This is a genomic window from Pseudoalteromonas sp. SWYJZ19 (assembly GCF_015864375.1).
Lineage (GTDB): Bacteria > Pseudomonadota > Gammaproteobacteria > Enterobacterales > Alteromonadaceae > Pseudoalteromonas > Pseudoalteromonas arctica.
On sequence record NZ_JADYXI010000002.1, the window covers coordinates 288,358 to 346,028 of the forward strand.

The 57,671-nt window shown below is 38.7% G+C and carries 52 protein-coding genes and 1 tRNA gene (2 of these 53 only partly in view); 28 read left to right on the forward strand and 25 right to left on the reverse strand.

The features are described 5' to 3' along the window. Positions 1-119: the start of a YHS domain-containing (seleno)protein gene (locus tag I6F45_RS03220; protein ID WP_165740886.1), read on the reverse strand. The gene continues 352 nt to the left of window position 1, outside the view; 119 of the gene's 471 nt are visible here — the first part of the coding sequence; its start codon is at positions 117-119; the stop codon falls past the left edge of the window. 126 nt (positions 120-245) lie between these two features. Between I6F45_RS03220 and I6F45_RS03225 the strand changes: the two genes are divergently transcribed. Continuing rightward, on the forward strand, positions 246-1,067 hold the full coding sequence (locus tag I6F45_RS03225) for an AraC family transcriptional regulator (RefSeq protein WP_197159615.1): 822 nt from the start codon (positions 246-248) through the stop codon (positions 1,065-1,067). 161 nt (positions 1,068-1,228) lie between these two features. Here I6F45_RS03225 and I6F45_RS03230 read toward each other — a convergent pair whose 3' ends face one another. Further along, entirely contained in the window at positions 1,229-2,587 is a 1,359-nt protein-coding gene (locus I6F45_RS03230) for a serine hydrolase domain-containing protein (RefSeq protein ID WP_197159616.1), read from the reverse strand. A gap of 184 nt (positions 2,588-2,771) precedes the next feature. Between I6F45_RS03230 and I6F45_RS03235 the strand changes: the two genes are divergently transcribed. Further along, complete coding sequence (locus tag I6F45_RS03235) at positions 2,772-3,425, forward strand: hypothetical protein (RefSeq protein ID WP_165740883.1); 654 nt, start codon at positions 2,772-2,774, stop codon at positions 3,423-3,425. A 25-nt stretch (positions 3,426-3,450) separates the two neighbouring features. Here I6F45_RS03235 and I6F45_RS03240 read toward each other — a convergent pair whose 3' ends face one another. Further along, complete coding sequence (locus I6F45_RS03240; RefSeq protein ID WP_165740882.1) at positions 3,451-4,221, reverse strand: DUF1223 domain-containing protein; 771 nt, start codon at positions 4,219-4,221, stop codon at positions 3,451-3,453. A gap of 177 nt (positions 4,222-4,398) precedes the next feature. Here I6F45_RS03240 and I6F45_RS03245 point away from each other — a divergent pair, with 177 nt between their 5' ends. After that, a complete protein-coding gene (locus tag I6F45_RS03245; RefSeq protein WP_197118638.1) occupies positions 4,399-5,076 on the forward strand; it encodes a glutathione S-transferase family protein in 678 nt (225 codons plus the stop codon). Between the two features lie 250 nt (positions 5,077-5,326). Here I6F45_RS03245 and I6F45_RS03250 read toward each other — a convergent pair whose 3' ends face one another. The 6 genes from I6F45_RS03250 to I6F45_RS03275 form a co-directional block, all read right to left on the reverse strand. Continuing rightward, positions 5,327-7,066 (reverse strand): SulP family inorganic anion transporter, encoded by a 1,740-nt coding sequence (locus tag I6F45_RS03250; protein ID WP_197159696.1) that lies wholly within the window; start codon positions 7,064-7,066, stop codon positions 5,327-5,329. 243 nt (positions 7,067-7,309) lie between these two features. Next, the gene (locus I6F45_RS03255) at positions 7,310-10,249 is read right to left on the reverse strand and encodes a TonB-dependent receptor (RefSeq protein ID WP_165727645.1); all 2,940 of its coding nucleotides are present in this window, start codon (positions 10,247-10,249) and stop codon (positions 7,310-7,312) included. A gap of 623 nt (positions 10,250-10,872) precedes the next feature. Beyond that, on the reverse strand, positions 10,873-11,397 hold the full coding sequence (gene dps / locus I6F45_RS03260; protein ID WP_166378003.1) for a DNA starvation/stationary phase protection protein Dps: 525 nt from the start codon (positions 11,395-11,397) through the stop codon (positions 10,873-10,875). Between the two features lie 236 nt (positions 11,398-11,633). After that, on the reverse strand, positions 11,634-12,002 hold the full coding sequence (locus I6F45_RS03265; RefSeq protein WP_197159617.1) for a DUF2237 family protein: 369 nt from the start codon (positions 12,000-12,002) through the stop codon (positions 11,634-11,636). A gap of 136 nt (positions 12,003-12,138) precedes the next feature. Next, entirely contained in the window at positions 12,139-14,007 is a 1,869-nt protein-coding gene (gss, locus tag I6F45_RS03270; protein WP_197159618.1) for a bifunctional glutathionylspermidine amidase/synthase, read from the reverse strand. Between the two features lie 329 nt (positions 14,008-14,336). Next, positions 14,337-14,723 carry a hypothetical protein gene (locus I6F45_RS03275; protein ID WP_197159619.1) on the reverse strand — a complete coding sequence of 129 codons (387 nt, stop codon included), beginning with the start codon at positions 14,721-14,723 and terminating at the stop codon, positions 14,337-14,339. A 370-nt stretch (positions 14,724-15,093) separates the two neighbouring features. Between I6F45_RS03275 and I6F45_RS03280 the strand changes: the two genes are divergently transcribed. Both I6F45_RS03280 and I6F45_RS03285 read left to right on the forward strand, forming a co-directional pair. Continuing rightward, a complete protein-coding gene (locus I6F45_RS03280) occupies positions 15,094-15,927 on the forward strand; it encodes a mechanosensitive ion channel family protein (RefSeq protein ID WP_010553100.1) in 834 nt (277 codons plus the stop codon). A gap of 242 nt (positions 15,928-16,169) precedes the next feature. Beyond that, the gene (locus tag I6F45_RS03285; protein WP_197159620.1) at positions 16,170-18,242 is read left to right on the forward strand and encodes a catalase; all 2,073 of its coding nucleotides are present in this window, start codon (positions 16,170-16,172) and stop codon (positions 18,240-18,242) included. A gap of 102 nt (positions 18,243-18,344) precedes the next feature. Here the strand turns inward: I6F45_RS03285 and I6F45_RS03290 are convergent, their stop codons facing one another. Together I6F45_RS03290 and prs are read right to left on the reverse strand one after the other, a co-directional pair. Then, positions 18,345-19,940, reverse strand: coding sequence for a nicotinate phosphoribosyltransferase (locus I6F45_RS03290; RefSeq protein WP_197159621.1), 1,596 nt, complete (start codon positions 19,938-19,940; stop codon positions 18,345-18,347). Positions 19,941-19,950: 10 nt separating this feature from the next. Continuing rightward, positions 19,951-20,805: a ribose-phosphate diphosphokinase gene (prs, locus tag I6F45_RS03295; protein WP_007581476.1), complete on the reverse strand. Its 855-nt coding sequence runs from the start codon at positions 20,803-20,805 to the stop codon at positions 19,951-19,953. A 186-nt stretch (positions 20,806-20,991) separates the two neighbouring features. On the opposite strand from prs, the gene I6F45_RS03300 reads away from it, so the two are divergent. Further along, on the forward strand, positions 20,992-21,690 hold the full coding sequence (locus I6F45_RS03300; protein ID WP_007581478.1) for an NUDIX hydrolase: 699 nt from the start codon (positions 20,992-20,994) through the stop codon (positions 21,688-21,690). Positions 21,691-21,764: 74 nt separating this feature from the next. Here the strand turns inward: I6F45_RS03300 and I6F45_RS03305 are convergent, their stop codons facing one another. Further along, positions 21,765-22,196: an SMI1/KNR4 family protein gene (locus I6F45_RS03305; protein WP_197159698.1), complete on the reverse strand. Its 432-nt coding sequence runs from the start codon at positions 22,194-22,196 to the stop codon at positions 21,765-21,767. Positions 22,197-22,211: 15 nt separating this feature from the next. After that, positions 22,212-22,775: a hypothetical protein gene (locus tag I6F45_RS03310; protein ID WP_197159622.1), complete on the reverse strand. Its 564-nt coding sequence runs from the start codon at positions 22,773-22,775 to the stop codon at positions 22,212-22,214. A gap of 358 nt (positions 22,776-23,133) precedes the next feature. Between I6F45_RS03310 and I6F45_RS03315 the strand changes: the two genes are divergently transcribed. The 5 genes from I6F45_RS03315 (at position 23,134) to I6F45_RS03335 (ending at position 26,106) form a co-directional block, all read left to right on the forward strand. After that, a tRNA-Leu gene (locus I6F45_RS03315) sits at positions 23,134-23,218 on the forward strand. A 372-nt stretch (positions 23,219-23,590) separates the two neighbouring features. Beyond that, positions 23,591-23,953 carry a hypothetical protein gene (locus I6F45_RS03320; protein ID WP_197159623.1) on the forward strand — a complete coding sequence of 121 codons (363 nt, stop codon included), beginning with the start codon at positions 23,591-23,593 and terminating at the stop codon, positions 23,951-23,953. Positions 23,954-24,064: 111 nt separating this feature from the next. Beyond that, on the forward strand, positions 24,065-25,054 hold the full coding sequence (locus I6F45_RS03325; protein ID WP_197159624.1) for a fatty acid desaturase: 990 nt from the start codon (positions 24,065-24,067) through the stop codon (positions 25,052-25,054). A 305-nt stretch (positions 25,055-25,359) separates the two neighbouring features. Further along, entirely contained in the window at positions 25,360-25,773 is a 414-nt protein-coding gene (locus I6F45_RS03330; RefSeq protein WP_007377055.1) for a GFA family protein, read from the forward strand. A 111-nt stretch (positions 25,774-25,884) separates the two neighbouring features. Then, entirely contained in the window at positions 25,885-26,106 is a 222-nt protein-coding gene (locus tag I6F45_RS03335) for a hypothetical protein (protein ID WP_165727638.1), read from the forward strand. Here the strand turns inward: I6F45_RS03335 and I6F45_RS03340 are convergent. Then, positions 26,095-27,291 (reverse strand): MFS transporter, encoded by a 1,197-nt coding sequence (locus tag I6F45_RS03340; protein ID WP_165740952.1) that lies wholly within the window; start codon positions 27,289-27,291, stop codon positions 26,095-26,097. The genes I6F45_RS03335 and I6F45_RS03340 overlap by 12 nt on opposite strands. 106 nt (positions 27,292-27,397) lie before the next feature. Between I6F45_RS03340 and I6F45_RS03345 the strand changes: the two genes are divergently transcribed. Then, complete coding sequence (locus I6F45_RS03345) at positions 27,398-28,189, forward strand: AraC family transcriptional regulator (protein ID WP_197139886.1); 792 nt, start codon at positions 27,398-27,400, stop codon at positions 28,187-28,189. Positions 28,190-28,225: 36 nt separating this feature from the next. On the opposite strand, the gene I6F45_RS03350 is transcribed toward I6F45_RS03345, so the two are convergent. The 3 genes from I6F45_RS03350 to I6F45_RS03360 all read right to left on the reverse strand — a co-directional run bounded on the left by I6F45_RS03350 (position 28,226) and on the right by I6F45_RS03360 (position 31,736). Further along, positions 28,226-30,286, reverse strand: a complete 2,061-nt coding sequence (locus I6F45_RS03350; RefSeq protein ID WP_197159625.1) for a TonB-dependent receptor — start codon at positions 30,284-30,286, stop codon at positions 28,226-28,228. A 74-nt stretch (positions 30,287-30,360) separates the two neighbouring features. Continuing rightward, positions 30,361-31,017, reverse strand: a complete 657-nt coding sequence (locus I6F45_RS03355; protein WP_165740949.1) for a YoaK family protein — start codon at positions 31,015-31,017, stop codon at positions 30,361-30,363. A 29-nt stretch (positions 31,018-31,046) separates the two neighbouring features. Continuing rightward, the gene (locus I6F45_RS03360; protein WP_165740948.1) at positions 31,047-31,736 is read right to left on the reverse strand and encodes a substrate-binding periplasmic protein; all 690 of its coding nucleotides are present in this window, start codon (positions 31,734-31,736) and stop codon (positions 31,047-31,049) included. 123 nt (positions 31,737-31,859) lie between these two features. On the opposite strand from I6F45_RS03360, the gene I6F45_RS03365 reads away from it, so the two are divergent. The 4 genes from I6F45_RS03365 to I6F45_RS03380 all read left to right on the forward strand — a co-directional run bounded on the left by I6F45_RS03365 (position 31,860) and on the right by I6F45_RS03380 (position 34,216). Next, on the forward strand, positions 31,860-32,108 hold the full coding sequence (locus I6F45_RS03365) for a TIGR03643 family protein (RefSeq protein WP_166378022.1): 249 nt from the start codon (positions 31,860-31,862) through the stop codon (positions 32,106-32,108). Between the two features lie 76 nt (positions 32,109-32,184). Next, positions 32,185-32,547, forward strand: coding sequence for a hypothetical protein (locus I6F45_RS03370; RefSeq protein ID WP_165727633.1), 363 nt, complete (start codon positions 32,185-32,187; stop codon positions 32,545-32,547). 23 nt (positions 32,548-32,570) lie between these two features. After that, positions 32,571-33,647: an endonuclease/exonuclease/phosphatase family protein gene (locus tag I6F45_RS03375; protein WP_197159626.1), complete on the forward strand. Its 1,077-nt coding sequence runs from the start codon at positions 32,571-32,573 to the stop codon at positions 33,645-33,647. A gap of 254 nt (positions 33,648-33,901) precedes the next feature. Beyond that, the gene (locus I6F45_RS03380; protein WP_197118647.1) at positions 33,902-34,216 is read left to right on the forward strand and encodes a hypothetical protein; all 315 of its coding nucleotides are present in this window, start codon (positions 33,902-33,904) and stop codon (positions 34,214-34,216) included. Positions 34,217-34,852: 636 nt separating this feature from the next. On the opposite strand, the gene I6F45_RS03385 is transcribed toward I6F45_RS03380, so the two are convergent. Next, a complete protein-coding gene (locus I6F45_RS03385) occupies positions 34,853-36,229 on the reverse strand; it encodes an NAD-dependent succinate-semialdehyde dehydrogenase (RefSeq protein WP_165742193.1) in 1,377 nt (458 codons plus the stop codon). Positions 36,230-36,587: 358 nt separating this feature from the next. Between I6F45_RS03385 and I6F45_RS03390 the strand changes: the two genes are divergently transcribed. Both I6F45_RS03390 and I6F45_RS03395 read left to right on the forward strand, forming a co-directional pair. Continuing rightward, on the forward strand, positions 36,588-37,154 hold the full coding sequence (locus I6F45_RS03390) for a Crp/Fnr family transcriptional regulator (protein ID WP_197139900.1): 567 nt from the start codon (positions 36,588-36,590) through the stop codon (positions 37,152-37,154). Positions 37,155-37,203: 49 nt separating this feature from the next. After that, positions 37,204-37,698, forward strand: a complete 495-nt coding sequence (locus I6F45_RS03395) for a YgjV family protein (RefSeq protein ID WP_197159627.1) — start codon at positions 37,204-37,206, stop codon at positions 37,696-37,698. A 39-nt stretch (positions 37,699-37,737) separates the two neighbouring features. Here the strand turns inward: I6F45_RS03395 and I6F45_RS03400 are convergent, their stop codons facing one another. Next, positions 37,738-38,253, reverse strand: coding sequence for an NUDIX hydrolase (locus I6F45_RS03400; RefSeq protein ID WP_197139909.1), 516 nt, complete (start codon positions 38,251-38,253; stop codon positions 37,738-37,740). A 225-nt stretch (positions 38,254-38,478) separates the two neighbouring features. On the opposite strand from I6F45_RS03400, the gene I6F45_RS03405 reads away from it, so the two are divergent. The 6 genes from I6F45_RS03405 to I6F45_RS03430 all read left to right on the forward strand — a co-directional run bounded on the left by I6F45_RS03405 (position 38,479) and on the right by I6F45_RS03430 (position 45,002). Further along, positions 38,479-39,819 carry a sigma-54-dependent transcriptional regulator gene (locus I6F45_RS03405; protein WP_165727625.1) on the forward strand — a complete coding sequence of 447 codons (1,341 nt, stop codon included), beginning with the start codon at positions 38,479-38,481 and terminating at the stop codon, positions 39,817-39,819. 14 nt (positions 39,820-39,833) lie between these two features. Further along, a complete protein-coding gene (locus I6F45_RS03410) occupies positions 39,834-40,043 on the forward strand; it encodes a histidine kinase dimerization/phospho-acceptor domain-containing protein (RefSeq protein WP_166420498.1) in 210 nt (69 codons plus the stop codon). Positions 40,044-40,078: 35 nt separating this feature from the next. After that, on the forward strand, positions 40,079-41,563 hold the full coding sequence (locus I6F45_RS03415; RefSeq protein WP_165739604.1) for a sensor histidine kinase: 1,485 nt from the start codon (positions 40,079-40,081) through the stop codon (positions 41,561-41,563). Next, a complete protein-coding gene (locus I6F45_RS03420) occupies positions 41,564-42,025 on the forward strand; it encodes a response regulator (RefSeq protein ID WP_165727623.1) in 462 nt (153 codons plus the stop codon). Positions 42,026-42,035: 10 nt separating this feature from the next. Continuing rightward, a complete protein-coding gene (locus I6F45_RS03425; RefSeq protein ID WP_197159628.1) occupies positions 42,036-44,003 on the forward strand; it encodes a hybrid sensor histidine kinase/response regulator in 1,968 nt (655 codons plus the stop codon). A 378-nt stretch (positions 44,004-44,381) separates the two neighbouring features. Next, positions 44,382-45,002, forward strand: coding sequence for a fumarylacetoacetate hydrolase family protein (locus I6F45_RS03430; protein ID WP_197139915.1), 621 nt, complete (start codon positions 44,382-44,384; stop codon positions 45,000-45,002). Here the strand turns inward: I6F45_RS03430 and I6F45_RS03435 are convergent. The 3 genes from I6F45_RS03435 to I6F45_RS03445 form a co-directional block, all read right to left on the reverse strand. Next, entirely contained in the window at positions 44,953-45,876 is a 924-nt protein-coding gene (locus I6F45_RS03435; RefSeq protein WP_197159629.1) for an ABC transporter substrate-binding protein, read from the reverse strand. The genes I6F45_RS03430 and I6F45_RS03435 overlap by 50 nt on opposite strands. A 116-nt stretch (positions 45,877-45,992) precedes the next feature. Next, a complete protein-coding gene (locus I6F45_RS03440) occupies positions 45,993-47,045 on the reverse strand; it encodes an aldo/keto reductase (protein ID WP_197159630.1) in 1,053 nt (350 codons plus the stop codon). A 9-nt stretch (positions 47,046-47,054) separates the two neighbouring features. Further along, the gene (locus tag I6F45_RS03445; protein WP_010553137.1) at positions 47,055-47,489 is read right to left on the reverse strand and encodes an acyl-CoA thioesterase; all 435 of its coding nucleotides are present in this window, start codon (positions 47,487-47,489) and stop codon (positions 47,055-47,057) included. 727 nt (positions 47,490-48,216) lie between these two features. Between I6F45_RS03445 and dinB the strand changes: the two genes are divergently transcribed. Together dinB and I6F45_RS03455 are read left to right on the forward strand one after the other, a co-directional pair. Beyond that, positions 48,217-49,269, forward strand: a complete 1,053-nt coding sequence (dinB, locus tag I6F45_RS03450) for a DNA polymerase IV (protein ID WP_024590076.1) — start codon at positions 48,217-48,219, stop codon at positions 49,267-49,269. A gap of 129 nt (positions 49,270-49,398) precedes the next feature. Continuing rightward, positions 49,399-50,919: a M17 family metallopeptidase gene (locus I6F45_RS03455; RefSeq protein ID WP_197112398.1), complete on the forward strand. Its 1,521-nt coding sequence runs from the start codon at positions 49,399-49,401 to the stop codon at positions 50,917-50,919. A gap of 72 nt (positions 50,920-50,991) precedes the next feature. Here I6F45_RS03455 and I6F45_RS03460 read toward each other — a convergent pair whose 3' ends face one another. Together I6F45_RS03460 and I6F45_RS03465 are read right to left on the reverse strand one after the other, a co-directional pair. Then, positions 50,992-52,629 carry a methyl-accepting chemotaxis protein gene (locus I6F45_RS03460; RefSeq protein WP_165739620.1) on the reverse strand — a complete coding sequence of 546 codons (1,638 nt, stop codon included), beginning with the start codon at positions 52,627-52,629 and terminating at the stop codon, positions 50,992-50,994. A gap of 142 nt (positions 52,630-52,771) precedes the next feature. After that, entirely contained in the window at positions 52,772-54,997 is a 2,226-nt protein-coding gene (locus I6F45_RS03465) for a S9 family peptidase (RefSeq protein WP_197159631.1), read from the reverse strand. A 111-nt stretch (positions 54,998-55,108) separates the two neighbouring features. On the opposite strand from I6F45_RS03465, the gene I6F45_RS03470 reads away from it, so the two are divergent. Beyond that, complete coding sequence (locus I6F45_RS03470; protein ID WP_165739623.1) at positions 55,109-55,513, forward strand: HIT domain-containing protein; 405 nt, start codon at positions 55,109-55,111, stop codon at positions 55,511-55,513. A 41-nt stretch (positions 55,514-55,554) separates the two neighbouring features. Here I6F45_RS03470 and I6F45_RS03475 read toward each other — a convergent pair whose 3' ends face one another. Further along, positions 55,555-57,255, reverse strand: a complete 1,701-nt coding sequence (locus tag I6F45_RS03475) for a dipeptidyl-peptidase 3 family protein (protein WP_197159632.1) — start codon at positions 57,253-57,255, stop codon at positions 55,555-55,557. 296 nt (positions 57,256-57,551) lie between these two features. On the opposite strand from I6F45_RS03475, the gene I6F45_RS03480 reads away from it, so the two are divergent. Further along, positions 57,552-57,671: the start of an HDOD domain-containing protein gene (locus I6F45_RS03480; RefSeq protein ID WP_024590070.1), read on the forward strand. Its footprint extends 720 nt past the window's final position; 120 of the gene's 840 nt are visible here — the first part of the coding sequence; its start codon is at positions 57,552-57,554; its stop codon lies off the right edge, out of view.

Below are 57,671 nucleotides of genomic sequence, written 5' to 3' on the forward strand. Positions count from 1 at the left end.
CCACTAATTGCAATGTCGTTAACGTCTGCATTTGCGTCGATGTCTGCTGCAAAGCTTAGTGAACTTGCAAGGACTGATGCTGCAAAAAAAGCTGATTTAGTGAGTGTCGAAAATTTCATGTGTATCTCCAAAGAGTAATTTAATTAATGTGTTTGTTTAAAGCTTAGGTGTACTTTATCGTTATACTTTGGTTAATATGCGTCTATTAGTCTGTATTTTCATACCAATAATCCAAGGAGGCGTTTATGGACGTACTTTCGAGTGTATTGAGTCACTTTTCGCTTAATGCCAATGTGTTTTTTAGTGGGAACATGTGCGGTACGAGTGACTTTAGTGACGATCAAGGTGTTGGGCATTTACATTTATTACGTTCTGGTACGTTAAAAGTGCGTAGTAATAGTGGCTTTGAAGTTGTTTTATCTACGCCTTCGGTTATATTTTTTCCTCACTCTACAGGGCACTGTTTATTTTCGGATAAGGGTGACGGTGCTGATTTAGTGTGTGCACAAATTAGCTATCAAAGTGGAGGGCATAGCCCTTTATTGCAGGCGCTGCCTTTTTGCTTAAATTACGAATTAACGGGTGATGGATTATTAACGCAGAGCGCTTTTTGGATTTTTGAAGAGGCATTTAAAGACGCCAGCGGTAAGTATTTAATTATAGATCGCTTATGCGATGTATTTTTAATTAGTGTGCTTCGTAAAGTACTAGAAGAAGGCACAATTAAAAGCGGGATGATGGCAGGGCTTGCCCATCCTCAGTTGGCTAAGGTATTAATAAAAATACACCAAACCCCAGAACAAAGCTGGTCGCTCAGCACTATGGCTGAGGAATGTGGTATGTCGCGCTCTAAATTTGCCGATACCTTTAAGCGAGTAATTGAGCAAACACCGGCTGACTATTTGGCTGATTGGCGTTTATCGGTTGCTAAAAAGCTTATTTTAAAAAATCAAAATATGGATTTAGTAGCTAATCAGGTTGGATACGAAAATGGCTCTGCACTTGCCCGTGTATTTAGAAAAAAAACAGGGCAAGCGCCAAAAGAGTGGTTGTTAAATCAGCAGTAAGTTTTTATGTGCTTAATAAACTTTTTTATAATTTAGTGAAGTTTTTCGTAATATCACATGAATAGGGTCCTAATTTACCTCAGGAACACGATAAAATTAGTCATGCCCGAGGTTACGACTTGAGTGAACTTCGGGCATTGTTATTTAAGATAACGTCGAAATTAAATTTTAATCGCCTTAGTAGGAGTTATTGATAATCCACTAAAATACTTCATTACCAATTGGCCTTGGCTGTTTTTTTCTATTACTAAGTAATTGTTTGAATTAGGATAGTAAAAGCTATTGTCAGACATGGTAATAAGTTTTATTTTATCGCCGCCAGTGCGCTTTGAATACAAAACGTCATTTTCAAAAATTAGGCTGCGTAAGGTGTTTTTATCAATACGATAATCACCCAATACGGGCGCTAATTGCTGCTCTGTTACCTCTGCTTTTTTAAACTCGGGGAGTGCAATACCTAGTACTCTGGCTGTGAGTTTTTCGTTGATAAAAATAGGGTTTATGTGGTTTGAATTAGCCAGTACTGCAACATATAGCTTTTGTTCTGGAATATAGCGTGCATGCGCTAAAAAACCATTTATTCCGCCAGTGTGTTTAATTACGGTGTATTCATTCAAAGGCTTAATAATTAATCCGTAACCATAGGATGAAAAGCTGCCGTCATTTAGTTTAAAAGGGCTTACCATCTTCTCATAACTTGCTTTACTAATAAGCTTGCCAGACGATAACGCACTAAACCAAATGTTTAAGTCAGTTGGAGTAGATATAAGCGCACCTGCGGCATATGGCCAATCCATATTAATGTAGTTGGTGTTGATAAATCCTTGCTCTGTTTGCTCATACCCAGAGGCGCGATGGGCAACAATTTCTTGCCCTTCATAACTACTCTGGTTCATTTTTAGCTTTTTAAATATGTGTTGTTCAATAAAGTCTTTGTAAGACTGGCCACTTGCTACTTCAATTATTTTACCAAGCAGTGAATAACCCGTGTTGGAATAAGCCATTGTTTCGCCGGGTTTAAACACCATTGGGTGTTTGGCAAATCGCGCTAGTGTATCGTCAACGCTGGTGGGTACTTGTATTTCTTTATCAAAGAGATCGTCGTCATCTGTGTAGTTGGCGATGCCTGAGGTGTGGGTTAATAAGTTTTCGATTGTGACGAGGTTGCCCTCTGTTGGAAAGCTTGCAACATACTTATGAATATCATCGGTAACCGCTAGCTTACCTTGCTCTTGCAGCATCATAATTGCAGCTGCAGTAAATTGTTTTGAAATAGAACCTAAACGCAAAACGCTTTGCTCATTAAGTGCAATGTTATGTTCAAGGTTGGCAAGCCCGCGCGCTCCTTTAAAAAGTACTTTGTCATTTTTACTTATAATTACCGATACCCCAGGCTCGTTTTCAGCAAGGTTCTCGTTAAGAATTTCCTGATATTGCGAGGCTGTCGGGTTGGCTTTTACAAGGCTGGGTGTTAATAGCGAGAGGGCTAACAAACAGCTAGCGTAAAATGGCTTAATCATATTCATCCTTTTTAGTTTTTATACCAAACCTCTAGATAGGCTTAGCGATCCTTGTGTTTTATAGTGAGTTAATATTGCACAGCTAAAAAGTAAACACAATTATCGGATTTTATAGGGGCTCAGTAATAGGTATAATCGCTGCGTTTATTGGTTTTTATTATATTTTTACAAGGAAGTTGTTGATATGCCTGATGTAACGGCTCTATTTTATATTGCCATAATGGCCTTTTATTTATTGCGCTCAAATGATGGAAGTAAGTTAATTATAACTACGATCGTTTTAGCTGCTATTCCTCTATTTACGAGCGATTATTGGCAGTGGTTACAATTAAGTGGGCTGTTAAGTGTCATTATTTTAATTATAGAAAAAGAGAAAGCAGGGGCTACCGCAGGCGGTGCAATTGCGGTGTTAGTCGCTCTATTTATTGGGGCTTTTATTGTAAGTATAATTATTAATGCTGCATGGACATTTACGAGTAATTTTAAGCTTTCTACTTTTGAAGTTAAAGCTCCCTTAAGTTACGGATGGTCTACTCATATTATTTGGTTGTATTGTCTTACTTTTGTTATACCGCTATTTGCCATTTTACGCGGTATTAAAAAGCCCGTAGCATTCTTTGGCACTAATTTAACCGCACTCGCTTTAGCTGTATTACCACACTATTGCGGCTCATTTATTTATGGGCTTATGCTAAGCGTAGCTATTATTGCTTCTCTTTATTTAGTCGCTTTCGTGTTTAAAACAGATTCTGAACAACGCTTTATGTTTACGTATATGGGTATGAGTGGACTACTAACAAGCTGTATAGTTAAAGGTGTAATGGTGGCCTATTTTTAAACTTCAGCTGTTTATTTTATCCATATTAAAACCAATCTGCTGCAACTTGTAGTGGGGTAGGGTCGCTTTTTTCAGATACCCAAAATACTAAGGCTTGCTTTGTTGGCGATATTTTTTTAGCGCGAGGCAGGTTTAAGTCAGTTAATGATAATTGTTGCTTAGTTTGCATGTCACTTTGCTCGTAGCCAATAACAACAAAGTCGTGTTTTAACTTATGGCCTGCGTTTTCGCCGCTGTGTATTTGTGTTTCTATGCCAAAGCCTAACAGAGCTACATGGGCTATTAAGTTTTGGTTAGTATCATCTTTGGTATTAACAGTATCGTATTCGAGATTAATTTTACTATTGTTTATAGTCGCTTTTAAATTACCTAAATGAGGGGCTTTAGCTACAGGAATAGCTTGCTTATAAAACCAACCTTGCCACCCGCTGCCGTTAACCATAAATCCTGGGGTTGCTACAATCCTACTTTTACCGAGTGCTTTATAAGTACGTTGTCTTTTACTAAAAACAGCAGAGGCAAACGGGTCTTTCCATCCTAAATAATCCCAATAAGTAACATGAAAATTAATAGGGATTAAATCAGTCCATAGCTTTTCATCATCTGTAAACGTTGAAATCCAGCGCTCTGCTGGTGGGCAACTACTGCAACCTTGCGATGTGTAAAGCTCTAAAAAGGTAGTCGGATTAGCTGTACTGGAAATAGTTACTTGCTCAGCAGCTTGGCTTTGAAAGCAAAAAATTATTAACCCAACAAGTGAGATAAAAAATGGACGGGATAGTGCTTTAAAAGGCATGTTACTTCTCGCAAAGGTTGATATTGCATTCAGCCTAAATGATATTTACGAATGAAGTATCACGAAATACTCACAATTAAATCACGTTTTAACTGTATATTTTACTTGGTTAAAACTTAATTTGAACACCCGCTCAAGTTGTGTTTTAATCGTTGCTCAATTATTGAGGAACTTTACATGATTAAATTTTATTTTCACCATACTCCTAACCCAATGAAGGTTGCACTCTTTTTAGAAGAAACAGGCTTACCGTTTGAACTTGTTCCTCTTGATACTTTAAAAGGTGAGCAACATACACCTGAATTTAAAGCAATTAATCCAAATGCTAAAGCGCCAGCAATTGTTGATGGTGAAACTCGTGTGTTCGATTCGAATGCTATTTTAATGTACCTTTCTGAAAAATATGGAAAGCTAGAAGGCAAGGGCGATGACCGTGCTGAAATGCTGTCGTGGTTAATGTTTATTGCATCTGGTTTGGGTCCGTATTCAGGGCAAAGTGTACACTTTAGACACATGGCGCCAGAAGGGCTTGATTATGCGGTTAATCGTTATTTACGTGAAGCGCAGCGCCATTACGAAGTACTTGATACGCATCTTGAGGGCCGCGACTTTATTGTGGGTGATACGTATACCATTGCTGATGTATCTGCATGGGGCTGGATTGATAAAGCACCGGTTGTATTAGGTGAAGAGGGCTTAGCACCGTATCCAAATCTTAAGCGTTGGTTTGAAAGCATTGATAGGCGCCCAGCGGTTGCACGTGCACGCGTAATTGGTACTGATGTAGCATTTAAAAAAGAGTTTGATGAAGACGCTAAAAAAGCATTTTTCCCTTCAAATTACCCAAAAGTATAAAAGCACTCAATACTAATACCAATTCCATTAAGTATGTGATCTAAATTTTACGCCGAAAAAATAATTCAGTTCTAGGCGTAAATTGATGTAAATGGTTGTTCCCTTTGCGAAATTTACAACAAAGAAATGGGTTGTTTTAGCAAGTAAAATAGATCAGCTATTTATTGGAATTGGTATAAACAGCAGATCAGCTAGCTGATCTGCTGTTTAGTANACAGCAGATCAGCTAGCTGATCTGCTGTTTAGTATTTTATGGCTGTGTGAGCGCTTCTTTATTTTCGTCTGACTCAAACAAGCTAACCTCTTGTGTGTGCTGGCTTACGCTATTTCTTTTTAGGGCGATGTATAGGTCTGAGTGAATGTATATACCCTCTGTTCCTGACTTCATTCCGGCAATTTCAAACCATGAGAGCAGCTGGCGTTTTCTGCCTGCAAGTTCAAGTCTTATATCGCGCTTTTTAAATATAACGTCGAGATCGGCAAGCATGGCCATTACACTTAAATCTAAGTGAGTAAAGCAGGGCACGGCATCAATTATTACGCATTGCGTATCGTCTTTTTGTCTTGCGTATTGCTCTAGTAATCTGCGTTTAAAGTAGCTGGCATTAAAGTAAGTTAAAGGTGAATTAAAGCGATAAATAAATACGCCTTGCACTGCTTTTGCTTTGTCAGTGGCGTCTAAACTTCTTACTACGCCGTTGATATCTACGCCGAGTATATTATCGGTTGGGCGCATTACGGTGCGAATAAACTGAAATAACCCCAGTAATACAGCAAGTGTGATCCCTGGTATAACGCCAATAAATAACACGGCAAGTAAGGTGGCTGATGCGAGATAAAATGCCTGTTTATCTTTTCGTTTTAATTGCCAAACAGCTTTTAAATCGAGTAAATGAACAGAGGCAATAATGAGTACAACACCTAGCGCTGCGCTTGGAATAAATTCAAGTGGGGCTGTTAAAAATACGGCTATGACAGCAATAATGGCCGCTGCTATTATTGATACTAACTGTGTTTTACCACCTGTTGCATCGTTAACAGCGGTGCGTGAGTCGGCGCCACTGACTGCAAAACCTTGCGAAAGAGCTGACGCTATATTGGCAATACCTAACGCTCTAAATTCTTTATCGGCGTCTATGTCGTAGCCATTTTTAGCAGCAAAGCTGCGGGCAGTTAGCATCATACTAACAAAGCTCACGATGGCTAAGTTAAGTGCGGGGACCACTAACTCACGAATAATCCCTAAATCAAAAACAGGGGTATTAAAAACGGGAAGTCCACCTGTTACGGTGCCAATGGTTTTTATATCAAGCTGTTTTAAATCAAAAATCCACACCAAAAGCGCACCAAAGGCAATGGCGAACATAGATGCAGGCCACGTGGGTTTTACGCGTTTCATCACAAAATAAACCGCCAGTGTAAACAAAGCCATTAATAAGGTGGGGACATGTGTTTGCGCTAGGTATGTGGGCACACCACCTAAGCGTTCAAGTAGGTAGCGTTCGTCAAAGGTAAAGCCAAATACTTTGGAAAATTGACCAACAATAATAGTAATGGCTACGCCGTTTAGTAATCCCATTAAAATAGGTTTAGATAAAAAGTCGGCTAATACACCTAGCTTAAATTTACTGGCTATAAAGCACCAAAAGCCGGTCATAGCGGTCATGGTGACAACAAGTTGCCAATGTTTAAAACTGTCACCTGCAGCAAGAGGTGTTACTACTGCTGCAATAACGGCGCAGGTAGCAGCATCAGGGCCTACTATTAACTGTTTTGAAGTGCCAAAAAGTGCATATAACATCATTGGCAATATGCAAGAATATAACCCTACGGCAGCATTAACACCGGTTAGCTGTGCGTAAGCAATGGCAACAGGTAAAGCTACGGCAGCTACCGATAGCGCTGCTCTTAAATCATCAGCAAACCATTGTCGCTCATAGTGCAGCAATGTATCTAAACCCGGCATAAAATTATATAAACGCGACAGCACTTCAACTTTTCCTGTTAATAGTAATAACGCTTTGATAGTAAATTTAATATTCAAATAAGTATAGCTAGAGGAGAGTATTTTTACGTAATACCCACTGTATTGAATTAGTTATTTACTATAGCGATGGAGGGTTATTTAACTCGGTAGAATAATCATGTTTTTAATAAGGTTGTATAATATAAAGCCACTTTTTTATAGACGTAAAAAAGCCTGCATAAAGCAGGCTTTAGTTTCCAGGGAAAATTAAAATTTAGCGCGAATACCAAAGCTGTAACGACGATCCGCTTCAGTGTACTTCCAAGCACCACCTAGTTCAGATAGGTAGATTGAAGGCTCACCCGTTAAGTTAGTCGCATTACCTACTAGCGTAATATTTTCGTTAATATCCCAGCTTGCAGAGAAATCTAACTGGCCTCTGTCGTCACGGTAGTTATTACCGTAAACAGTGCCTTCTGCTGAAATACTGCCATCTGAGTTAATATTTTCTACGCGTTTTTCGTTTTCAGTATCTAAGAAACTGTCACGGTAGTTATAAGCGATACGAGTAGAGAACCCTTCGTATTCCCAAAATACTTGTAAGTTATATGTATTTTTAGAAATATCTAATAGTGGGTTGCCGTTTGGTTGTTCGCTGTCTGCATACGTGTAGTTTGCATTAACACCTAAGCCAGAAAATGCACCAGGTAAGCTTGTAAAGAACTGTTGGTAACCCACTTCAAAACCTTGTACTGAGCCGTTTTCACCATTTACATTTTTAACTGTATCGATACCCGTTAGTCCTGCGTCACGCAGACCTGCAACATGGTTAAAGCCATCTGCATCTACAGGGAAATCAGTTGCGTCAGAGTATACTAGGTTGTCTTGAGATACACCTGCAACGTCAAGCTGACATACTTGGTTCCACTGCGTTACGTTTTGACCAGTTGAAGTGCTTGAAGAAGCCTGACAGCTGCTTTCGTTACTTAAGAAAGACTCAACATCTTTATAAAATACAGCGAAAGATAGTACGTTACCTTCATCAAAGTAATGCTCTACTGATAAGTCGTACTGCGTTGCACGGTATGGTTCTAAATCAATAGATCCTTGCGTTGCACCCGTAATATCGTTATTAACGTCAAATGCAGGGCTTAGCTCGCTAAAGTCAGCGCGGCGCATAACTTTTGCAGCAGCAAAGCGGAATAATGTTTCGTCTGAGTAGTTATACGTAACGTTTAAGCTTGGTAAAAAGTCGCTGTAGTCATTGTCGCCAGTTACTTTTTCGCCATTAAGAAATACGCTTGATTCTAAATCTGTAGTCACATAACGACCACCCACAATCGCAGTGATGTTATCAAAGTCTAAGTACGCTGATATGTACACAGCTGCTGTATCTTCAACTACGTTACGGTATGCGCTTTCTTGGAACTCTTGGTTATCTGAAAGACTCCCCGTTGACGCTAGGTTAGTACCTGCAAGTAACTGCTGAAGTTGAGCGTAAGTATTTGCAGGGTTAGATAAACCGTTGTAGCTTAAAAACGTTAGTAGGTCGTTTTGACCAGAATTACCTAATTGGTCAAAAGAGTTGTCGTGGCTAACTGTTGTGAAGCTATTTGAAAAAGCAGCGTTGTAGTCATCAACCCATAAAGTAGCTAATGAACCATCTGAGTCGTTAAATGCATTTTTGTAAATGTCTTTAATTTCTACTTTGTATTGCTCATATTCGTAATCGCGGTTAGTAACACGTACACCTGCTTTTACTTTAGACACCCAGCTTAAGCTGCTGAGAGGTTCAAACATTTCAACATCAAAACGAATAGCTGTTTCGTCATTGTCTGTTCTTCTATCTTCACTTTTAAACGTACGTAGTGCTAAGTTTTGTGGGTCAGTAAATGCATTTGGATCTGAATGAATGATGCTTGGTAATTTATTACCGTCTTGAGAAAATGCACCATCATATAAATGATTTGTTAGCTGAGTTCCGCCACTTGCTTCAAATGTTGATTTTTCGATTGGGCGAAGTGTAAATTCAGAATCAGGTCTTACGCTTTCTGATGATGCTACTGCAATTTCACCAGAGATTTTTATACTGTCAGTAAGGTTCCACTCTGCACCAAGTGCATTTGAAAACGAGTCAGTTTCACGAAAGTCACTGTATGTTTTAGGGATACCAAATTCGTTTGTTAGCGTGTAATTATTTACGCCGTTAGCATCTTGAGTTGTATTTGCATCTGTTGATAACGAACCCGCAACACCTAATATAGAGTTACCACTTTGCTCACCAGAGCGTTTAGTGCCACTTAAATCTAGATACACCATGCCATTACCAGATTGCGGTGCCCACTGAAGTGATAAATTTACAGCAGTACGTTTACGTTGTTCTACATATTGTTCAACACTGTGCTCGTCTCGTACGATAGCGTTGCCACTTGGTGTATTACCTTCTTGGCCATTAATATCAATGTCTTGAGGTTTAACACGGCTAGACGTTTCATCTTGACGAATTTCACGATCTTGATACGAAAACATAGCAATAGCACCAAAGGTACCCATTTCGTCAAAGTCCCAGTTGTTACCAAGTGAACCACTAAAAATAGGTGCTACTTTTTCTGTTTTATCTGCATATTCACCATCTAATGAAACTGCGCCAGTTAGTTTATCTAACTCTAATGGGCGAACTGTTTTTAAGCTAACTGTTCCGCCTAATGCACCTTCAATCATATCGGCAGTAGGAGACTTAACTACTTCTACTGTTTTTAAGAAACTTGATGGGTAATCTTGTAAGCTAATACCGTCACGAGAGTCGCCAATAGTAGAGCGACCGTTTAATTCAACACGGTTTTGAGGTAAGCCACGAATCGAAACACTGTCACCCACACCAAAATCGGTATTAATAGATACACCAGTAATACGTTGCAGTGCTTCTGCAATATTATTATCAGGTAACTTACCAATGTCTTCAGCAACAATCGCATCTACAATACGTCCGTCAGTACGCTTAAGCATAGCGGCGGCTTTCATACTACCTAGCATGCCTTTTACTTCAATAACTTCAATATCTGCAGCTGCCGTTTCTGAAGCTGCCGGAGCCTCTTGCGCTGCAATAGTAGAAGAAGCCATTAATAAAAGGGCTGCTGCACTGATTGTTGTAGAGCTACTTCTTTTATGTTTATTAATTAATGTTGAAGTAATTTGATTGAGTTTCATGTATCTCTCCCGTTTGGGTACGACTTACGTCATTGTGTGTTGTTACTTGGCTTGGTTAACCAATTTAACTGCTGTTTCCCTGTAGCGTGTCATACAGGTGGTATGGTTGAAATTAGTCCAATTCAGCTTTTATTACAACCTTTGTTTACCAAAAATTCACAAGGTGTATTACAAAACGTTCTTTTATTTTGCTTATATTTAATAAATTTAATGGCTTATGATGTGTTTTTATTTTTTATATTTTGAATGAATTTTATTGAAGTATGTTTACCAAAGACGTTTTTTTATATTATTTGTACTATTAAATACACTTTTTAGTGCTTTTTTTAAATTTTATGCCGTACTTTTATACGTATTTAGTTTGTTTTTTAAGTGATGTTAAAATAATGAGATGTTCATTAAAGGTTGGGTATGGCTTATAAATTTGCGAAATAGTAAGGAGTATAAAATCATTAAATTTTATTTTGGTTATTTGTTTTGGTAATACCAATTTTCTATTGTTTTTATATGAATTTTGTATTAGAGCTTACTGATACATATCTATATATGATTATAAATAGAGTGATTTTTACGCAAAAAAAAAGCCCAGCATATTAATGCTGGGCTTTCTTAGATTAAATATATTAGCTTTTTAACTCGCCTGTAGATGATTCTAAATGGGCTCTAATAAACCACTGAAATTGCTCTAGGTCAGCTAGTTGGCTGGTGATCATATCTTCAGACACCGGATCTAATTCAGAAAGAGTCTCAATTGCTTTGCGGTGATCGCCATTAACGCCGTTGTATACTTTATCAAGTGCGGCTAAATGCTCGGTTACTAACCCCTTACCTACTGAGTATTCGCTCCATGTACGACGATCTACAATTGATTTAGGCGTACCAACGGGCACTCCACCAAGAGTCGCAATTCGCTCTGCAATTGTATCTGTCATTTCGCGCACAATGTCTACTTGTGGGTCTATCATTTCGTGTACGCCAATAAAGTTAGGTCCTACTACATTCCAGTGAATATGCTTTAAAGTAAGCTGTAAATCTATCAATGCAACCATGCGGTTATCTAGCGTAGCTATTGTTTTTTGAGCTGATTCGTCACTCATACCTGGCGCGGTAAATTTAGTTGTTTTGTTTGATTCGTTATTGTTACTCATAATTTCTCCTACATTAAGTAATGTGTTGCTCATATAATATGTTGCGTTATGAGCATGACTTAAACTTAATGAAGCAACTGTTATGCCGTAAGTTGATTGTTTTTAAAATCCGTTTAAAAACATGGGGTTATGTTTTTATTTAAGATTTTAGAGGCTGGAGGGGTGATTGAATTTTTGAAAAGCCTGCATACATTTGTAAAATCTGCAGACTTTAATTTAATAACGCTTAAGTGTATTTAAACTTTGGCTATATATTCGTGCGCTTTTAAAACATCGAGCGGCACTATTTCTAATGATTTTTTATTTGTAGCTTCAAGTACCACTGGTGGCGCAACGTTTGCTGCAATAGCATGAAGCCATCTTACTGCACACAAGCACCATTTATCACCGGCTTTTAAACCTTCAAAATCGTAAAGAGGGTTTGGGCTTATTAAGTCGTTACCTTGTGATTTTGAAAATTGTAAAAACTCGTCAGTCATAATTGCACACACACTGTGATTGCCAAGATCTGATTCTGGTACATAACAAAATCCTTCACGTGTGTAGCCACCATTACCGCAACATAGTTTTAAACGTGTGCCAAGTACATTAAATTGATTCGCCATGAAATACCTTAGTTTGTGGTGTTTAATAAATTTACTCTATCAGGAGTAACTCGCTTGAGATAGCTATAAAACTTAAAAGAGGGAAGGGGGTCTACACAAACTTAAGCCCGCAGCAAAATTGCGGGCTTAGTATTATTTATTTAATACGCAGTGCCATACAATCGCTATGGCCGTTTATGATCATGCTTTTATCAACACGTACGCCACCACCAGAGTATTTTCCGGCGGCTGTAAAACTACATATTTGTACAAAGTAGTCATCTACTTTAGGCAGTGCAAATAGTTGTTGGTATATTTGGTCTTGCTCGGCAAAGTGCCCCATTGTTTTTTCTATAACTTGCTGCTGTTCATCAACAAGTTGAATATTAGCACCACAACGTCCTACTATTGGTTTAACTACATAACCGGTTTGTAATAACTCGTCGTTAAGCTCAAACGCGGTATTAAGTAAATATTTATGATTAGGGAATAAACTCCACAGTATTGGTAAAATAGCCTTGTTACTTGGGATCAATGTCCACAGCGGTTCAAATACCATGACATTTTTACGCAGTAATACATCGACTAAGCGTGGCGTTTCACCAATTTTGAATTGTGGTTCAAAGTTATCACCTAATGATTGGTCTGCTTCGCATTCTTCACGAATTTGATCAAGTGCGGTTTCCCACGACCAGGTTTTCCATACGTAACTCAGTTGTGCGCCATCTGCATCTACTATGTTGCCTGATTCATTCCAGCGAAGTGTGCTTAAGCCAATTACTAACTTACACTCAAAGCCCGCGGCTTCAATAGCTTCTTTCATAAATAATGCGTGGTAATGCTCTTCTGGTTCATCATCTTGCAGAATATGAACAAGACCTTTTACTTCACTTTTACGCCATGCTTTTACGAGATCTTTAAATAAATTTTGGCCTGCATCTACACCTGTTTTAACACCAAAGTGTTTTGCCCATTTACCCTGAACTTTGCCGCTCTCCATATAACACGATGCCGAATCGCAATTGTATTCGTAAACTTTTAAACCTGCTGCTGTTAAGGCAAAGTCAAACCGGCTGGTAATTAATTGGTTTAAGCGGTTATCCCACGATTGGCGAATTTTATTAAGCACAACATCGGGTAAATTAAACTTTTTTAATAACTCAGGGTGCTGTAATACATAATCGGTTGCATGCATAAATAAGCCATGCAGCTCATTTGTTGCATGCTCAATGCTTTGCTGCGCCGTTTGAGATATCGCAAAGTAATTATGTTGATCCTCAGCTACTGATGTAAGTTTATGGCCTTGCATCATTTCTACGTAGGCAGCTTCATCGTCATTCGCAATATTTAACCATGACTTGTTTGCTTGGCCTGTATCTACTGCTTTATGGGCTTCTATAATAAATAAATCAGTGTTTAGCTCAGACGTTGGCTCAGCATATTCTGTTTCATCAGTTTGTGTCATCCAGCCTAAAATAGTGGCGTCGCTGTAAGAGCACTCAATCCAATAGTCGCCATCTTTAGTTACTTTTGCTTTTAGTTCACGGCACCAGTTTTGATTTGTTGGCCATATTTGATGTCCTACATTTTGCTCAGCAAGACGTATTTTATCTTTATGCACTTCAACAACGACAGCAACATGGCCTGTTTCTTCAAACTCGCCGCCTTCTTCCCATATAAGTAAGCTACCTACTTGAGGATGATGTTTTGCACCATTTTTAAACGCGTTTAGTGGCAATCTGTTTTGGCTATTTACATCGCGCACTGAACGCAGCTCAAAAATATCGTAAGCCATAGCAATATCATCAAAAATATAGCTATGGTTGAGATACATCCATCGACGTGCAAACTCAACGCATTGCCATTTATAGCCCATGTAAATGCCATCAAGGTAACTACGATAGGCGCTACGATTAGGATAAATGCTTTCGTCAGCCGTATCATAATCAGATGAATACACAGCAACATTACCAGGTGCATAACCTAATAAGGTACCAAAATCACTAGCAGGAGCAGAAGATTTCATAAACAAAGATGTTCAAAATAAAGGTGTGATAATTTGCTGACTATATGAGCGAAACTGCGTTATAGCAAGATATAAAATATGTTTTTACGAAGGGGGATAAGTAAAAAATCACTCATTCATTAAAGAGTGAAAATACGGGAGAGTACTTTTATTAATAGTGTTAGGTTTGGTGCTTTTTACTTGTAACTGGTTGAAATTTATTAATATTTTTGGCGTAATTATTACTGTTTAAATCTCAATTAAAAAATGGAGAAGCTATAGGTAACTTCTCCACTTTTATTATTCATATTTAGTGATTTTTATAATATGTAAAGCAGGTTAACGCGCTGCTAAATCATTTCAGCATCTATATGGCGTATTAGGTTTGATACCCAATTAACATATTGGCGGTGAATTTTTTTGCCGTTGTAGTTTAAGTTAATAGAGTCTTTATAGTTGATTGAGTATTCCGTTTTGTCATACGCAATATCGACAGTTAATTGGTGTGTTCGAATATCCAGTACACCTTTTATTTTACCTTCACTCATAGGCGTACACTTCCAACCAAGCTGAATACATGCCTTTAGAATACCTTTTTCTACGTCAGCTTCACTGTTGGTAATTGTTGATGTTTGTGGAATAGGGTTTTGTTCAAAGTCTCTTACTGCAACAGATGTTGAACAACCAGCAAGTACAGTAAGTGCTGCCGCTGTAAGTAAAATTGAGTACTTTTTCATAATAATCCTTTGTTTTAATTTCATCCAATTGTGTTGTCTCGCCAATATATGCGCGCTTAGGTGAGATTATCGGTAAATTTATAGATGAGTGCCAGCAGTAATTAGAAAATTAAGAGAGTTAACCGAGATTTATCTCGGGTATTAGCTTTATTTATGAACTAGTTAAAGTTTAATTATTTAAGCTATAGACCAAGGGTTAAAGCAAAATTATGTGTTGAAAGATTTACGTGAGCGATGACATGTTTTGAGGGAACGCTCTTTCTTTATGTTTTAAATTACTCCTATAGTCGTACTTTAGTTAATTTTTTGTTAAACTATTGCGCTTGGTATGGATTGAAGTCAGTTAAAAGTTTTTAAAACAGGAAGAACAATGGAAGACATAATAAACAACATTGATATTAATCAATATTTACCCGCTGCAATTACGTGGGCAACCAACATATTACTGGCGATTGCAATTTTACTTGCGGGCTTATGGTTGGCAGGCAAAGTACGCAATTTAATTATTGGCTTATGCCATAAATACACTCATCTTGATGATACGCTTTTTCGCTTTTTAGGCAGCATGGCTCGCTACATCATATTAGCGTTCGTTATTATTGCTGTATTAAATCGCTTTGGTGTACAAACAGCCTCTATTATTGCTTTGCTAGGTGCTGCGGGACTTGCTATAGGCTTGGCGTTACAAGGTGCAATGTCGAACCTTGCAGCAGGCGTTATGCTACTAGTTTTCAGACCTTATAAAGTGAATGACTTTATTGAGGCCGCAGGGCGTTTTGGTAAAGTAACAGAAGTAGATATGTTTACTACTATTTTACAAACGTTCGATAACCAACAGGTTATTATTCCAAATAGTCAAATTTGGGGCGCGCAAATTATAAACCATTCACATCATCCAATTCGTGGTGTGGATATGCATTTTGGTGTTGCTTACGGTGAAGATACAACGGCTGTACGTAAAGTTATAGATGCCGTACTTGCAGCGCACCCACACATACTAAAAGATCCAGCTCCTTTTGTTGAAGTAGAAACTCTTAACAACAGCTCAGTAGACTTTTTAGTAAGACCTTTTTGTAAGGGCGAGCATTACTTCGATATTCTTTACACGGTGCCAGAGTTAATTAAAAAAGCACTGGATGAAAACAACATTGAAATACCTTTCCCACATCGTAAAGTTATTTTAGTTAACGAAAGCAAAGATTAACTAAATTTAAAACGATTTAAACCTAAGGGCACTTTTAAGTGCTCTTTTTTTGTGTGAAAAAGTTACATACCTGTGTAACCTTTTCTTTTATAAACCACTTCAAATACTACATTGTTATCTGTACAGCCCTTTTTTACTAGGTTGGATGGCTGGTCTTTATTTTGCATTTGCATAGTCGCTTTTAGCTTTTAAGCTCATAAAAACTATTGACCCATTAAATCAAACTGTATGAAGGACTAAACATGGCTGAATCATTTAAATACTCAGGTAATAAAGGGCATGGCGGCGAATTGCATCAAAAGGCGTCGGATGAACACCCTACCATGACCACCGCGCAGGGCTGCCCTGTAAGTGACGATCAAAACTCATTACGTGCAGGAAAGCGTGGCCCAGGATTATTAGAAGATCACATAATGCGCGAGAAGATCTTTCACTTTGATCACGAACGCATTCCTGAGCGAGTAGTGCATGCACGAGGTTACGGGGCACATGGGTACTTTGAAAATTACGACACGCTTGAAGATTTAACCTGTGCAGATATTTTTCAGCGAAAAGGTGAAAAAACCCCAGTATTTACTCGTTTCTCTACAGTTGCAGGTAATAAAGGGTCTCCAGATTTAGCACGTGATGTACGTGGTTTTGCGGTAAAATTTTATACCCAAGAAGGAAACTGGGATTTAGTGGGAAACAATATACCGGTTTTCTTTATTCAAGATGCGATGAAGTTTCCAGACTTAGTTCATTCAGCTAAAGCCGAGCCCGACCGAGGTTTTCCGCAAGCGCAAACAGCACATGATAACTTTTGGGATTTTGTGAGCTTATCGCCTGAGTCAATGCACATGGTTATGTGGGCAATGTCTGATAGAGCTATTCCGCGCTCTTTACGCTTTATGGAAGGTTTTGGTGTTCATACCTTTAAATTTATTAATGCCAAAGGTGAAGAGAAATTTGTTAAATTTCATTGGAAACCAAAAGGCGGCATGCAATCTGTAGTATGGAACGAAGCACTTAAGCTAAATGGCGCAGACCCTGATTTTCATCGCAGAGATATGTGGGAATCTATTGGTAATGGCGACTTCCCTGAGTGGGAGCTAGGTGTACAGGTGTTTGATCAGCAATTTGCTGATGAATTTGAATTTGATGTATTCGATGCCACTAAGCTTATACCTGAAGAGCAAGTACCAGTGCAAATTGTTGGCCGTATGGTGCTTGACCGTGTTGTAGACAACTTTTTTGCAGAAACAGAGCAAGTGGCATTTTGTACTCAAAACATTGTACCGGGGCTCGACTTTACACCCGACCCGCTACTGCAAGGTCGTAACTTTTCATACTTAGATACTCAAACTAAGCGTTTAGGTGGTCCTAACTTTACGCATATTCCGGTCAATGCGCCTAAATGTCCAATGCGTCATTTTCAGCAAGATGGCCACATGGCAATGCACAATCCAAAAGGGCGTGTTAATTATGAGCCAAACTCATGGAGCGGCGACGAAAACAACCCGCGCGAATGCCCAGTACATGGCTTTAAAAGCTCAAAGGAACCTGAAGTAAGCGGCGGTGATAAACTGCGTTATCGCTCAGAAACATTCAGCGATCATTACAGTCAAGCCCGTCAATTTTATTTAAGTCAAACAGAGGTAGAGCAGGCGCATATTCAATCTGCGTACGTGTTTGAGCTGTCTAAAGTTGAGCATTTACCAATACGAGAACGTTTGGTATCGCACTTGTTAAATATTGACGAAACCCTCTCAGATAAAGTTGCCGAAGGACTTGGCTTGCAAGAAATGCCAGACCCAGCTGAAGCTGCTATGCCAACACGTAAAGACTTACCTGTATCTGATGCGTTAAGTATTTTGAAAAATGCGCCCAACACCTTCAAAGGCCGTAAATTAGGTATTTTAGTAAGTGATGGCTTTAATGCAGACATCTTTGAATCGGTTACCAATGCACTTAAAAGTGAAGGCGCAAACTCTGAAATTATTGCCCCACAAGTTGGCGGTGCTAAATGCAGTAAAGGTAAGCACTTTAAAGCTGAACAGGTTATTAATGGTGGTCCATCGGTTTTATACGATGCGGTACTTGTACTCACCACTGAAGAGGGTGCCGAAAAACTAGCTGCTATTGCAGAAGCTAAAGACTTTGTAAGTGATGCGTATGCACATATGAAATACATAGGTTTTACAAGTGAGGCTAAGCCATTATTTAAAGCCGCAGGGCTCGATGATAAAGCAGATGATGGCTGGATTGATTTAGCTACCGTATCAGGTGAGGCATTTGTTAAAACGTTACGTAATTTACGTTTTTGGCAACGCTAAGTAGTTATTTATTTTAAATATATTTTGAAGTAAGTTAATTTTCTCTTAAATTTAAAAGCCGCTGTATTGCTACAGCGGCTTTTAATTTAGTGCGAATAAGCTTTAAATTTGTTGATCTATTAAGCTTCTTATTTCACTTAGGGTAGTTTCTTTAATTATTTTGCCATCTTCAAAAACGACTTCTAATAGTCCTTGTGCTTCTTCTTGCTCGGTTACGTCATCAAACAAAGTTAACTCGCCGTTTACGCGTTCAACTTTTAAAAGCCCTTTAGCTGACTTTTTCTTTGAATCAGTTTTTGGGTCTTTAAATATAGCAACACGCTTACCATTTTTTACTATGCTAGTTGCTTTAACTGCTGAGCCGTGAGTATCACGTGTTACATATTGATAGCTATATGAACCCATACCTAAAACCACTTTTGATGCAAAACCTTTGTCCATAAGTCTTTGTAGAATTTGGCGTTGGCGCGTTAAAGTAATTGCATCGCCGTAAATAGCACCAATATGCTCATCAAGTAACTTATAACCTTTAGGTGTTGTTGTGCCACCAAATATGTCCCATAAGCATTCAATAAGCCCTTTAACTTCACATTCCATTAGTTCAATAGTGTTGTTGTCTTCAAACCCAAAATATTGGCCGTTAAAGTAATACGCTTCATAGCCTTTATTAATTACTTCGGCTTCTGCTTCATTTTGAGTTGTAAATAATTCACTGTAATCTGATATAGGAGAAACATTGTACCCGGTTAACATTTTAACCGGATCCCCTGAGTCGGGGCGAATAACTAGCGTGCCATCACGTGCCATTATTTCGCTTTTTAACTGCGGTAAATAATCAGTTACTAGAGTCCAAAAATCCCAAGTATCAGAAACAACACTTAAAATACCTTTAGGTGACTGTTCTTGCATTAAATATTTAAAGAATTCAATTTCGCCTTCCAGTATCCAAGAACACGTAACCGAGTGCTCTGTTGCATCTACTGAGCAACCAACAAGTTCGTTATCTACATTTGCACCGTAATATTTTTCAGCAAATAAAACCGCAGTAATAACATCAGTACCAACAAGTCCCGAAGCTAAGTGACCAAAGCCACTCATTGCCGCAGCATGTTTACCAAACATACCTCTAAAGCTAAAGTCATGACCTTGAAATGGTACAAAATCCATATCTAAGCCAGTTTTAATTGCAAATTCTTTAAATACTTTTAAATAAGCGACAGCCGTTGTAGTGCTTGTCTGAATTGGCCAGTTTTCACAGCTTAATACTGTTTCAATCATATTAGTTAGCCATTGAAAACCCGCTTTTGTATTCACTATAGTAACTGGCGGTACTAAGTAAGGAACTAATGTCCCCTCAGGCAATGCTTTTATTTTTAATGGTAAGTAACCCAAGTCATGTAAATCTTCTAAGTATTCTACATCAACAGTATAGCCAAGCATTGAGCTCATAATACGTTTATGGTTAGCAACAGCCGTTGCTTTGTCTACTTTAAAAAACTCATTCCATTCTTCTTGAAGGTAACTTTTAATAAAGTATTGAAGACCAACAAACGCGACTTTATTGTTATTTTCTATGTTACTTAGTTTGCCACTACGAGAGGTATAATTTGCATATACCTCTGTTACGTCAGGGTGATAAGCGCGGCTATGAAATTCTTTATAAACGTCTTTTTGCATACTTGCAGCTGTAATAGTCATCGTGTTTTCCTTACATCTCAATTATTTGTAAACTAATGTTGTTACTATTTTTAAACTCATTAGCTGGTTTAAACGAATCTGTTGTGTAAATTTTATCAATTAGGCCTTCAAAAACATCAAGCCCTTTTGAAAAAATGCCATGAGTTATAAAAAGAGAAATTTCAACAGCGCCATTACTTTTTAGTACCTTGGCAAGTTCGATAAAGGTTCTGCCGCCGTCACAAATATCATCAGCAATAAGTACGCTTTTACCTTTAACATCGCCAATAATTTCTGTTTTTACTATTTCGCCTGTTTTTAAGTTTCTTACTTTTTGAGCTTGAATAACTTCAGGTACACCATTGAATTTTTCTGAAATTTTAATGGTTTTTTTACTCGCCCCAGCATCTGGAGAAATAAGAGTTAGTTCGCCTTTTGCTAAGCGTTGGCTTAGCTCTTCGCAGCGTGCAAGTAACGAAATTTGTTCAATATTGGTTACTCTATTAATTAAAGCAGGGGATACATCGCTATGCGCATCCCAAATAGTCACTTTTGAAAAGTTTAAGCCATTAATAAAATTTGCCATAACAGCTGCGCCTAACGCTTCTCCTTCAACACATACTCGGTCTTGGCGTGCATAAGGAAAATAAGGAATAACAAGTTCGATAGGTGCACTTTCATTTGTTAATCTTTTTAAGGCATCGACAGCAATCATTAATCTAACCATTTTAGATGAGTTGGTTAGTCGTTCAAAAATCTCTATTTTTATAGAGTCTGAAAAATTAGCGGCGTTAAACCTGACATGCTCTTCACCACCAGAAAAAGTGAAATTCTCATAATCAACTAACGATTTACTTCCTGTTGAGTCATAGCTAAATACTTTCATTTTTTGTCCTTTTAATGTTTGTGTCCTAGCGACACAATTAAATTATCAAATGTACCTATAGTAATCAAGCTATTTTTTAAACTAACCCACTGAACTTATTAATTGTCTGTAATTTTACAGTAGCTTGAAATTGAGATGTGTTTAATTTACTGTGTCACTAAGACCTTAACTTAATATGAGTACGCTGTGACTAACCATTACGATATCACCGAATACAAAAATCCATTATTTACAGTTGATAGTGTGTTGTTTACCGTTAAAAACGGTACTCTAAAAGTGCTCATGGTTAAGCGTGCGAGTGAACCTTTTACTGGTCGGTGGGGACTTCCTGGTGGGTTTGTTGATATAGATATTGACGATAGCGTGAGTATGACGGCGCTTAGAAAGCTTAAAGAAAAAACCAGTGTGGCGCCTCAATATTTAGAGCAGCTACAAACATACTCAGGCATTAATCGTGATCCGAGAGGGTTTAGTGTCACGTTAGTTTATTTTGCTTTAATTGCAGAGGCACAGGTATCAACCCACATAGAAACAGTTGATGATGCAAAGTGGATTGATGTTGAACAAGTTAGTGATTTACCTGTGGCTTTTGATCATAAGCATATTATTGAGCAAGCTAAAGCGCGCTTAAAACAAAAAGCGTTGTACTCAATGGCGCCGGTTTATTGTTTGCCAGAGCATTTTACCGTAGGGCAATTTAAGTCAGTCATTGAGACCATTATAGGCAAGCCTGTTCAGCGTAAAAGTATAATAAGGCGCATTGAAGCTGCTGATATGTTTGAAACACTAGATGAAAAAGTTAAATCGGGCGGACGCTTAGCGCAGTTATACAAAGTAAAAGCCGGCGTTGATATTGTAAACTTTGAACGAAACTTAAGTGTTTAATAAATTAAATAAACGCTCTTAAAGTAACTGTAAGAGCACTTTGTTACTTAAGGTAAGTGCTTAAGCTAATGGAGTTATTCTGAGCAACCAGCTGTAATAAACCCAGCTAGAAAATCACTTAACGTTTTGGCTTCGTAAGTGGCGCTTTGTTCGTCAGCCCCAAATGATATTACTTGCCCAGCGGTCCCTTGGCTGTTTGGTGCAAAATCCAGTGCTATAAAATTTCCACCTCCCAAATTAAAAAATGGCACCCAATAAGGAGTAACGTACATGGGTACGGTTTTTATATTACTTTCATTATCTGTGTCGAATAACTCTTCTTGAGTCCATTCATTATAAATAGACTGCCAGTCGCGCCATTCTTTTAAAATGCGTTGAGCATCCATAAATGCTGTATTTTCAACACCATTATGTAGTGTTAAAAATGATTTTAGTATAGCTGGGAATGCAAAGCCGGCTTCGTTTTCAAATTCAGCATAAATAGCACCGTTGTTTTTGGGCTCAATAACATTGAGGTTATTTTATTTTACCAACGCTTTAAAATATTGTTCAATTAATTCAAAGTTATCAGATGCATCGAGCTGTATAAAAGGCGTTACAAAGTCAGCTTTTTCTTTAGTTAACTTTTCAGCAATAAAGCTATTTGGAACTTGGCTACAAATAAACTCCCCCATACCTTTATGAGTAAGCTCTTTTTCGTTGTTAAAAAGGGAGCGACTTGAACTGCTATTACTTGTAAACGTATATACTTTAGGTGTCGATGCGTTTTTATTAATCGAGCTAAACCACTGATTAAATAGAGGTGTTTCTTCTACTTCCATGGTTAAAATTTCTTTGCTCTGTAAAAAAGCAATACCATACACTTTTTTAGGCGTTGTATCTGGGGTAATAATAAGCAACTTCAACATATTCTTTGCTGTTAAATCATATACCTTTTTGAAAATAGCTCTGCTAAAAATACCCTTAGCATTAAAGCTATCTAGTTTTTCAAACTCAGGCAGTGTATTTATTTTGATTAAATCAAAGTAAAAATTATCCCACTTATTTTCTTTCAAATTATCAGTGTAAGCTATGATATTTTTCATTTTATAAAATCCATTTTAAAGGTTATATATTCACCGCTACATAATATATCTTTTATTATGAAACGGAGGTAGTGAAGCATAGTGATTGGAGGTAAAGACATTTATCTGAAAAGCCCGCATATTTTAACATTGTATTTAGGCTTTATTTAGTCTTAGGCTTTAAATAGATATGTATTCTTTCAAATGTTAATGATTGTCTAATTGTTAAGCGGTTAATCATGCTTACGTCATAAAATGCTTGCTGGTAAACTTATTGTTAGTATAATGCTTGGCATAGAGACGAGGGATACAAATAAACCTTAGCTCTAAAGTGGTTTTTCTTTATCTTCTTGTATTTAGAAGGTTAAAGAAAAATTATGCCAGCGTGATGAAATTGGTAGACATGGGGGATTCAAAATCCCCTTCCGAAAGGAGTGCCGGTTCGAGTCCGGCCGCTGGTACCACTTTTTATAACCCTAACCAAATTGGTTAGGGTTTTTTTATGTCTGAAATTTGAGGTGACGGACTCGAGCGGCACTCAAATGCGCTGCTATAAGTTAAAGTCCGGCCGCTGGTACCACTTTTTATAACCCCAACCAAATTGGTTGGGGTTTTTTTATGTCTGAAATTTGTGGTGACGGACTCGAGCGGCACTCAAGTGTGCTGCTATAAGTTAAAGTCCGGCCGCTGGTACCACTTTTTATAACCCTAACCAAATTGGTTAAGGTTTTTTTATGCCTAAGATTAATGGTCATAGTTATATTTTTAGGTATCAAGCTACTAAATTTAGAAGTCGCCCAAGTGTTGGGTAGTAAATATGAAGCAAAGGAAGAGTAATGAAAAAAGTAATTGGTTTGTTGGTTGGTGCAATGGCTTTATCTGGTTGTACTCACCGTATTGGCGATTTTACAGTTGCCTCTACAAAAAATATGAATCATACAAACAGCAATCACAAAGTTGATTATGACACACGCGTGATTGGTAAGGATGTTAAACATACTGTTTTAATTTTCCCAACGGGAAGATCTAACATGAAAGAGGCCATGGATAATGCTATCGAGCAAACGCCTTCGGCGGTGGGTATTTCAAACGTTACCGTTAAAGTTGTTCAGTGGTATATCCCATTAATTTATGGACAGTCTTACTTTGAAGTTGAAGGCAATCCAATTTATGAAGTTGATAATACGAAAACTAAGTAGTATTTAGTTTTAAATAGCTGCCAACGGTAGCTATTTAACTATCAATTTCTAACATACATTTGATTAAGGTATGATAGTAATTAATAGACTACTCTGAAATAAATAATAATCATGACTCAATTAAGTGCCAAACAGAACATTCAATCGATTGTTAAAGCAATTAAGGCAGAGGAAGCATCACTTCGTCAAAAGCACCCGTTACTTGCACATCAAAATACCTTAGGGTTAATTATTTTATTGCTATCGCTTAGCGCACTAATTGGTGTTGGTGTTTTATATTATTTAGCCATCATACCTGCTTGGGTATGCATAGTACTTGCGGCTATTGCTGCATCTATTTCCCATGAGTTAGAACACGACCTTATACATAAACAATACTTTAGTAACCAGCCATTTATGCATAATTTTATGATGCTAACAGTATGGTTAATGCGGCCAAATACTATTAGCCCATGGTACCGACGTAAAATGCATTTACACCATCATAAAACCTCAGGCACGCAACAAGACCTAGAAGAACGCTTGGTGGGAAACGGTATTAAAAATCCATTTTTACGTGCGCTAGTTATTGTAGATGGGTTATTAGGGTTAGTTATTTCTACTAAACGTTTTAGAAAAGAAATTAATGGCTTTAGTTTTTCGAGTGTTTTTAATGCGGGGTTTCCGATAGCGACTGCGTATTTCGCTATTTTATATAGCGTTATTTTATTTCATATTGTTGATTTATTTATACCACTTTCGCTAAATTCGCCTAACTGGGTACTAAGTATAATGAACGTGTTTGAATTTTTAATGGTCGTGCTCATTGTGCCTAATATTATTCGCTCAAGCTCGCTTAATTTTGTTACCTCAAGCATGCATTACTATGGCGGCGTTAATAATATGCTTGAACAAACACACGTACTAACGAGTCGTTTATTTATGCCGTTTCACTTGTTTTGTTTTAACTTTGGTAAAACGCATACCATCCATCATTTTGTGCCAAATCAGCCGTTTTATTTACGCCAAATGCTAAGTGAAAAAATACTTAAAGTAATGGCGCAACACAACGTGCGCTTTAACGATTTTGACAGCATTAAAAATGCTAATGCATTTAAATAATTACTCCCAACATAAGGGGAGGTTCTACATTGCTATTCTTATTTTATGATCTAAACACATATAAAAAATAATTTAGACGCACCACGTTACGCTATTAACTTAACGTGGTATTGCTGTTTTATTTAAAACATCGGATCATGTTTGTAGCACTTGCTCAACTTTGAAAAAATCACTCTAAAGAATTAAACATCTAGCCGAGCATACAAATGAACCGGTGAGCAATTTTTTATATTTTAAAAATAATGAATCGATACTGCCGGTCTTATATCTCGATTCAATCTTCATAAGCATTAAGGATTTAAATAATGGAAATTACTGGAAGCTGTTACTGTGGTGAAATTAAATACCAAGCAAAGTCTCAAAATAATAATGCACTTGTTTGCCATTGTAGCGATTGCCAACGTATGTCGAGCGGCCCATTTAGAGCCGTTATAATTGCAGAGCCAAATTCGGTAGTATTTACCCAAGGTGAGCCAAAAGAGTTTGTTAAAACAGCGCAAAGTGGTAACAAGCGTGCGCAAGGTTTTTGCGGCACATGTGGTACAACACTTTATGCAACTAACGAAGCTAAAGCTGACCGTGTATATGGTTTGCGTATTGGTGCGGTTGATCAGCGTGATCAGTTTACGCCAACAGCACAAATTTGGGCTAAATCAACATTGAGCTGGTTGAGCGGCTTACACGAAGTACCTGCGTTTGATACAACCCCACAAAACTAGTTAGTTGGAGTTATTAGTAATACTGATCAAAAATCACTTTTTTAGTAAGCGGTTTGAAATTTATTTTACCAAATGACTGTCTACTTATAAGTCAGTCATTTGGAGAATAACATGTGTAGTTCACCTAAAAGCAGCCGAGCAGTTAAAAAAACAGCCATTAGTTTTAATGATGAGCTTACTCAAGAGCAGCGCTTGCGTTTTGCTGCAAAGGCTAATTTAGCGCAAGAGCGCCGTGAACAGCGTGAAGCAACTAATAAACGCTACGAGCAAAAGCATACTAGCGGTAAGCCTGCATCTGGTTTTTTTTCGTGGTTACAACAGCTAGTTAACTGATTTAGCTAACGTGGTGTTTTTACCACTACCTAAGCCACATAGCGCGCATAATACGCCTGCAATAGCGCACAGCCATAATGGCGCAGCCCAACTTCCTGTAGTCGTGTGTAATGCACCAGCTAGCATAGGACCAATAGCCGCGAGTAAATAACCTACGCTTTGCGACATACCTGAAAGCGACGCTGCTTGTTGCGAATCATCGGTTCGTAAACTAATAAACGACAACCCCAATATAAAACATGCTCCAGAGCAAAAACCCAGCATTAAGGTCCACACAAAGGCATAGTTAGGCATGTAAAGCAGCCCCAATGCACTAAATGCACTGAGCATAGCTAAAATAAAGCTAAGCGCGCTTTGATCTTTTAATTTGGCAAGTAACGGAATTAATATTAAACCAGGCAATGCAGTCGCAATTTGAAAAGCCCCATGATAAGCACCCGCTTGCGTAGCACTTTGGCCTGCTTCGGTTAATATGCTGGGCAACCACGTAATAATTATATAATTTAAAAAAGAGTTTAAACCCAGTAACAAGGTAATTTGCCATGCTAGTAAATAGCGCCATACACTTTTTGACGTGTCAGTGTGTTGAGCAATACTCGCGGGTTTTGTGTGCTTACTTAATTGCGAGATCCATACAATAATACTCGCCAGAGTAATAAGAGCTGATGAGCCCAGCGCAAGTTGCCATCCTAATCCGTTTAACTGACTAAGCGGAAATACCAAAGTGGAAAACCCACCCGATACCACGCCCATAGTAAGCACGTAGGCTGAGGTCATTAACGCAACCTTTGCAGGAAAGTCGCGCTTAATTAAACTTGGTAATAATACGTTTGCGATGGCAATACCTACACCAATAATAGCGGTGCCTACAAAAAGCATGGCTGAGGTATTTATTACCCGCGCTGCAACCCCTGCAAGTATAAATAACAAAGCCACAAACAAGGTGCGCTCTAGCCCCTGCTTTTTAGCAAGAGTTGCGGCCATTGGCGATACAACCGCAAAGGCAATGAGTGGCAATGTTGTTAAAAACCCAGCTTGCGATGCGCTAAGCCCAAAGTGATTAATAATTTGTTCAAGCACAGGTGCAATACCTGTAAATGTGGCGCGTAAATTTGCGGCAATAAGTAATATGCCAAGCACAAGTAATATGCCAGCAAAGCGTGATTTAGGTGTGTTATTTAACAAAAGGGAAGACCATTAAAGCTAATACTTAATGGGCGCTAGTATAAAGGCTTAGCAAAAACTATAATTTAGAGATAATGACATTAAATAACTAAAAACAGACAAAACTATGTTTGATGCAATTGGCTGGGACGACATTAAAAATTTTGAAACTATGGCGCAGCCCATAATAGCCAAAATAGAGCACGCCCATGCAAGTCACGAAATACCACTACATACCCATCCTAAAGGGCAGTTAATTTTAGCGCTACATGGTTATGTAACGTGTGAAGTGTCAGCCAAAATGTGGATGGTGCCTACGCACAGTGCAATTTGGATCCCAGGACAAAAGGTGCATAGTAATAGGGCGTCTGATAACGCAAAGCTTTGTCATTTATTTATAGATAGTAGTAAAAACGGTATGCCGCTAAATACCTGTACGTTAGCCATTACGCCACTGGTTAAAGAGCTAATGTGTGAGTTGGCTGGGCATAATCAGCACTATACTTTAAATAGTAAAACATCGCGTTTAGCGCAGGTGTTGTTTGATCAACTTATTGAAATGCCCGTACAGCCACTCGATTTTGTATTATCTAAAAACGAGGTAATTCAAACTATGAGCGATCAGCTTATAAACAAGCCAAACAATCGAAAAACACTACCACAATGGGCTAAGCAGTTTGCATTAACTGAGCGCACATTAGCGCGGTTAATTAAAAAAGAAACCGGTATGACATTTGGAAAGTGGCGTACGCAATTACATATAATTACAGCCCTAAAAGCGCTTTCTGATAAGCAAAGTGTGCAGCAGGTGTCGGAGTTACTAGGGTATGAGTCGGTGAGTGCATTTATTACTATGTTTAAAAAAGTGATGAAAAAGTCGCCCATGAAATACATGAGCGACTTAAATCAATTAAATTAGCTTAGCCTTTAAATCAGTTTAGCTCTTAAATAAGCATTACCACGTATAAGTTGCCGAAAGCATCGCGTTACGAGGTCTACCCGGGAAGTATCTGTCGCCGGTAAAACTGGTGTAATCGGCGCGCTCTGCATAAGCCTCATTAGTTAAATTAATAATGCGGGCAAGCACTTCAAGGTTATTAGTAACTTGCCACTGAGCGCGCAGGCTTAAAACATCATGCCCTTGGTATTTATTTAAGTTTTCTGGGTCGGTGTAGTAGTTACCAACGCGATGCCACTGCAAAGCAAATTGCGCGTTGTTTAATGCCTGCCATGTTAAATCGAGATTAGCAATATTACGCGGCGCGGTATCTATGTCGTTGCCGTTTATATTTAAACCGTTAAGTATTTGGTTGTTAGTATAAGTATGCTTTGCGTGAGTGCCTGCAAAGTTAAGCGCAAGCGACTGCGTTAGCTGGTAGTCAAGTTCAAGCTCAATACCACGATGGCGAGAGCTGCCATTATTTACCGTAAAAAAGTCACTATCGCGGTAAATCGTATTGTGTTTACTCATAGCGTAAAGTGACACGCCATAACGTAGTTTTTCGTAAATCCCTTTAATACCCAGCTCTGCGTTATTGGCTATTTCGGCGCTTAAATTTGCAGTGGTTTGCTCGCGTTGTAATTGGTAGAGCTCAGCCGCTTGTGGCGCTCTGTAACCGCGAGAAAAGTTAGCATAAAGCGTGTTATTTGTATTGTACTGATAACTAACCCCAAGCTTTGGCGATAGATTACTAAAACTATTTTTTCCACTTTCAGGGCGGCTGTATCGGCAGCCACCAAAGCCGCATTCTGTTCCATCGTCTTTTGTTCTGCCTGCTAGCATATTATTGGTGTAGTCGTACTGCATATGCTCGTAGCGCACACCTGCGGTAAGTAACCACTTATTTAATTGCCAATCAATAGATGCAAAAGGGGCATAAAGCGTGGCGTTTACATCGTAATCGTAATGCTTACCTTGTGGCACTGTAGCAACTAAAAATGCAGAACCTTGAGTGGGCTCATTTTGGCTTTGAGTAAAGTCGGCTTGCGTGTATTCGCCATCAAGCCCTAGGTTTACTTTTATATTACGTTGTAAATTATGTTGATAAAGCGATTGCACACCAAAGCCGGTTTGACTGTTTTTTTCAAGCGGTGTGCCGGGTAAAAAGTGCTTAAAAAAGTCCATGCTTTGGTCGCGAAAATATAACGTAGTAGAGAGCACATCATCGTTATTTAATTGCCATGTTGCATTGCTCCATGCTCTAAATGCGCGTGCTTTTCTAAATGCGTCTGGGTCAAAGTTTTTTTGCGCGAGGTCTTCGTTTTTATAACTTTCAAAGCCTGTAATAAATCCAGCTGTTTGCTGATCGAGGTTTGTGTAAGTAAGCCCTGAAGTTAGTAGTAAATTATCATTTGAATAGCGGTGGCGAATATTTACTTTTTGTTGCTCTACGCTTTCATCATCACGGTAACCGCTGTCGTCGGTAATGCTTGCGTTAATGCCTATACCACTGTTGCCGTAATCTTGCCCTGCGCGTAATTTATAACGAGCATAACCGTATGAACCGTAATCAATGCCAACTAAGCCGCCGCCTTGTGTGGTGTCGGGCGTTATTACATTAATAACACCGTGCACAGCGTTTGAGCCATAAAGTGCAGAGCCAGGGCCTTTTAGCACTTCAATGCGCTGCGCCATTTCGCTGTGCGCCTCAAATAGCTCGTTTATATTACAAAACCCAGCGGCTCTCAGTGGTATGCCATCTTCTAGAGTCAATATGCCACCACAAGCGCCTGCGCCCGAAAGCACTTGTGAGCGAAGCGCGGGTAAATACTCCTGGCCATTTCCGCGTTGAATATTAGCACCTGCTACACGTTGTAGAGCTTCTTCAATATGGGTAGGCGCTATACTATTTAGCTGCGCTTGCGTTAGTGTGCTTATTGATAAAGGAAGTGGGGTAGATAGCGCTTCAATACGTGATGCCGTAGTTGTTATGGTTTCTATTGCATCGTTGTTTTGATTATCGGCAAACGCAGTGTGGCTAAAGGGTAATAGCAGCGGCAAAAAATAAGGTTTCATACATTCCTTGAAAGTAATCTATATTGCATTACCTCTATAATATGAGGTTTTAATGTGCTTTTAAACTCGTTGCGTTAAAGCGTACGTAACCTATAAACCCGATACGTAATTGATAAAACAAAACAAGCCACAGCAGGAAACACCAAAGTAAGCACTTGGTAGTGTTCAAATAAAATAAAGCCGATTACACCACCTAATAAAAAGCCCGCAATAATAAGTAAAAACATAACGCCTTTACGCGTATCAAATTGCTCACCTTTAAGTGCTTTTCCTATCATTAAACCAAGGTCAGTAAAAATACCCGTTAAGTGTGTGGTACGAACTACTGCGCCACTGTAATTAGTCGCTAACGCGTTTTGTAATCCACAAGCAGCAGATGCGAGCGTAATGCCATAAACATAAGATTGATTAAGTAGGTAGGCACTTGCTAACAGTAAAGCGCCTTCAATAAATAAGAGCGTGTCGTAATGCCGGCCAAGTTTTAATGAACGCCCTGCAAGTAAAAAACCAGAAAGCGCAGAGCCCAGCATAAAGCTTATTAGTATGCTCAATAACAGTAAAGCGGCTGAAGTACTGCTCATTAGTTTAATACCCAACAAAGTGACAGAGCCTGATAAGTGCGAAATAGCCTGATGTTCAAATCCTAATAAGCCAACAGCGTTAACTATGCCCGCTATAAATGCCAGTGTAAACGCGCCATATTCAACCCACTTTGGTAGTTTTGTAAACATTGGTTATCTCTTAATATGTGCAGAGTTAATTATTGAGCTTGTGCTTTAAAACGCTTTATTTGTTCATCAACTAATTTTGTATCAATTACGCCACGCTTAAAAGCAATATAAGTAGGAAATGTAAACTCATTTAATTGCCGAGCATAAATGTTTTTATATTCTTTTGAGTACCATAAACCCGCTTGATAGTTAGTTATTGCGTATTCAACACGTTTTTTTTCAAGTAGCTCAAAAGTGTCTTTAGTTGAAAGTGAACGAAGCAGATTATTCTCATCAAGGCTGTACTTTTTAGCGATAATTTTGGGAAGAATAACACCGCGTAACATAGCTATAGCGGCTTTTGATAAATCATCAATAAGCAGATTATCTTCATTTAACGTGAATAAACCAAACTTAGTGGTATGCAAAGGCTCGCTAGTAAAGTCTAAATATTCTGTACGCTCTTTATAGTTGGCCAATGAGAAATAGCAGTCGTAATAGCCCAGCTCCATCTCTTTTTTAACACGCGCCCAAGGTAAATGAACAACGTCAATTTTGAGGTTTAAGTTTTTTTCAATAAACTTAATGTAATCAATATCTAAACCTGTAAATGTATCGGCTTTTTCATCGTAAATAGTAAAAGGCGGGTAGTGGGTTGTTACGCAGCGCAGGGTTTTACTTGGCGCTGCAAGTAATAACGAAGGTAAAGTTAAAGCTAAAAACAGGAATATTGCGCGCATAAATATAAATTCGATATCTTTTAAAGTACATAAATTGAACGCCAATTATACAGTTACTGAGCTTAATTGCATTGATCTAAGTATTTTTACCTAGCGTATAAGTTAAATTTTGTGAGAAACATCATGTTTAACCCAGAGCAACAGTCACGCATTATTGAAATGGCGTGGGAAGATAGAACCCCTTATGAGGCAATAGAGCAGCTATACGGATTAAAATACCCGCAGCTGGTGGTATTTATGCGCGAACATATTTCAAAAGGCAGTTTTAAAGTGTGGCGTAAACGCCATGCAGGGCGTAAAACAAAACACTTAAAATTACGCGATCCCGCTATTATGCGCAGCCATTGTAAAACTCAATATAAACAACGTTAAACGAGGGGTGGGTGTTTCATACGATGTTCATCCATGTTTGTTAATCTTTAGCTATTAACTACGCTAGAGATTATTTATGAGAGCAGTAATATACACAGCACTAATAGCATTGGGTTTATGTTCAATAAGCGCAGACGCAAAACCGCATAAAGATAAACATGGTCATAAACACGGCCATAAAAAGCATCATTCGCATAAACATAACGACAATGACTACCTTTCTAAAAAAGAGGCAAAGCAGTTAATTCGCGCAGGTTGGACGCCACCAGGGCTAAGTAAAAGCTACCACCGAGGCGACTTTTTAGAGCGCGATTTATATAAACGAGGTAGAGTTATTGAACGCTCTAGAGATAATGGTACAGTAAGCATTGAGATAGACCGTACAGTTATTCACATGGTGCACGACACCCGAGAAATACTTTCAATTTTAAGTCGCTAAATTAACTTTATAAGGATATTAAAATGCTCATTGCGCTGGCTATAATTATTGGCTTTTTTTTACTGGTTACCCTATTACCTATGTCGTACAGCCAGCATTACTTAGTGCGTAGCTGCGACTTTGTGCGCTTACAGGTATTTTATATTGCCAGTTTTGTAGCTGTTACTTCGCTGTTTTTATTATGGCAAAGTAGCGCAATAGGTTACGTGTTTATAGCCTTAACCTCATTACTTATAATGATTTTACAAGGTAAGTGGATTTACCCGTACACGTGGCTTGCTAAAAAAGAAGTGCAAAGCGCACCAAAGCACATAGACCATAGCGTCCGAATTATGTCGGCAAATGTACTTATGTCGAATCATAAAAGTGAGCAGTTAATTAGTCTTGTTGATGAGCATCAACCCGACCTACTTATCACGCTTGAAAGCGATAGCTGGTGGGAAAATAAATTATCAGTACTTAAAAAAGACTACCCATACTTTATTGAATGCCCTAAAGACAACCGCTACGGCATGCACCTGTACAGCAAATTTAAAATACTCGACGCGCAAATATGTGAGCTTATAGAAGAAGATATTCCCTCAATTCATATTTTGTTTGAAAACGATGAAGGCCTGCAAATGCAAGGGCACTTTATTCACCCAGCACCACCAAGCCCGACAGAGGAAGACTCATCGCGCCCGCGCGACTCAGAGCTAATAATGGTGGCTAAAGCACTTAAAAGCCCTACACGGCCTACCATAGTTGCCGGTGATTTAAACGACGTAGCATGGTCGCGCAGCACGCGTTTGTTTATGCAAATAAGTGGCTTTTTAGACCCTCGAAAAGGCCGTGGTTTTTATAACACATTTCATGCAAGTTACTTCTTTATGCGCTGGCCGCTTGATCACTTATTTCACAGCGAAGGCTTTAAAGTAAAGCGTATTAAGCGTCTTGCTAAATATGGATCTGATCACTTTGCACTACTTACTGAGCTTTCTTATGAGAATGCCAATCAGGAGTCACTAGAAGATAAACCCGAAGATCTAAAGCATGAAGAAATCCAAGAGCTAGCTATGAGCAAGGCAGATAAGCGAAAAGTGCCAAAATTTGACGAGTAAACATCAGATGTAGCGGTATTTATATAAAGTACTAAATTACTAATAGTTGAGGCCGACTTGTGTTGAATTGCGGAGTGCTGAATTATTACTGTGCTCTTTGGTTTAGACTTTATTTTTAAAATACATATTTGCTTTATTAGAAGTAGACAATGCTAAAACTCTCGAAATAAAGACTGGCAGTTAACTCTCCTTGTTTGTATTTTAAGTTATTTACAATAAGCGTTAACTTTTTAAAACTTTAGGTTTTTAATTATATGTTTGAGTATTTCAGGCTTACTTTGCTGGTTTTAGGCGCTATACCTTTGGTTGTATACCCATTTGCGATTATCCCTAGCCTTATGGGTTTAGGAAGTAAGCCTCATATTGATATTCCTTTGTTTAATAGAATCATGAATAAATTCTTTTTATGGGGCGTTTTAATATATCCCTTTGTATTTTTTGGATGCGATTGGTTTAGCGATAATTTTAAAGAATATGACCTTATATTGGCTTCTCTGCCCATGTTTTTTTTACTATTACTCTGGGGCAGTTTTCACTTTATGGATGCTCCAGCAAAGTACGAAACGTGAAAAAAGACATCAAATTTATTAAAACTAAAAATATAATTTCAGATATTTATACACCGAGCGTTCGATAACTATTTCTAATAGTAGGGCTTTGAAAAAAACGCTTTGAGTGCCTAGCTAAATATAGCACTGATCATTTTCCATTCGTCATTAAATTATCTGGTGAAAACTCAAAGTAGCAATCATTAGAAATTAAATAACCATGAGCAAGAGTTAATGCTAGGACTCGCTATGATTAAAGCGATAAGCGAAGGATGCTAATTGATTAGCTTGTTGTTCAGGCCGTAGTAAATTATTTAGCAAGGATATTAGAAAACGACTGAGCACTTGTTGGGTATGAGAGTTTACGATTAAATATAAAATTAGACCACGGTATTTATTTCACATTAAAGGCTGTTTTTTAGTTTTTAACTCCTCATATTTATATTAAAAGCACGATATAAAATCGCACCTACGAATATATCCAAAACTCGGTACTATCTCTTACTAAAAACTAAGTACTCTCTCCTGAAAATTACTTTCTAAAAGTCATAAAAAAGCCTAAAAGCGGTTACCCACTTTTAGGCTTAATAATTTTTTGATTTTAAAAGGTGTATTAAAAATATTTATTCAATACGCAACTTAACTGCTTTAGCTAAATTAGCTGGCGATCATGATGCTTTTAACATTCACAAATTCACGCATACCAAAGCCGCCGTGCTCTCGGCCATAGCCACTGCCTTTAACACCACCAAACGGTAAGTTAGGCTGTGCTAAGCCGTAACCGTTAATGTTGATCATGCCGGTGTCAAAGTGCTTTTTAGCAAGCTCAATAGCTTTTTTCTCATCTTTAGAGAAAATACCACCGCCTAAACCGTAGCGAGAGTCGTTGGCGATGCGCATTGCATCGTCGTTGTCTTTCGCTTTTATTAGCGAAGCTACTGGGCCAAATAACTCATCATCGTAAGCTGGCATGCCAGGCGATAAGTTATCTAATAGCGTTGGAGGGTAGTAGTAACCTGTTTGCGATGGAATTTCGCCACCCGTTACTATGTTTGCACCGGCTTTAACCGATTGCATAACTTGGTCATGAATGCCGTCACGCAAGTCTTCACGTGCCATTGGACCTAAGTCGGTATCATCTGCCATTGGGTCGCCCATTTTCATGGCTTCAAATTGCTCTTTTATTTGCGCTTTAAAGTCATCATAAAGAGACTCAACCACTACATAACGTTTAGCTGAAACACAGGTTTCGCCGTTGTTAATCATACGGCCTGTTACACAGGTTTTAACTGCTAACTCTAAGTCTGCGTCATCAAGTACTAAGTAGGCATCGTTACTACCAAGCTCAAGTACCGTCTTTTTAGCATGCTTGCCAGCTTCTTCAGCTACTTTTTTACCTGTAGCATCACTACCTGTAAAGGTTACGCCGCTAATTGCTTTGTGTGCGATTAATGAACTTGCTGTTTTACCATCGATAAGTAAGTTGCTAAAGCAATGTTCAGGGAAGCCTGCTTGTTTAAATAAGGTGTCGATTTTTTCAGCCATGCCAAATACGTTACCAGCATGTTTTAATACTGTTGTGTTACCCGCCATGATGTTGGCAGCACTGTAGCGAATTACCTGATAAAGCGGGAAGTTCCACGGTTGAATACCCAATAATACGCCCGTTGGTTGGTAGCTAATAATTGCGCGGCCACCTTCCATATCACGTTCTTCGTCGGCAAGTACTTGTGGGCCGTTTTCGGCGGTGTAACGACAAATAGCTGCACACAGCTCAACCTCTTGAAAGCCTTGCTCGTAAACTTTGCCCATTTCTTCAGTCATAAGTTTTGCAATAGCTTCTTTTTGCTCTTCGAAAAGTGAGGCTAACTTATTAAGATATCTCGCACGTTCAGTGAACGACGTTAAGCGCCATTTTAAATATGTTTCGTGAGATTTTTCGATTACCTGCTCAGCTTCCTTTTGAGAAAGTAGTGTGTAGGTATTAATGGTTTGCTCAGTTGCCGGATTAATCGTTTTAACTGTGTTACTCATTTCTATCTCCTTACAAATTAATTATCTATAAGGGTGCAAAACAAAAGCCAGATTAGTAGTTATCAATAAATTATTTATAACTATATGTAATATTTGAGTTTTTATTTTAACTTTTATAAAAGTATAATTTTTATTTAAAATGCTTTCTGATATGTTCTGTAAATAATGCAATTAGCAGAAAAAGTTACATAGAGATAAAAATGATACGTTTCTTCTAATCTTCACTTGCTACTTATTGATTACTGATGGTTACTGCGCACGTATAAAGCTTAGTGCAGCGCTGATAATATAAGGTTGTTTACTCAATATGCTAATACGAGTGCAGCTAAAATTCGCAAATGATTAAAATGGCAAATAAATGAGTCAAACATATGTATTTGAACTGGGCGATAGTTATGCCGAGCTTACACACGTTTTAAAACAAAAGCTGGCGGGGCAATACTCAGTTAAGCAATTCTCCCGAGATACAGTGCTATTACAACAAGGCGAAACGCAGCGTTATGGTTATTTAATTATTGACGGTGTACTTGGCGCTTTGCACTCTACAATTGATGGAGGGCAAAGGTGTAAGGAGTTTTATTTTAAAGATGAATTTGCACTATTGTTTGCTAATTGGCTTACAAACACAGAGGCTTTTTATCAGTTAAAGGTTATAAAGGCTGCCACAGTTATCGTTGTCCCATTACATATATTTGATAGCAGTGAATGGGTCGACATTAAAAACCAGCTTGTTGCTCAGCAGCTTATATTTAAAGAGGCAAAGGAGGCTTTTTTACTACTTAATAGCCCTGAGCAGCGTTATCGTTATTTGTTACTAAAAAAGCCGCACTGGCTTGCACAGCTAAGCTTAACCGAAGTGGCTATGTATATTGGTATATCGGCTATTTCGTTATCACGAATTCGTAAACGACTTAACTTAAGTTAAGGGGAAAAATAGTAAAGCTGGTTAGACTGCTGTTTTTTCAGGAGTCACTATGTTTTTATTTGCTCAGTGCTTGGTAGCCATCGCTACTGTATTAGATTTAGCTTCTTTTCAGTTTAAGTCTCGTTCGCTTATTTTAATGTGTTTATTTAGTTCTGTTTTACTTACGTCAGTTCATTTTTTTATGCTTGGCCATGCCAGTGCGGGTAGCCTAATGTTAATTGCTGCAATACGTTATTTATATTGTGTATTTGCTCGAAAAACATGGGTAATGTTGGCGTTTATGTTACTTAGTTGCTTAGCAGTTCATTTTACTTGGTATAGCTGGCTAAGTGGTTTGGCACTTGCTGCAACACTTATTCAGACTTTTGCCTCGTTTCAAAAAAATGATCTGTATTTACGCTTAATTATGGTGGTGGGTACATCGCTTTGGATAAGTCATAATATGTTAGTAGGCTCGCCGATAGCTGTATTAATGGAAAGCCTATTTATGGCCAGTAATTTAGTAGGACTATATCGGTTTTATACTCCTAAAAAATTAGCTTAGGGGTCGGTATATTTCGTTTTTTAAACAGGTAAGTAGACGTTAAAAAAGCTGTTTAGCAATGCGCTTTAATAGGTAGGTTTCTCGTAAAATGGAGAGTCCTTGTTTTTCACTGTTAGCAAGTGTGCGCTCGTTATGAGCAATTGCATCGTTGATATCAACCCATTTAGCAGTCATGCCATTTTGCTGCTCATAATGCTCTAACTGTGCTTTGCCAAGTTCGTCGGCAATATTACATACGTAGCAATACGATTTTATATGGATAATGTCAAAATCGTCTTTATACCAAGGGCGATACTCTTCGTAGAGTCCAAAGGCTTTTACTACACTTATTTGCTGTGCACCTGTTTCCTCATTTAGTTCGCGTATTAAGCCTTGCTCAATGCTTTCGCCTTCATCCACGCCACCACCAGGCAAGCTGTAATCTTCATAGCGGTTTGTGTACATTAAAAGTATTTTACTATTTTTAATTACAATGGCACGCCCTGTTATGCGAGTAAATTGAGTGCCTTGGTCGATATTAATACCTGCATGAATCAGGGTTTTTAATTGCTGCATTTCATCTCCTTTGTGGGATGTTTATATTATCAGTTGCTATCATTGTGTGAATAGGAACGATTTAAATTATTTTTTTGTGATCGATTTTTTTAAGCATACGTAAATATTAAGTTGGTAACATAAATAGTATTGAATCACTTAATTATTTAAGTCATTAGATTTTAAGCGCGCCTTTAAATTAGTATTTATGATGCGTAGAATAAGAAAAAAGCATAGGGATTTATCATGTTAAACATACTTTTAGTAGACGATGACGTCGAATTTAGTGACGTTGTATGTCACATAGTCGAATTCCTCGGCCACAATATAAGCACCGCAACCAGTTTAAAAGAAGCGCATCAATGGTTTGAAAATAATACCTTTGATCATGTGCTGTTAGATTTTATGTTGCCAGATGGCAGCGGTCTGCATTTACTCGATCATTTAAAAATGATTGGGCAATCTCCAAAAATTACACTTATTTCGGGCCATCCTTCAGTGAAGGGTATTTTAGCTGAAATGTGTGAGCCAAATGTAGGGCATTTATTAAAGCCATTACAACGCGAAGATTTAGAACTGGTTTTAAATGGCCCTAAAAAAGCAGTTAAAAAAGCAAAGTCGAGCGGTATAACGCGTCACTTTGGTGGCTTAATTGGCGAATCAGAGGTCATGCACAAGCTTTACAATATGATTGAACGCGTTGCTAAAACAAATGCTAACGTGATGTTGATGGGTGAAAGTGGTGCAGGTAAAGAAGTAGTTGCTCAAGCTATCCATAACGCTAGCCAGTGTGAAGGCCCGTTAGTGGCGAGTAACTGTGGTGCGCTTTCAAAAGAGTTAATTGGTAGTGAATTATTTGGCCATGAAAAAGGCGCCTTTACAGGCGCTATAGCCCGTAAAGAAGGGGTGTTTGAACAATCAAATAACGGTACTTTGTTTTTAGATGAAGTAACCGAAATGCCAATTGATATGCAGCCAAATTTACTGCGAGTGCTTGAAACTAAAAAAGTAACGCGCGTCGGTGGTAACAGAGAAATACCAACAAATTGCCGTGTTATTTCAGCCACTAACCGCTCGCTTACCGATTTAGCACAAAATAATATTATTCGTGAAGATATTTACTTTAGGCTAGCGGTTTTTCCTATTGATATACCGCCACTTCGCGATAGAAAAGAAGATATTCCTTTATTAGCTAAAGCGTTTTTAGATCAACTTAATGACGAAAATGGCACTGCCTTTAGTTGGACGCCAGCGCAGCTTAAAGAGTTGCAAAGCTATGAATGGCCGGGTAACGTGCGTGAAATTCGCCATGCGATACACCGTGCATTTATTATGAGCGATCCGCAAACCAGCGATATTATTTTGCCTGACAATTTAGAATCACCTTTTTCGCGTGTTAATAATCAAACTGCAGAAAAGCCAGTATCGGCAGGGCAAACAATTGAAGAAGTTGAAAAAGAACTTATTCATGCAACGCTTGATAAAGTGCAAGGTAATAAAACACTTGCTGCGCAAATGTTAGGTATTAGTACAAAAACACTTTATAACCGTCTTAATGCGTATGGCGGTATTGGCGAATATAAATAGATCTGAGGAAGGGTATGACATCAGACAATAAAACAGAGCAGCTTAATAAATTAGTACACGATGCAAGAGGGCCGCTAAATCGTATTTCGATGAATGCCGAGCTTATTAAATTGGTACTTGAAAACGATATGCCAAAAGAAAAAGCGTTAGATGCACTTGATAAAATTATCAATAATTGCCAACAGTGCAGCGAAAGTTTACAAAAAATATCAGACTCTCAATAAATACAGTGTTTTTTAAACACTAACTCGGGAAGCTAATGAACAAGCAAAAACATCAAAGCAAAGCGAATATTACTTGGGCAGCTTTTATAGTTGTTGTGTTGAGTATTATTGTAGGTAACGCATTTTTAGCATTGAACACTATTCAAGGTTTAACACAAACCCAAAAGAGTTTAGACAACACAAGTATGCTGACAACGGCAATTGAGCAATTGCATTTATCTATAGTGCAGGCTGAGTCGGGTCAACGTGGTTATTTATTAACTGAAGAGGCTGATTATTTAACGCCTTACTATGATGCGATTGGGCAAATACAGGCACAAACGGATCATGTTAAATCGCTCCACTCTGAAATTGATGGCCAAGCAGATCGTATTGCTCAGTTACTAGTGCTTGTAGATAGTAAAATTAACGAGCTTAAAAAAACCGTTAACCTTGCACTTGATGATAGAGAAAGACGTGCATTGTATGTGCTAAATACACATAAAGGACGAGATCTTTATAGGCAAATCCGTGAACACGTAAATGAAATACAAGACCGCGAATTACTTTTCAAAGTGAGTCATTTTTCTAAGTTAGCAAAGATAAAAAATGAGGCTAAAATTACGTTTGCTATAACGGCAATAACAAGTGCACTACTTATTATTGGTATGTTTATTATGACGCGCCTTAATTTAAGAAATTCAGCACAGTATCGTTTTGAGCTTGAAAAACAAAACGAAACACTAGCAACGAAAGTGTCTGAACGTACGCAAGAGTTAACGTTGTATTCTGACGAGTTGAGCCGAAGTAACCGAGAGCTTGAAGAGTTTGCTTTTGTGGCGAGCCATGATTTACAAGAACCACTTAGAAAAATTCAAGCCTTTAGCGATCGCCTTGAAACAATGTTTAAAGATGAACTTGGTGAAAAAGGGATTGATTACATTGGCCGTATGAAAAATGCAGCTCAACGTATGTCTAACTTAATAAACGATTTATTAGAGTTTTCGCGTATAGCAACGCGTGGTAAAGACTTTGACGATACAAATTTAAACGAAGTGCTAACTGATATATTAAGTGATTTAGAAATTGCGATAGATGAGTCTAATACACAAGTAGATGTAGAAGACTTACCGGTTATTCAGGCTGATAAAAGCCAAATGCAGCAATTGTTTTTAAATTTGTTGTCGAATGCAGTGAAATTTAGACGCCCAGATGTAAGTCCACATATTAAAATTAGTTACCAGCATGAAAATATCTTTAGTGCTGATCATAATACCGAATTAAGTTTTCAAGTTATTACAATAGAAGACAATGGCATTGGTTTTTCACAAGACTACGCCGATAAAATATTTGTACCGTTTCAGCGTTTACATGGCCGCTCAGAGTATAAAGGCACGGGTATTGGCCTTTCTGTATGTAGGCGTATTGTGGAGCGACATGGCGGAACAATTACAGCCCAAAGTAAAGACGGTGAAGGTGCAACTTTCACCATAAAACTACCTGTGGAAGCTGCGCTTTTCACATTGCAAGGAGAGGCTTAAATGCCCTATACAAAAGTAAAACCGATTACTATTTTAATGGCAGACGATGATGAAGATGATCGTTTATTAACACAAGATGCCCTTGCCGAAAGCCGTGTACTTAACGAACTTCACTTTGTTGAAGATGGTGTTGAGTTACTTGAATACTTAGAGCGTAAAGGTAAGTTTGAAGACAAGACAACATCGCCTCGCCCAGGGCTTATATTGCTTGATTTAAATATGCCTAGAATGGATGGCCGTGAAGCGCTTGAAGCAATTAAAGCAAACCCTAACTTAAAGGGTATTCCGGTTGTAATTTTAACTACGTCTAAGCAAGAAGAAGACATGGTTAAAGGGTATAACCTAGGCGCTGCATCTTATATTACAAAACCTGTAACGTTTGATGGCCTAGTTGATTTAATGAAAACACTTGGAAAATACTGGGTAGAATTTGTAGAGCTACCGACAACATTTAACGATTAATGGAGATTGTATGTTAGATAAAGTGACTCAGTTGCTGCTTGTAGAAGATGATGAAGATGATTACATACTCACCTGCGACTATCTGGACCAATTGGATTCACACACGTTTAACATTCAATGGATAAGCTCTCCAGAGCAGGCAATTGAAACGCTTAGCAAAAATGAGCACGACATTTGCCTGCTTGATTACCGCTTGGGTGCATCTAATGGTTTAGATGTATTAAAAGAAGCTATTGCTAATGGTTTTAGCGGCCCTATTATTATGCTTACCGGGCAGTCAAACGACGAACTAGATTCGGCGGCACTTGATGCTGGCGCGGTAGATTATTTAATAAAAACAGAAATGAGCTCTAGCCGCTTTGCGCGTGCTATTCGCTATGCTTTAGCGCGTAAGGATGTTGAAGGTGAGCGAGTAGAGCGCTTAAAAGCGGAAGCTGAAAACCGTTCTAAAGACCGCTTTTTAGCCCATTTGAGCCACGAATTACGAACTCCTCTATCGTCTATTTTAGGTTATACAGAACTATTAATGCAGAGCGACTTTAGTCAGCAAGCAGAAAATGAGTTAGGTGTAATTTATCGAAACGGTAAACACTTATTGAGCCTATTAAACGATGTGCTCGATTTATCTAAAATAGCCGCCGATAAATTAGAGCTAACCTTAAGTGAAGTTAACCTTGATAGCATGCTTGCCGATGTATACACGTTAATGCGCGTATCGGTGCTTGATAAAGGGCTTACGCTACGCTTTGAATCACATCAGCCATTGCCTTTAGTTGCACGACTTGATGCAACAAGAGTTCGCCAAATTTTAATAAATTTAATAAATAATGCGGTTAAGTTTACCGATAAAGGCGAAATTGTTGTTAATGCGTGGACGCAGTGGGTTGATGACACCGAAATGCTATTTTTTAGTATTAAAGACTCAGGAATGGGCATAGCCCCTGAAAAACAAGAACTGATATTTAAACCGTTTGAGCAAATAGCTGATGTAGAATCGCGCTCTGTAGGTGGTGCAGGTCTTGGTTTAGCAATATGTGCTGAGCTGTTAGCGCGTATGCGCGGTGATATTAGTTTGCACTCTGAAGTTGGTAAAGGCTCTACGTTTACTATTTCGGTTTACCCAGGTGATATTAGTGAAGTAGAGCGCCAAGTACTTAACTTTAGCAGTGCGCCGCAACTACAAAGTAAACTGGCTCCTTGTAAAGTACACGGAAGAGTATTGGTTGTTGATGACTTGCGCGACTTACGCATGCTAGTTGGTCATATGATCAGTACCTGTGGCGCGCGAGTAGACTACGCAGAGCATGGCCAGCAAGCACTTGAAAAAGTACGCATAGCAGATGCGTATAAATCGCCTTATGATATTATTTTTATTGATATTCATATGCCTGTAATGGGCGGCAAGGAAGCTACCATAGAGCTTAGAAAAATGGGCTACAAAGGCCCAATAATTGCGCTCACTGCTGCTACTATGAAAGGAATACATGAAGAACTTGCTGCGCTTGGCTTTAATGATGTAATACCAAAACCGGTTGATAGCACTGCTTTGTATCAATGTTTGCAAGATTATTTGGTAGCGCCAGAACATGCTCCTCAAGCCAAAGATATAAATAGTAGTTCGGACTTAACAGAGAAAAAACAGCGCTTTTTACTTGTAGAAGACGATCACGATGCAGCGCAAATTACACAGCTACTTTTAGAAAGTTTAGGTGTAGAAACTGTGATTGCGTCTAGCTGCGCGCAATGTTTGCAAATACTTAATCACGACCAACAATTTAATAAAGTATTGTTAGATATGCATTTACCCGATGGGCGTGGCATTGATTTAGGCCAGCAAATTAATGAGCGATATCCAGAGCTACGCTTGGTGATTGTAAGTGGCGCAGAGCCAGACCCAAGAGAAATAAAAGATTTAAATATTGACCGAGTTTTACTTAAACCTATTAATTTGAGCTTGCTTGAAACGCTTATTAGTTAGGGCCTGTTTATCTTTCGAGGTTAAATTTGCAGCAGTCTGTTTGGTATTTAGGCAAGGCAGAGCCTATACAGTGTGGTTATTCCCCATAAATAGGCGATAACGTAGCATTAATGCCAAACAGGCGCTGCCAAAGGGTTCTTCCTAGGGGCTATTTACTCTTTGTTGCCTACATGGATTTAGGTAAGGGGCGTGAGCAGGACGCGGAAGCTTTGCTCGGTTTTTACTTATTCTTACATGGATGTAAGTCAGTAGAATAACGCAGGAGCAGTTATCGAGCCAACTAGGTTACAAACCTCGCGCCGCGATTAAATAGCCCCTAGATTGAACAAACTTTAATCCTGAAAGGTCAACAGGTCCAATAACTGAGACATTATTTATATGCATTCAATAAAGTTAGTATCTGAAGAATTAACACCATCAAAAGTAGTGTGTGTTGGTCGTAACTATACCGCACACATTGCAGAGCTAAATAATGAAACACCAGATCAAATGGTGCTATTTAATAAGCCAAACAGTGCAATTACAAATACATTATATGCAACTCATAACGGTGATACGCTACATTATGAAACCGAGTTATGTTTTGTCGTTAAAAATAAAAAATTTGTAGGTGTTGGACTCGGCCTTGATTTAACTAAGCGTACTGTGCAAAGTAAATTAAAAAATAAAGGGCTTCCATGGGAGCGCGCTAAAGCGTTCGACGGCTCTGTAATTTTAACTGATTTTGTAGCGCTAACTGATGCAATGAAGCACTTTACCTTTGAACTTAAAATTAATAATAAAGTAGTTCAGCAAGGCGATACTCATTTTATGCTGCATAATCCGGACTCAATTTTACAAGAAATTAGTGAATTTATGAGCTTAGAAGATGGTGATGTAGTAATGACAGGCACACCGTCGGGCGTAGGCGAGGTAACAGCTAAAAGTATTTTTGCTGTGGCACTTTATGCTAATGATCAGTGCTTGCTTGAGCATCAGTGGCAAGTAAGTAAAAATTAATAACTTGCTGTTGGTAGTGTTGATCAAAATCGGCAAAGGTAGTTTTAAGCCAATTATGCTGACTTTGTTGATACTCAGGCGATTGTAGTACATTGTTTTTTAGTGCGCGGTTAATTTTTTTAAGCGCTTGCTGTGCAAAATTATTAGGTGCGTTAGCCGCACAACCTATTGCTCCTCGTATAAATTGAATGTCATTTTCTGCAATTGGTACACTCTCTATATTCGTATATTCTCCTTGTTTATTAAAGTAATCGGCCATAAACGGGTAATCAATTGAGTAGTCTAAAAAGCCGTGACTCAAGCGTGCTATAACAGCCTGACTTTCATTTTCGCTACTCCAACTTAACGACGACTCTTTATCTCGTTTTGTATTTTCAATAATTGTATTAATTTTAGTTGTAAATTTACGTGCAGCAGCTTGCCCGTATACGTATTGCGGGTCGGTTAATAAATTAATAAGGTGAATAGGCGAGCCGTGCTTTTCTTCTAATTTGGGCTTTAGCTCTTTAGTCGTGATAATTGAAAATGGGGGATATACCGTTGTTGGATTTGAGTAGTTAAGTAGTTGGTTATTATGTTTTTTATAAATAACACACGGGAAGCATACGTTTTTTCCTTCACTTAAATATTTATTTATACGCTGCTGAGGGACAATTAAGCGGGTATGTTTTACATCTGTTATGGTTCTAATGAGTTGCTCGGTTAGGTTGTCGCAAATACCGCCTTGTGGTGCACTTTCGCTTTTAGCTATATGAAAAGGGGGCGTGTAACTTTGCAGCCAAATAATTTCTTCTAGAGGCTGTAATTTTTGTTCAACAGCATGCGCGTTAAATACAATTAATAGACAAAATGCATAGTATCCGTTTCTCAGCATTGATAAGTGTTCGTTGAATTAAGAAAACTTAATTAAAGTATAGTGTTGGTTGTAGTAGGGTCAAATATTTTAGTTAAAAGCAGCCTTGTTCAAGGCTGCTTTTAACTGGTATATGCTTAGTAAGGCATAGGATAGTTTTTAAATATAGTGTTAATCTCACTAAGAATTTCGTCGTTTAACGTGATGTTAAATGCATCAATATCTTCTTTTAATTGGGCTATGCTTGTTGCACCAATAATTGAAGAGGTTACGCCATCTACTTGGTTACACCATGCGAGTGCTAGTTGTGCTGGAGTAATATTGTTTGCATGAGCCAGCTCAACATACTGCTTAGTGGCTTGCTCTGCATTGGGTGTATCTCTAAAAATACCGTTGCGCTGCATGAAGGTCCAACGAGATCCTTCAGGACGAGCACCGTTTAGGTATTTACCCGTTAATAAACCGGCTGCTAAGGGCGACCACGATAAGTAGGCAATATCTTCGTGTACACATTGTTCTATTAAATACGGCCAGTCTTTAGCGTGCGCTAAGCTAAACTCATTTTGAATAGATACCATACGCGGTAAGTTATGCTCTTTGGCCAAACTTAAAAACTGGCTTATACCCCATGGCGTATCGTCAGATAAACCGCAGTGCTTAATTTTACCTGCTTTAACACATTCATTAAGGCCCTCTAGAATATCAAGCATACTAGCTTGCTGCTCTTGTGTATTTACGTCGGTAAATTTAAGAGTGCCGGGCCATTGTCTGCCAAAGTGCGGGGTAGAGCGGTTTGGCCAATGCAGCTGATATAAATCAATGTAGTCGGTTTTAAGGCGCTTAAGTGAATCGTCTACGGCTTCTATTACCGTTTGGCGCGTAATATTGCCACCATCACGTACCCACGATAATCCATTGCCTGCAATTTTTGTAGCAAGTACCACATCGCTGCGCTTTTGCTGATTACGCGATAGCCAATCGCCAATAATTTCCTCAGTTTTACCATAGGTCTCTGGAGAGGGCGGTACTGCATACATTTCGGCTGTATCAATAAAGTTTACGCCTTGCTCTAGCGCATAGGCTATTTGTTCATCAGCATCGCTTTGAGTATTTTGTTTACCCCAAGTCATACTGCCTAAACATACTCTTGAAACGTTAATACCACTGCTGCCAAGTGGGCTGTATTGCATGAGAATTCCTTATTGCTCGTCTTGAGAGTAGCTAACTAACGCCGATAAAAGAGGCTCTGCAATGAGGGCTTTTTGGCCTGTTTCAAAATCAAACATAACCACTTTTGAAGTGCCTGTGGTTGTTATAGCGTTTTGTGCGTGACTAAATACGGTGTAATTCATAACAAACCGGTCTGTTTTTATATCAGAAATAGTAACACCGACTGTAAGCGTATCTGGGAATGTAACTGGGCGTTTATAACGAATGTTATTTTCGCTTATTACCGGGCCCACGCCATTAGGGCTTATTGTATCGAACAGATTTATTTTATTTAAGAAGTCGATTCGGGCTATTTCAAAGTAACGTAAATACACTACATTATTTACGTGTTGTAGTGCATCCATATCAGCCCACGCTACGGTGATGTCGGTATGGATAGGGTGCTGATCTTTAAACGTTTGCATTATTTATTGGCCCTTAATTTTAAAGTGCTTAGATTATCAACATGGGGTTACGAGCTCAAGGTAATTAATGGCATGTTTTTTTATAAGATGATTGTACCTATTTAATTTTAGGTCTACAGTTAAATTACACAGACAAACACAAAAACACACAGAGGTAGAAATATGCAGAACATAATTAATTGGTCCTTAGCTTGTTTGGTTTTTATAGCCTCTTTTACCTGTTACGCAATGGGTAACGAATCAGGCGCTATTATTTTGATGTTAGCAGGTTTTTTTTTCGAGGTTATGTTTTGGTTGCGCGGTTATAAAGAGCAAGAAGGTAATAAGCGTTTTTTTTAATCGCTAACTAGGGCCTGTTGACCTTTCAGGATTAAAATTTGTTCAATCTAGGGGCTATTTAATCGCGGCGCGAGGTTTGTGACCTAGTGGGCTCGATAACTGCTCCTGCGTTATTCTACTGACTTACATCCATGTAAGAATAAGTAAAAACCGAGCAACAAAGAGTAAATTGCCCCTAGGCAGAACCCTTCGGGCAGCGTATGTTTGGCATTTGTGCTACGTTATCGCCTATTTATGGGGAATAACCACACTACATAGGCTCTGCCTTGCCTAAATACCAAACATACTGCTGCAAATTTAACCTCGAAAGATAAACAGGCCCTAGGCTTGCTTATCACATTTGATTCTATAATAATGACTGTATAAATAACCAGTTGTTGTTGTGGTGATGAAGAAGTTTATTCACATAGACATGGATTGCTTTTATGCAGCAGTAGAAATGCGAGATAATCCAAAACTTGCATGTGTACCGCTTGCTATTGGAGGCAATAGCCGACGAGGCGTGCTCTCAACCGCTAACTATATAGCGAGAGAATATGGCGTGCGATCGGCTATGTCGAACTATCATGCTAAACAATTATGCCCCGATTTAGTTATTGTTCCTGGGCGCATGGCTGTATACAAAGAAGCTTCAAATCAAATACGTGAAGTATTTAGCCGCTACACAGATTTAGTTGAACCTCTTTCTTTAGACGAAGCCTACCTAGATGTAACAGACAGCACCGCTTGTAAAGGCAGTGCCACACTTATTGCACAGCAAATAAGAGCCGATATTTACAATGCCACAGGGCTCACTGCATCAGCTGGTATTGCACCGATTAAATTTATTGCCAAAATAGCCAGCGACGAAAAAAAACCGAATGGTCAATTTGTCGTTTTGCCTCATGAGGTCGATGATTTTTTAGCGCAATTACCGCTGGGGAAAATTCCGGGGGTGGGTAAAGTAACGCTCGAAAAGCTAAATTTAAAAGGCTTATATACCGGCAAGGATGTACGTGAAAAAGGCGTTAACTGGATGCAGCAACATGTGGGTAATTTTGGTGTGTCGCTTTATCAAAAATGTGCAGGTGAATATGTTGGTAAAGTATCAACAGATCGCATCAGAAAGTCGCTGAGTGTTGAACATACCTACGAATACAACAAAACAAGTTTGCAAGAGTGCTTAGATGAGCTGCCAAAATTGTTAGACGAATTAGTTTTAAGGCTTAATAAACAGCAATTACAAAACCGTATTAATAAGCTGAGTGTTAAAGTGAAGTTTGCAAATTTTGTAGTAACCTCAGCCGATCAGGCATACCACGAGCTAAACACAGAAATATTTATTCAACTCCTTACTAAGGCCTATCAACGAGGGCTACAACAACCTGTAAGATTACTTGGCATAGGCGTTGGCATTAAAAGCGAGCCAGAACAAAACTTCCAACTGAGTATTCTCGATTAAGCTATAAAGCCTGTAACCCCAAGTTGCCATTTATTGGCAAGTTGTATAATTAGCTCATCGCACCTTGCTGGTCTTCAATATTTAAATCGACGATAATAGGGGCTTATGTTTTCTAACAGGACTTTATTTATGGCATACCCTCAAGCGGTTAGTGCAAGCCTTGAATGCACATCTCATGATGCGCTTATTATTATTAGTGATGACTTTTCTCTATTACCAAATAACTCATTACGTGATGCTATTTTAGACCAAGCAAAAGTTGATTCTCGTATTGGTAAACAAGTTACTTTATTAGTGATTGAAAACAAACGCGTTGTACTTGCGCCAACGGGTCCGTTAAATAGAGATTACGACGATGTTCGCCGTTATTTTGATGCTGCTAAATTAGCAATTAACGAAGCAAAAGCGTCGGGTAGTGTTAATCCTGCATTATTTTTACCAAATTTAAATGGCGATAGCCGTTATCAGCATGCTTTAGAAGTTGCTTATTTAGGCGCTTGCCAAGCCTTATGGCAGCCATTAGAAGCGCGTGAATATCACGGTGAAAGTATTGAACCTATTACTCAAATTGGTTTAGTTGGCGCAAGCGAGCAAACAATCAAAGCTGTTAATGCAATTGCTGCAGGCCAATATGCCGCGCGTGACTTGTGTGGCACCGAACCTGAGCGTATGGCTCCACCACGTTTTGCTGATTACTGCGTTGATTTATTTAAAGGCTCAAGCATTGCAGTTGACGTAATTGATGATATTGCAGCTATTGATAAAAACTACCCAATGCTAAGCACTGTTGCTCGTGCATCGTATGCAGTTGAGCGCCATCACCCACGTGTTGTTAAGCTTGAATATGTACCAGAGGGCGAAATTACTCGTACACTTATGTTTGTAGGTAAGGGTCTTGTATACGATACAGGGGGTGCAGATTTAAAAGTAGGTGGCCATATGGCAGGCATGAGCCGTGATAAAGGCGGCGCAGCTTCTGTTGCGGGCTTTATGAAAGCTGTTGCGGATTATCAGCCTAAAGGCGTTAAAGTAGTATCGTACTTGGCTGTTGTTCGTAACTCTATTGGTTCTGATTGTTTTGTGCCAGATGAAATTATTACTAGCCGCGAAGGTATCCGTGTACGCATTGGTAATACCGATGCAGAAGGGCGCTTAGCAATGGGTGACCTGCTTAGCGAAATGAAAGATTTAGCTAAAGGCGAAATAAACCCAACGTTATTTACTGTAGCTACATTAACGGGTCACGCGGCACGTGCAATGGGCCCTTACGGTGCGTATGTTGAAAATGGTCCAGCTCGTAGCGCTGGTGTTTCACGTCAAATAGCTGACCTTGGAGATTTGTGGGCCGATGGCGCTGAAGTATCGCGTTCTCGCCGTGAAGATTACGACTTTATTAAACCACGCACGCTAGCTGACGATGTTTTATCTAGCAATAACGCAGCATCTGCTGTTACTGCGCGTGGACATCAGTTCCCTATGGCGTTTATGGCTATTGTTGGTGGGCTTGATAAGCACGGTAACGACTCTGCACAACCTTTGCCTTATGTGCATATGGACATTGCAGGAAGCGGTGTTGAAGGCGGTGATTGGCAGCATGGCAAGCCAACGGCTGCATCAGTAACCAGCTTGTTTGCACGTTACTGTTTGTAAGCTAAAAACTTACATGCAATAAAAAAGCCCTGTTAATTCAGGGCTTTTTGCATTTTATGAGAACGGTATCGATTAATCTAATTTAAAACGATTAACTACGCTCGAAAGCTCTTGGCTACTTTGTTTAAGATTATCACTGGCATCGGTAAGCTGTTTAGTATTATTTAATGATTGCTCAGTTGATTGAGATAGCTCATTAATACGCAAATTAACCTCGTCGGCAGCTTGAGTTTGCTGCTCTGTGGCGCGTGCGATTTGGCTGTTCATTTCGGTAATAATTGAAACAAGTCGTTCTATTTCATTAAGTGAAGTATTGGCTGATGACGCCTGATCTACGGTAGAAACTGAAAGTGCTTGGCTTGATTTAACTGCTTCTACTGCTGCTTTTGCACCTTCTTGAAGTTTAGTGATCATGGTTTGAATTTCGTCGGTACTTTGGCCTGTACGACTGGCCAGTGTTCTTACTTCATCTGCAACAACAGCAAATCCTCGGCCATGCTCTCCTGCGCGAGCAGCCTCAATGGCAGCATTTAATGCCAGTAAGTTTGTTTGCTCCGAGATGCTTCTTATTACATCAAGTACAGAGCCTATATTATGGCTCTCGTTGGCTAAATCTTCTGTTACACGACTGACTGTTTCTATGTTGCTTGAGAGTGTTTCTATTGCTGTAATTGTTTGCGCAACCACATTTTTACCCGTTGATGCGTTTTGTGCTGCATCTTTAGCTGCTTGCTCTGCGGCTTCGGCGTTACGGCTTACATCATGTATTTGGTGAGTCATTTGCTCCATGGCAGCTGCAACTTGGGTTGAGCTATCGTTTTGAAGCTCAATAAACGAGTGGCTTGTTCTACTTGAATCATCAACTGTATGCGCATGTTCGCTTACATCGTTTGCACTTTGTGATACATGAACAAGAGACTCTCGCATTTTTAAAACAAATAAATTAAATGAGTGTGATAGTTCAGATATTTCATCGTTACCGGATTCATTTAATGTACGAGTTAAATCGCCTTCACCTTGTGAAATATCTTTCATCATATCGGCTGCTAAACGAGTAGGTATTAAAATGCTCTTGCCTATAAAGTAACTAAGTAAAATAACAGCAATAATCATAATTATTGCACTGACGACTATTAGATTACGTTGCTCGCTAAATGCTTCGTCAATTGAATCAAGATAAACACCTGAGCCAATAATCCATTGCCACTGATTAAAACCTTTAACGAATGCGATTTTTTCAACAGGTTTATCTTTACCTGGTTTTGGCCATTTATAAGGGATAAAACCCTCGCCATCTTTCTTCACTATATTTACCATATCAACAAATAATGTTTTGCCGTCAGGGTCTTTGTTATTGGTTAAGTCTTTTCCTTCAAGCGCAGGTTTTATAGGATGCATAACCATTGTTGGCTGGTAATTGTTAATCCAAAAGTAATTGGTTTTGTCGTAGCGCAGTGCTCTTATTGCATCAAGTGCTTGTGATTGAGCTTGTTGTTGAGTGAGAGTGTTATTTTGTTCAAGCGCATGATAATGCTCGATTATACTGTACGCAGTTTCTACTACATTTTGTGTTTTTATGTATTGCTCGTCTTTTAGCGAACTATATTGATGAGTTAGGCTCGATATACTAAGTACTATTAGTCCAAATACAACTATGGCTATTAACAGTGAAAAACGCTGGGATATACTAAAACTTCGTAGATTAGGCATACATTTATCCTCAAAAAGTGTGCGCTTTAGCGCATAGAATAAGCGTAGCTAAAAAAAGAGTTTAATCTAGGCTTAACGCCTATTAATGCAAAAAAAAGGCTGATTTATCAATCAGCCTTTAGTCTGTTATTACTTTACTTGCTTATTTAACGTCAAAATGGCGATTAAAGAAGTTTGTAATTGTTTGATGTAAGTGTGTTTGCACTTGTTTACCACGTAGGCTGTGCTTAGAGCCTGGGTAGGTCATCATTTCAAACTGTTTTTCGTTATCTTGTAGTTGTTTAAACAATTTAGTTGAATGCGTAAACAATACGTTGTCGTCAGCCATTCCATGATAAATCATTAATGGGCCTTTTAAGCCATCTGCATATGGAAATACTGCGCTGTCTTCGTAGCCTTTAGCATTCGTATCAGGGTGACCTAAATAACGCTCAGTGTAATGTGTATCGTATAATGCCCAATCGGTTACTGGAGCACCTGATACGCCAGCCTGAAAGTAATCGCCTGCTTTAAACATAGTCATAAGTGCCATATAGCCGCCGTAGCTGTGGCCATAAACACCAATGCGTTGTGGGTCTACGTAATCAAGTGTACGTAAAAACTCTACGCCTTTAATTTGATCGGCAACTTCAACCACGCCTAGGTTTTTATAAATAGCATCTTCAAACTTTTTACCACGGTTGTACGAACCACGGTTATCTAGTTGAAAAATTACGTAACCTTGTTGCGCCATGTATTGAAAGTACAAGTTTTTACTGCGCCAGCTATTCGTTACTCGCTGAGCATGCGGGCCGCCGTACACATTAACAATAACAGGATGCTTTTTGCCATCGGTTACGTTACTTGGCTTAAATAAACGGTAATGCATAACTTGACCATCTTCGGCTTTAATTGTGCCGTATTCTGGTTTTGTTAAATCGCTTAAATAAGGGGTCAGCGGATGGTTACTATCAAGCTTATTTTCTTCAAGCCATGTAATAAATTCGCCGTTTATTTTGCGAAGCGCTGCTGAATTTGGTGTGTTATCAGATGAGCTATTATCGATAAAGGTTTTGCTGTCTTTTGCTAGCACAACATTATGGTACTGACCTTTTTCGGTGATACGTTTGGCATCGCCTTTTTTAAATAAAGGCGCACTGTATAAATGGCTCTCAAGAGGAGTGTCTTTACGACCAGCAAAGTAAACAATGCCTTTTTTCTCATCAATGCCTTTTAAGCTATCAACAGCCCAATCGCCAGAAGTAATTTGGCGAACAAGTTGACCGTTTGTGCGATACAGATATAAGTGTTTAAAACCGTCGCGCTCAGATGCCCATACAAAGTGCTTTTTGTCTTTTAAAAACTCAAGATCAAAATGTAGGTTAATCCATGTATCGCTGTTTTCGGTTAGTGCTACTTTTTGTGCTTTAGTTTCGCTGTTATAAAAACGCAGCTCTAATTTATGTTGCGAGCGATTTTGCCATTGGTACGACAATGTATTGCCGTCTTTCAGCCATTTAGCACGCGCTATATAAATGTCTTCATCTTTACCTAAATCAATCCAATTTACTTTTTGATCGTTAAGTTTAACAACACCCAGTTGAATTTTAACGTTGTCGGTACCTGTAAACGGGTAGCGTTGGTTAAATAACTTAACTTCATCAGCGTAAATTTCGTTACGGATAGCTTCTTTTACTGGTGTTTCGTCAACACGGGTATAGGCAATTTTAGTTTCATCCCCTGACCACCAATAACCCGTCATGCGGCTCATTTCTTCTTGAGCAACAAACTCGGCCATACCGTTTTTAATTACGCCACCGCCATCTTTACTAAGCTGAATCTCTTTACCTGAATCAAGCTCTAAAGCATAAAGATTTTGCTCTCGAATAAATGATACGTAGTTACCTTTAGGTGAAAAGCGTGCATCGGTTTCAAATGTTTCAGTGTCGGTTAGTTTTTTACTTTTAGCAGAGGCTAAATCGTAATAGTAAAGGTCGCCGTTAAGTGGGAATAAAAGTGCTTTACCGTTTTTAGACCATTTGTATTCTAATATGCCTTTACCAAAAATACGTTGGCGTTCGCGGCGTGCTTTTTCTTCATCAGATAGGTTTTCTGGGCCTGAAAATAACTTTGCCGAATCAACTAGCACACGGTTGGTGTTATCTTTTAGATTGTATTCCCATAAATCGTAGCGGTTGTAGTCATCGCTTTTGCCTTGTAAATAAGTTACACGGCTGCCGTCAGGCGAAAATTTAAGTTGTACAGGTGATTTACCCGAAAGGCTCGGATCGTCAAAAATACGCTCCAACGATAAAGGTTTTGCTTGAACACTAATAGCGCCAACCATTAATGGGAGGGCTAGTGAGAGGTGTTTTATTTTTTTTAGCACAAGGTTGCCTTAGCTTATTATAAATATTGCTTTGATGGTAAAGCCAAGCGTGTGCAACTGCAACTAAATGCTATAAAGTGGCGATTATTAAAGACAAAGTAGGACATAACAATGACTAACCCTGAATTTAAACTAGCGCCAGAACTTAAACGCGACTGTATAGAGCTTGCCGATTGGCCACTGTGTAAAGTACTTTTATTGAACGACAGCCAATATCCGTGGTTTGTATTAGTGCCTAGGCAGGCTAACTTAAAAGAGATAATTGATTTATCTGAGGATGATCAAATTGTGTATTTAAAAGAGTCAGCCAAGCTAAGTAAATTATTAATGGATGTGTTTAGCCCTTATAAGTTAAACATAGCGGCTTTGGGTAATATGGTGCCGCAATTACATATTCACCATATTGCACGCTTTACTACTGATGCTGCTTGGCCTGCGCCAATTTGGGGTAAGTATCCAGCTGTGCCGTATACAGATGTACAAATTACAGAGTTAAAAAAAGCGCTGCAGTTTTAAGCTGCAACGCTTTTTTAGGGTTTAGCTAAGTTTAACTAAAACTACTTAAGCCCTAGTACTTCTTTACCTTGCTTAAACGTTACATCTACAGGGATATTTGCTTTACTTAGTTTTTCTAAGTCTTCAGCAAGTTCTTCTTTTATATCGCCATGCGTTGCAATTAGTTGATCTACTTTTTCGTAATCGCCATCACCTTGTAAGGTTAAAATTAAGCGAGAAAGCTTGGCCATTGCAATGCTCATTTTTTCCATATTAACGCGGTACAGGCCTTCTTCATTTTTAGAAAAAGCGCCTTCTTGAGCAAAAAAGTTAAAGCGGATCATATTTGCTTTACCATGCGCACTTGATGCTCCAAAACGAACTGAGCGGAATATACCCGCCATGAAGGTCGTGTAATAATCTTCAATAGTTCCTTCTGTAATTTCGCCCTTTTTAAGTAATTGCTCAATCATGTACAGGCCTAAAATGTCGGCTTTACCTTCTTCAAGCGCACTTGCGTGTTCTTGTAATGATTGACGAACAGTACCTTTACCTGTGATTGTATTTTTAATACCTAAACCGTGAGCGACTTCATGGAACATCGTATTGGCAAAAAATGCATCAAAAGTAATGTGTTTACGCTGCTCAGGTACAATTAACTGCTTTGAAATTGGTACTAAAATTTTATCAAATTTAGCACGCATGGCATTTTTAAGTTGCAAGCGACGAGTTCCTTTTTCTAGCTGTACTTGCTCATCGTTTGGTAAGTTAATTGCAATTGTTTTACTCCCCGCGTTTGAATGCCCAGCGTAGTAAACAACATCATATGCATTTAGGTCGGCGTCAGAGCCTGGTACTTCTTGTTTGTACTTAGCATCAACGGGTAAGTCTTTTTGAAGCTCCGGTAAAAATGCGGCAAACTTAGCTAAGCGTTCGCTCCATTTTAAATCTTTAATAAGTACGTAAGATTCATAAGCTGCGCGGTAACCAAATAATTGATCTTCATAAGTCTCAATTGGACCAATAACCACATCTACTGGGTTGTTTTTCATATCCATCCAGGCAAAGTCAGATACTTGGAAGTCATCCTTTTGTAGAGCATCAGCACGCAAGTTTAGATAGTTAGCAAACTCTTTATCGTCAGCAAGTTTGCTTGCTTGACGTAAAAGGTCAGCGGCTTTTGCAAGGTCATTAGCGTATTCTTTTGAATATGGCACGCTGTAAAGCTTACCTTGCTCATCACGCTTAATTACAGAGTAAAGGCCTGTTTTGTCTTCAACATCTGCATTGTTTAACTCTTCTTTGGTTATATCGGCAGGGTAAAACTGTGCGCCAAGAGGTTTTTCTTTATAGCTGGATAAAAACGCTTCATCGCCATTTAAACGATCCCATGGACCGTAGTTAATATCGGCAAATTTACGTACTTTGTCGTCGTTTAGTTTTGCTAAAAAAGCGTCTTTATTTTCGCCAAAAGATTGTTTCCAAAATAACTCATCCATTATTTTTGAAGCATCAATAAGCTTTGCAACCATTGCTCGTTGGTTATCGCTTAAGTGCGATAAATCACTTTGTAAGCTAAAGTCGGTGTAAATATCTAAACGTTGGTTATTTGCATTAATAAGCTCAGGGCCTGATTGTGCACTGCTTTTTTGAGCAAGCTCTGTGGCTGTGTTGTCGGTAGAAGACGGCGCTTGTTCAGAACATGCACTAAGAAAAACGACACCAGAGAGCATAATTGCTTGGCTAATTTTATTTAAGATCATTATATTGCCTGTTAAAAAGTAAGTTTAATAATTTGTACTGCTTTAGTTAAAAGACTAAATATGTACAAACGCTTCCTTATTGTGAGTGCATTAAAGCAAAACTAAATAGTAAATAGCAAGTATTTGGCGTTGTAAGGCAAGCATGAGCGATAAAGCATTATAAATAAAAATAAACTTCTATAATTTTCTTAACTTTATCGGTAAGTTAGACAATACTAATTATATTACTAATACGAAAATTAACTGCCTGAGTTTGCAGTTACTTTACAGGCTGAACACAAAAGGACGGCAGCTACATGTCTACAGAAAACGCTTTATTAACGATTCTAGTCGATAGAATAAATAACGATACGTTGGTTTTACCAACGCTACCTGAAGTAGCGATTAAGGTTCGCCAAGCTGCAGATAACCCTGAT

What these genes read in the sequence shown, in the direction of transcription:
- I6F45_RS03320 (WP_197159623.1), top strand. Translation starts at nt 23,591, where the DNA reads ATGAAAAAAGTAATTGGTTTGTTGGTTGGTGCAATGGCTTTATCTGGT.
- I6F45_RS03345 (WP_197139886.1), top strand. Translation starts at nt 27,398, where the DNA reads ATGTTTGATGCAATTGGCTGGGACGACATTAAAAATTTTGAAACTATG.
- I6F45_RS03335 (WP_165727638.1), top strand. Translation starts at nt 25,885, where the DNA reads ATGTGTAGTTCACCTAAAAGCAGCCGAGCAGTTAAAAAAACAGCCATT.
- I6F45_RS03225 (WP_197159615.1), top strand. Translation starts at nt 246, where the DNA reads ATGGACGTACTTTCGAGTGTATTGAGTCACTTTTCGCTTAATGCCAAT.
- I6F45_RS03360 (WP_165740948.1), bottom strand. Translation starts at nt 31,736, where the DNA reads ATGCGCGCAATATTCCTGTTTTTAGCTTTAACTTTACCTTCGTTATTA.
- I6F45_RS03285 (WP_197159620.1), top strand. Translation starts at nt 16,170, where the DNA reads ATGGCTGAATCATTTAAATACTCAGGTAATAAAGGGCATGGCGGCGAA.
- I6F45_RS03350 (WP_197159625.1), bottom strand. Translation starts at nt 30,286, where the DNA reads ATGAAACCTTATTTTTTGCCGCTGCTATTACCCTTTAGCCACACTGCG.
- gss (WP_197159618.1), bottom strand. Translation starts at nt 14,007, where the DNA reads ATGAAATCTTCTGCTCCTGCTAGTGATTTTGGTACCTTATTAGGTTAT.
- I6F45_RS03325 (WP_197159624.1), top strand. Translation starts at nt 24,065, where the DNA reads ATGACTCAATTAAGTGCCAAACAGAACATTCAATCGATTGTTAAAGCA.
- I6F45_RS03375 (WP_197159626.1), top strand. Translation starts at nt 32,571, where the DNA reads ATGCTCATTGCGCTGGCTATAATTATTGGCTTTTTTTTACTGGTTACC.
- I6F45_RS03460 (WP_165739620.1), bottom strand. Translation starts at nt 52,629, where the DNA reads ATGCCTAATCTACGAAGTTTTAGTATATCCCAGCGTTTTTCACTGTTA.
- I6F45_RS03310 (WP_197159622.1), bottom strand. Translation starts at nt 22,775, where the DNA reads ATGAAAAATATCATAGCTTACACTGATAATTTGAAAGAAAATAAGTGG.
- I6F45_RS03410 (WP_166420498.1), top strand. Translation starts at nt 39,834, where the DNA reads ATGACATCAGACAATAAAACAGAGCAGCTTAATAAATTAGTACACGAT.
- I6F45_RS03425 (WP_197159628.1), top strand. Translation starts at nt 42,036, where the DNA reads ATGTTAGATAAAGTGACTCAGTTGCTGCTTGTAGAAGATGATGAAGAT.
- I6F45_RS03435 (WP_197159629.1), bottom strand. Translation starts at nt 45,876, where the DNA reads ATGCTGAGAAACGGATACTATGCATTTTGTCTATTAATTGTATTTAAC.
- I6F45_RS03275 (WP_197159619.1), bottom strand. Translation starts at nt 14,723, where the DNA reads ATGAAAAAGTACTCAATTTTACTTACAGCGGCAGCACTTACTGTACTT.
- dps (WP_166378003.1), bottom strand. Translation starts at nt 11,397, where the DNA reads ATGAGTAACAATAACGAATCAAACAAAACAACTAAATTTACCGCGCCA.
- I6F45_RS03445 (WP_010553137.1), bottom strand. Translation starts at nt 47,489, where the DNA reads ATGCAAACGTTTAAAGATCAGCACCCTATCCATACCGACATCACCGTA.
- I6F45_RS03280 (WP_010553100.1), top strand. Translation starts at nt 15,094, where the DNA reads ATGGAAGACATAATAAACAACATTGATATTAATCAATATTTACCCGCT.
- I6F45_RS03265 (WP_197159617.1), bottom strand. Translation starts at nt 12,002, where the DNA reads ATGGCGAATCAATTTAATGTACTTGGCACACGTTTAAAACTATGTTGC.
- I6F45_RS03330 (WP_007377055.1), top strand. Translation starts at nt 25,360, where the DNA reads ATGGAAATTACTGGAAGCTGTTACTGTGGTGAAATTAAATACCAAGCA.
- I6F45_RS03395 (WP_197159627.1), top strand. Translation starts at nt 37,204, where the DNA reads ATGTTTTTATTTGCTCAGTGCTTGGTAGCCATCGCTACTGTATTAGAT.
- I6F45_RS03455 (WP_197112398.1), top strand. Translation starts at nt 49,399, where the DNA reads ATGGCATACCCTCAAGCGGTTAGTGCAAGCCTTGAATGCACATCTCAT.
- prs (WP_007581476.1), bottom strand. Translation starts at nt 20,805, where the DNA reads ATGAAAGTATTTAGCTATGACTCAACAGGAAGTAAATCGTTAGTTGAT.
- I6F45_RS03290 (WP_197159621.1), bottom strand. Translation starts at nt 19,940, where the DNA reads ATGACTATTACAGCTGCAAGTATGCAAAAAGACGTTTATAAAGAATTT.
- I6F45_RS03420 (WP_165727623.1), top strand. Translation starts at nt 41,564, where the DNA reads ATGCCCTATACAAAAGTAAAACCGATTACTATTTTAATGGCAGACGAT.
- I6F45_RS03390 (WP_197139900.1), top strand. Translation starts at nt 36,588, where the DNA reads ATGAGTCAAACATATGTATTTGAACTGGGCGATAGTTATGCCGAGCTT.
- I6F45_RS03235 (WP_165740883.1), top strand. Translation starts at nt 2,772, where the DNA reads ATGCCTGATGTAACGGCTCTATTTTATATTGCCATAATGGCCTTTTAT.
- I6F45_RS03470 (WP_165739623.1), top strand. Translation starts at nt 55,109, where the DNA reads ATGACTAACCCTGAATTTAAACTAGCGCCAGAACTTAAACGCGACTGT.
- I6F45_RS03380 (WP_197118647.1), top strand. Translation starts at nt 33,902, where the DNA reads ATGTTTGAGTATTTCAGGCTTACTTTGCTGGTTTTAGGCGCTATACCT.
- I6F45_RS03355 (WP_165740949.1), bottom strand. Translation starts at nt 31,017, where the DNA reads ATGTTTACAAAACTACCAAAGTGGGTTGAATATGGCGCGTTTACACTG.
- I6F45_RS03475 (WP_197159632.1), bottom strand. Translation starts at nt 57,255, where the DNA reads ATGATCTTAAATAAAATTAGCCAAGCAATTATGCTCTCTGGTGTCGTT.
- I6F45_RS03400 (WP_197139909.1), bottom strand. Translation starts at nt 38,253, where the DNA reads ATGCAGCAATTAAAAACCCTGATTCATGCAGGTATTAATATCGACCAA.
- I6F45_RS03440 (WP_197159630.1), bottom strand. Translation starts at nt 47,045, where the DNA reads ATGCAATACAGCCCACTTGGCAGCAGTGGTATTAACGTTTCAAGAGTA.
- I6F45_RS03385 (WP_165742193.1), bottom strand. Translation starts at nt 36,229, where the DNA reads ATGAGTAACACAGTTAAAACGATTAATCCGGCAACTGAGCAAACCATT.
- I6F45_RS03370 (WP_165727633.1), top strand. Translation starts at nt 32,185, where the DNA reads ATGAGAGCAGTAATATACACAGCACTAATAGCATTGGGTTTATGTTCA.
- dinB (WP_024590076.1), top strand. Translation starts at nt 48,217, where the DNA reads ATGAAGAAGTTTATTCACATAGACATGGATTGCTTTTATGCAGCAGTA.
- I6F45_RS03245 (WP_197118638.1), top strand. Translation starts at nt 4,399, where the DNA reads ATGATTAAATTTTATTTTCACCATACTCCTAACCCAATGAAGGTTGCA.
- I6F45_RS03255 (WP_165727645.1), bottom strand. Translation starts at nt 10,249, where the DNA reads ATGAAACTCAATCAAATTACTTCAACATTAATTAATAAACATAAAAGA.
- I6F45_RS03240 (WP_165740882.1), bottom strand. Translation starts at nt 4,221, where the DNA reads ATGCCTTTTAAAGCACTATCCCGTCCATTTTTTATCTCACTTGTTGGG.
- I6F45_RS03430 (WP_197139915.1), top strand. Translation starts at nt 44,382, where the DNA reads ATGCATTCAATAAAGTTAGTATCTGAAGAATTAACACCATCAAAAGTA.
- I6F45_RS03230 (WP_197159616.1), bottom strand. Translation starts at nt 2,587, where the DNA reads ATGATTAAGCCATTTTACGCTAGCTGTTTGTTAGCCCTCTCGCTATTA.
- I6F45_RS03415 (WP_165739604.1), top strand. Translation starts at nt 40,079, where the DNA reads ATGAACAAGCAAAAACATCAAAGCAAAGCGAATATTACTTGGGCAGCT.
- I6F45_RS03405 (WP_165727625.1), top strand. Translation starts at nt 38,479, where the DNA reads ATGTTAAACATACTTTTAGTAGACGATGACGTCGAATTTAGTGACGTT.
- I6F45_RS03365 (WP_166378022.1), top strand. Translation starts at nt 31,860, where the DNA reads ATGTTTAACCCAGAGCAACAGTCACGCATTATTGAAATGGCGTGGGAA.